Here is a 57,671-nt window from a genome sequence, read left to right on the forward strand (position 1 = left end):
ACATAATTGTTATTATGTAATACAAGGCGAAAACACATAATTGTTATTATGTTGTGTGGCAATTGAGAAGGCTTAGTTCTTATTCAGCTTATAGGATGTATCCATGCCGTCATTGTTAAAAACAGAAGCATAAATTTTCATTCCCAGATAGTGCTGGCACGCAATGACAGGGATCGATATGGAAGAAAATAATTTAATCTTCTGTAAACTAAGGAGCTGTATTATGTATTGGAGAATTTCAAATAGCTGGTTAAAACATGTAGATTTTATGGTTCTGGATTTAATTATTGTAGAAATATCATTTGCACTCTCTGTAATGGTGAGGTCTGGTTTTAAAGGTATCTATAATATAAATCTTTACAGGGAGATGTCTATAATCCTGTTTCTTGTTACTGTCTGTGTAATATTTTTGACTGGAAATTACAGAAGTATCCTGAATAGAGGATATTTGAAAGAATTAAAGGCTACAGCCGGCCAGGTGGGATATGTAACTGCCTGTGAAGGGCTGTACCTGTTTTTAACAAAACAGTCAGATGATTTTTCACGCATCTCTTTTTTTTGTTTTATCTTATTTTACTTTCTCCTTTTATACTCTATGCGCTGTATATGGAAATGCTATCTGAAAAAATATGGCGGAGGTTTTGACAGAGGACGTGCGGTACTCATCATTGTATCATCGGATTTGGCTGCAGATATGGCTGAACATTTGGAAAAAAGCTGCAGGAAGTCTATGAGGATAACAGGGATTGGGATAGTAGAAGAAGAAAACAAGATAAAGGCAGCAGGCGTTTATCCTGTAGTAGCTTCGGGTAAGGAAGAGATACTGGAATATATTCAAAACCACTGGGTAGATGAAGTACTGGTACAGATTTCAGATAAAACAGAATATCCGGACAAACTAATAAGGATATGCGGAGAGATGGGGGTGACGGTTCATTTCTGTCTGAATTTTCCCGGGAATGTGCATGACACGCAGATCCTGGAAAAGATATGCGGATATCCTGTTATAACTACATGTATCAGGGCAGCGACTCCGCGTCAGGCTTTTCTTAAACGCTTGATGGATATTTGCGGAGGCATGGTTGGTACACTTCTCACAGGAATCATGCTTATCATTTTTGGCCCAATGATATATGTGGCGTCTCCCGGCCCTGTCTTTTTTTCACAGGATAGAATCGGAAAAGGCGGTAAAAAATTCAGAATATATAAATTCAGGAGCATGTATATGGATGCGGAGGAGAGAAAAAGAGAGCTTATGGAAAAAAATCAGATTGAGGGACATATGTTTAAGCTTGACGCTGACCCAAGAATAATTGGAAGCGGCCCCGATGGCACAAAGCATGGCCTGGGCTGGTTTATACGAAAGACCTCTATTGATGAATTCCCACAATTCTGGAATGTACTCAAGGGGGAGATGAGCCTGGTAGGCACCAGGCCTCCTACTGTGGATGAATGGGATAAATACGATTTCCATCATCGTGCAAGGATGGCAACTAAGCCCGGGATTACAGGGTTATGGCAGGTAAGCGGCAGAAACCGTATTACTGATTTTGAAAAGGTAGTTCAGCTGGATATGGAATATATCCAAAATTGGACATTAGGTGAAGATATAAAAATCCTTATCAGGACTTTAGGGGCCGTGGTAAAAGGCGATGGAGCGATGTGATAAATGTTAAATAATAATCTGTAAAGAAGCAGATATGGCAAATGAAAAGAGGAATTTATATGAAGCAATATAAAATAGCGGTTGCAGGAACAGGCTATGTAGGTTTATCTCTGGCATGCCTGCTCTCACAGCACAATCATGTCGAAGCAGTAGATATCATCCAGGAAAAAGTTGATAAAATCAATCATCGTATCTCTCCACTGGCAGATAAGGAGATTGAAGAATATTTAAAATACCATGATTTAGACTTAAAAGCTACAGTTGATGGAAAGGCTGCATACAGGTCAGCAGATTTTGTGGTTATTACAACGCCTACTGATTATGATGAAGGCAAAGACTACTTTGATACCAGCTGCGTAGAGCAGGTGATTGAAACTGTCACAAAAGTAAACCCAGATGCAGTTATAGTCATTAAATCTACAGTACCTGTTGGCTATACAGAATATATCAGGAAAAAATATAAATTTGGAAATATAATTTTTAGTCCCGAATTTCTTCGGGAAGGGCGTGCATTATACGATAATCTTTATCCAAGCCGTATCATAGTGGGGCGTCCTTCTGATGATGAACATCTGGTTAATGCAGCAGAAACTTTTGCAGGACTGCTGCAGGATGGAGCAATTAAAAAGAATATCCCGGTATTGTTTACAGGATCAACTGAAGCAGAGGCGATAAAGCTGTTTGCCAATACATTTTTGGCAATGAGAGTAAGCTATTTTAATGAAGTGGATACATTTGCAGAAATACGCGGGCTAAACACGGCACAAATTATTGAAGGAATCAGCCTTGACCCGCGTATTGGTTCACACTATAACAATCCATCCTTTGGATATGGAGGATATTGTCTGCCTAAGGACACGAAACAGCTGCTGGCAAATTACCATGACGTGCCTGAAAATATTATAAAGGCAGTGGTGGATGCTAATCGGACCAGAAAAGATTTTATCGCGGAGCGTGTCTTTGATAAGGCAGCAGCTCATTCTGAAAAAAGTGCGGGAACCAGGAATAAAAATGTTGTGGTAGGTGTGTATCGTCTCGCCATGAAAGCTGAAAGTGATAACTTCCGGCACAGCAGTATACAGGGAGTTATTAAAAGACTCAGGGATAAAGGCGCAAAGGTTATTATATATGAACCTTCACTGGAAGACGGCAGTGTGTTTTTAGAAAATGAGGTTATCAATGACTGGGCAGTGTTCCGGGATGAGGCAGATACTATAATTGCCAACAGATATAATGATGAACTGGATGAAGTAATTGATAAAGTCTATACACGGGACTTATACTGCAGAGATTAGAAAAATCTGCAAGTGTACTTGTATAAAACAGGAGGGATGCAGAGATGAAATTGTGTTTTGCAGCATCTTCGGGAGGACATCTGGAAGAAATCATGTGTCTGCACAATATTGTCTGTAACCATGAATCATTTTTATTAACAGAAAAAAATGAGTTAGGTTTAAATGGAAAATGGAAAAATGTGTGGTTTGTGGAGCAGATTAACAGGAAAGAAAAGGGAGCCGCAGTCAAGCTGATTAAAAATTTTATAATTTCGTTTCGTGTTCTGCACAGAGAAAAACCAGACTGCATAATTTCTACAGGCGCTCTGGCAGCGTTTCCAATCTGCCTGATCGGAAAGATAATGAGAAAGAAAATCATATATATAGAATCCTTCGCAAGAGTTGATAAGCCATCCCTGACCGGACGGTATATGAAATACATAGCAGATCTGTTTTTAGTACAGTGGCCTGAGATGCTGGAGTTTTATCCAAGAGCAGAATATGTTGGAAGAATATTTTGAAATCAGAGGTAAACAAAAATGATATTTGTAACAGTTGGTACTCAAAAATTTCAGTTAAACAGGCTGCTGGCTTCGATAGATGGATTAGTTGAGAAAGGCATTATCGAAGATACTGTATTTGCGCAGACAGGCAATTCAACTTATGCTCCTAAGCATTATCAGTCCCAACGTTTTTTGAACAGAGATGAGTTTTTGAAAACTATAAAATCATGCAATCTATTAATAACACACAGCGGGGTTGGAACAATTATAGAGGGACTGAACTTTGGAAAACCAGTGATCGTATTTCCGCGAAGAAAAGAATACGGAGAACATGTTGATGATCATCAGCTGCAGATTGCAGAGGCATTTGAAAAGAAAAACTACATATTAGTCTGCAGGGAAGAAGATCAGCTGGAAAAAGTTATTAAGTCATCTGAGAAAAAGATTTTCGAAAAATATGTATCCGGGCAGAAAGCAGTTGTTGAGAGGATTGAAAAGTTTCTGGAGACAATAGAAGATTAATATTTGGAGATACAAATGAAAAAAATCAGTATTGTTATTCCTGTATACAACAGTGAAAAGTATTTAAATAAATGCCTGGATTCAATCTTAAGGCAAACCATGCAGGATTATGAAGTAATTATCGTAAATGACGGGTCAGACGACAATTCTCAGAGTATTATTTGCGAATATGCCAGCAGGTATCCCGGATTGTTCACCTTCACAAATGTAGAAAACGGAGGACAGGGAAGGGCCCGCAATTTGGGCATACACATGACATCTGGGGAGTATATCGTTTTTATAGATTCAGACGATTATATTGCACCCGAAATGTTAGAGGTACTTTATCATAGGGCGAAAGAAAAAAATGCGGATATGGTTGTCTGCAACTATATAATCGTCCATGAAAATGGAGATAAAGAAGAAGTCATATCCAAGAAATTTATGAGTCAGAAAGATATGTTTATTGATCCTGATGTATCACCGTGCAACAAGATCTACCGGGGAGAGATGCTGCGCAATAGTGACATACATTTTCCGGAAAAAGTTTTCTATGAGGATACCGCGTTTTATTTGAAATTGCTTCCTGATCTCGGCACCATAATATCAGTAGATGATTTTCTTTATTATTATGTTATTCATGGAAATTCCTCTACACATGGGGAACAGGATTGCCGGGTAAAGCATATTTTTTACGTTATGGACGACGTACTTAAATATTATGTTAATACTAATAATTTTTATAAGTTCTACTATGAGCTTGAATATGCATATGTAAAAATTTTATTATGCAGTTCTATGGGACGTATATGCAGGGTTAAGGATAAGCACTTCAGAAAGAAAATGCAGAAAGAAACTTTATATAAAGTAAATTCCAGGTTTCCGGACTATAGGAAGAACCCTTATCTGAAACATGGTTTAAAGGCATTTTATATGAAACATGCGGCTTTATGGAATATATCAGGATGCACTTTTTTAATGAGAAATCTTAAAATACATCAAATATGAGGACTAGTGTATGAGCTGCTGGAAACTAAAAGAAGTAAAAAAATTAATACAGAAGACAGTATTTTTTTGTCTGCCATTCTCTGACATGCGAAGCAGATTTATTAAAAGACATCACATATTTTTTAAATGCGGTGAAAATTTATTTTATCAGCCCAGAAAAATTCCAATGGATCCTAAATTGATCAAAATACATAATAACGTAGTCGTTTCTGCTGATGTCAGGTTTATAACACATGATGTGATACATTTATTAATGCGAAATATAGATCCGGATCTCTCTGTACAGCATCTTGGATGTATTGAAATTTTTGACAATTGTTTTATAGGGGCCGGTGCCCAGATTTTAGGGGGTGTCAGCATTGGCCCTAATGCCATTGTCGCCGCCGGAGCAGTAGTTACTAAAGATGTATTGCCAGGAACAATTGCAGCAGGTATCCCGGCACGGAAGGCAGGTACCTTTGAAAATCTGAAGGCAAAACGGAGAGCAGAATGTGAGAAGATCAAGGCTGCCGGGATGGATAACCGAACAGAATATGAGTGGAGGAAATTTGACAGAAAACATAAACAGGAAAGGTAATCAGATGACTACATCAGTTATATTGTCGTGTTACAACGGGAGTAAATATATTATTGAGCAGCTGGAATCACTGCGCAGACAGACGAGGATACCGGATGAAGTAATTATTGCAGATGACTGTTCTTCTGATGAAACCGTCCGGAAAATCAGAGAATATACAGACAGATATAAATTAGATAAATGGAAAATATATGTGAATAAACATAATAAAGGCTGGCGCTGTAATTTTATCCATAGTTTTGCTTTGGCGTCCTCAGACATTATTTTTCCATGCGACCAGGATGATATCTGGAATCCTGAGAAGATCGAAATGATGGCATCAGTTATGGAGAAGCATCCTGAAATTGGAGTACTTGTTTCAAATTTTAAAGTACTCAACTATGTTCCGGAAACTAAGATTCCGGGTGTATACGCTATGAAATATGATAACAGTCTGGAAAAGATAGAATTTACTTCCAGATTTATGAATATAAGGCGTCCGGGCTGTGTTTATGGTTTTAAGTCAGAATTTATGGGTTTAATCAAACAAATATGGACAGAGAACCAGTCACATGACGCTTTGCTGTGGCGGTTAGGCATGATTACAGATTCACTCTATTTATATTGTTTTGAGTCAATAAAATGGCGCCGCTTTGAAGGCTGTGCGACATTTAATACCTTAGATAACTGGGAGGAAAGAAAAAAAGAGTATGCAGGATGGATTGAACAGTGTACGTTCTTTGAAAAATGGTTAAGCAAAAGAGATATAGAAGGTAAGGCTTATAAAATTAAAACTGTAAGGAAATGCAGGAAAGCAGCGGAACTAATATTCAGGATAAAGGAAAAAAACAGAATCCAGGACTACATGATGCTTACTTTATATGGGAATTTATTTGCAAATCCTAAAAGTGTCTATAAAGAGATATACCAGTTACTGCGTCATAAGTAAGGAAGAAATCGTAACTATTCAGCCAGTCTGTGCATTTGCAGGAAATATATAATTAACGGAGATATAAAAATGAGGTTTATTAACACAGTTAAAATTCCAAAGATAAACTGGAGAGCATTAAGGCACGGACAAATAAGCTTTAGGATGATCGCAAATTTATTTATAATCAGCCTGCTTATTATACCTTCGTATTTTGGCATAAGAATCGGATTTTTTGATTTGACGGCGCTTAGGGTTATCGAAATTCTATTATACTTTTCAATATTCTCAAGCGGCAGAAAACGTCAGGAGTTTATATCTCTTTTAAAGCATTGTAAACACATAGTATGGATAGCATTATACGCAGTTATTGTGATTTATACGAATTTGTTTCATTTGAGTCTTAATACAATATTTTACTGGTTTACAAATGTTTTTATGGTACTTTTTGCCGTCATGTATTTGCTGAGGTATGAATATTCACCGGAGCAGTTTCTTTCTCTCATATACAAATGTTTATTGTTCGTCTGTTTATTGAGTCCGCTGGAGCTTGTTATAGGAAAATCGCCATTTTTGTACTTGAATACTCTTGGCAAAGAGGTAGGCAGCGTACAGCGGTTTGATGCAATGCGTATTAAAGGACCCTGTTGGGAGACAAATTCATATGGTTTATATTTAATGATCTTTTTTCCTTTTATCTGTTACGATGTCAGGCAGAAAAAGATAGATCTGTGCAGCCAGCCGCTGCTTTTGGTACTTTTTATAGTAAACATTTTTCTGACCGGCGCAAGGCTTGCCATAGGTCAATTGGCGCTTTCCGTATTTCTGATTCTGATCCTGTCAGGAAAAAAAGAGGTAAAGAAGGCGTTGTTATTTGCCGGGGTATTTATGCCTGCAGTTTTACTGTTTTTAATCATATTCAGGGACGGGATGGCCCAGGGAATCTGGAGGACGATTTTTAGCGCTGTTGATTTCATATTTAATACAGATTATTCAGTGAGATTCGGTGCACAGGCCGATATTCTGGAGGACAGTGCATATTACCGTGAGCTGTTGTTTAACAACACTATTTTAAAAAACTGGCCTGACCCTCTGCTGGGAAGGGGAGGGGCTTTTAATTTCCACTTGTACATTGAGGGGTATGACATTAAATCTATTGATAATTTTTATGTTGCCCAATATGTAACATACGCCTGGCCCGGACTCATAGCATGGATATTTATGTCGGTATCTTATTTTACAGATTCTGTAAAAAAGGCAGTTAAAAATATAAATCTGGCCAAACTTTTTGCAATATGCTGGATTTGCTATTTTATTGGTTTATGGTATCTGGACCAATTGCAGACATTTCCGTTAATGATGATATTTTTTGCATTGGAAGATAGTATTACTGCAAAGAGTAAAAGATCCACTTTATTTGAAAAATATGACAGCAGTTTAGCAGAATAGGATGATGGTTTATTAATGAGAAAAATATTATATATAAATCTTAGTTTTATGAATTATCAGAATAAGACCCTTGCTCAGCTGCACAGTTTTGAACGTGCAGGATTTTTAACATATGCAGGGACAATGGAGAGAAGGCAGGAATATGTAGTACAAACCATTTTTGAAGTAAGGCAGGGAAGGGCAGGAAGAGAGGTTGCCCATTGGGAATATGATGCAGCCTTATTCAAAACCAGAAGCAGGATTTATCTTTCTGATGTATTTAAACATTTTAACGGGTGGATAACAGAAAATAAAATTGAATTAGTCTATATACGCCGTCTGCTTCAGAGAATATTTTTTAGCGATAAATTCTTCAGGGCCATGAAAAATTCAGCAAAAGTCATTTACGAATTGCCTACATATCCATTAGACCCAAGTGACAGACTGTCAGACCGTTTTAATGAAAGAGTAGAGATGATGTATTTTAAACTCTTTGTTGAACCAGGGTTAGATCTTGTAGCAGTCTGTCTTCAAAAAGATTGTGTCCTCCCTGAAAAATACCTGCCGTTTTCTAATGGTATAGATGCCCAAAGGTACAAGCCCGGAAAAATACCAGAACTGAAAGAAGAATTCAGATGTATAGCCTTTGCACATGTCAGGTATTGGCACGGCTATGAACGTGTTATTGAAGGGATTAAAAAATACCAGGGGCCATACACTTTAAGATTTGACATTTATTCTAATGAGAATAATACCACAGAAGAATTAAAAAAAGCGGCAGCGGAATATGGGCTTATGGACAATATTGTATTGCATGAAGCAGTTCCGCTGGAAGAGATGTCCGGCGCCGCTGCAGGCTGCCACATAGGCATTGGAGGGCTGGCGTACCACAAACGTGGCGCTGCCCTGGATACGTCATTAAAAAGTAAAGAATATGCAGCATTAGGCTTACCTTTTATCTATGAAGTGCCGGATATGTCCATCAATGAAAACTGGCCTTATCATTTCAGGATCCCTCAGGATGATACACCCATTGATTTTGAAAAGGTCATCCTCTGGTACAAATCATTGCCTCCAGATTACAAGGTAAAGATGCATGAATTTGCTGCTGCCTATCTGCAGTATGATACAGAAGTGAGAGATATCAAAAATAGATTGTTTAAATCAGACAGGAGCATTAATTGAAGTATTTGTTGAGAGTGAGAAATAAAGTACGGCGGATTTTTATGAAGCAGCTGATAAACTGGGGAATGAAGCCGGAGACTTCAGATGAACTGAATTATTATCTGCAGAAAAAGGATCTGAAGGTTGGAAAGAAGACGTTCTTTTTTGATGCGAAATCTACATTTGTGGATGTACAAAGGCCATGGATGCTGGAAATAGGCAGTTACTGCAAAATAGCCAGGGGAACTATTATCCTTCAGCATGATTACAGCCGTTCAGTGCTGCGCAGATATTATGGACAGATCCTGTGTGAGGCGGGAAAAACTGTTATTGGGGATAATGTTTTTATTGGTATGAACAGTATTATTTTGATGGGAACACACATTGGAAATAATGTGATTATTGGCGCAGGAAGTGTAGTTAAAGACAATATACCGGAAAATGTAGTTGCAGCAGGGAACCCTGCAAAAATAGTATGTACTTTGGAGGAATATTACAAAAAAAGAGTACATGAACAATTAAACGAGGCTTTTATATGTGTAAAAGAATATTTGAAATTCTATGGAAAATATCCAACTGTCAAAGAAATGGGAGCTTTTTTTCATCTATATATGAAAAGGGATATCAGTGAATTAGAAAGAGAAGGACTGTTTCTTGACTGGCACGGGGATGAAAGAGAGGAGATACTTGAATCTTTTATGAATACAGAACCTTTATTTCAGGATTACAGCGGGTTTCTGAAATATTGTGATGAAAGAATCAGGAATGATACAGCAAATAGCGGGAAGTGAGATTGAAAAAATCAGCAGATCAGGAGGCGGATTATTATGAATCCAGGTGTAACAGCGGTGGTAGTTACATATAACCGAAAAGACTTACTCATAGAGTGTCTGGAGGCGATCCAGTCACAATCGTATCCGGTCAGCAGTATTTTGCTGATCGATAATGCCAGTACAGATGGAACGCATGATGCACTAAATGATAAAGGATTTTTAAAGAATAATAATTTTATTTATTGTCTCATGGAAACAAATCTGGGTGGAGCCGGAGGATTTCATGAGGGTTTCAGGCGTGCAGCTAAATTAAAAAATGATTTTATATGGATAATGGATGATGATACAGTTCCGGAAAAAAATGCTCTTGAAGAACTGATATCTGCAGAACGGTATCTCAATATAAAAAATGAGAAGGCCAGTTTTCTGGCCAGTACTGTATTTGGAGAAAATGGAGAGGCAATGAATGTACCCCAGATAGATGGCAGAGTAGCCCCAAATGGCTATTCTGACTGGTACAGATATCTGGATGAGGGCATTGTTAAAATTAAAAATGCTACGTTCGTGTCATTGCTGATACCTGTAGATTCAATAAAAAAATGCGGACTGCCGTACAAGGATTTTTTTATCTGGGGAGATGATGCTGAATATACACAGCGCCTGACTGAAAAGGCCGGAAGGGCATATCTCGTCGGAAAGTCAAGAGTCTGCCATAAACGGAAAAATGCAAAAGCTTTACTTTTATATGAAGAAAAAGATACAGGAAGAATGGATATGTACCATTTATTTTACAGAAATAATCTATTAAGCAGCAGATTCTATAATAAAAGAGAATATCACAAAATACTCTGCTCTTATATACGTGAAATTTTTGTACATATCATAAAATACAGAAATTTTAAAAAAGCGAAAATAGTTATTAAAGGTATTTGTGAAAGCTGTTTTCAGTATCCCGCATTTGTGAGGTATGTAAAGAAGCAGTTAAAGATAGATACTTAAGCATCGTTTATTAAAGAGGTAGATGAGATGCATAATGGGAAAAAAATAAAGACGTTATCAAAGGCTGGCCGTCATTTACATATGGCAAAAAACAGAGCATGGAAGAAAAATAAAATAGTAAAACAAAAAAATCATCAATATTATGCTGATATTTTAAAGAACATTCTTTTTACAAAACTAATAGATGATAAGCAGCCCGGACAGCAAATAGTACATATGCTGAAAAAGACAAAGATGCATTATGAACGTGGAAACAGATTTTATTATTATATAGATGAGAATGTTTCCTTATGGTCAGATAAGCCGGTGATCCATAATCTTCCATTAGACTATACCCTTATTGCCCATGCATCTTTAAAAGAAATAAAAAGAGTGGCGTGCGGCAAAAAGATTAGTAAGGAAATGAGAATTACAAATGAAAATATATTGTCTGCAGTGGAAGAATATCTATTGAGATGTGTTAAATACCTGAAAAATCTGGGGACTTTAGATGCCGCAGAGCGGGTAAGCAGGATTATTACAGAAAAATCACGAAATATGGAAGACGCCCTGCAGCGCATACTCATATGGAATCAATTTCTGCATCAGTCAGGGCACACTTTAATGGGACTGGGGCGCCTTGATAAAATATTGGACCGCTACTGTGAAGGGCTCAGCAATAAAGAGACAGAAGATATACTGACAGATTTCTGCATATGCCTGCACAGGCATTACATATTTAAAAGCCAGGCGCTGCTTGGGGATACTGGACAGCTGATTGTTCTTGGAGGTCTTGAGGAAGACGGAAGCTACTTCTGCAACAATATAACTGGGGCATTACTGGATATTATATCCAGGCTGAACCTGCCTGATCCCAAACTGCTTCTGCGTGTCAGTGCCTCTATGCCCCGTAAGCTGGCGGCAAAAGCATGCAGCTGTATTGTCAAAGGGAACGGAAGTCCCCTGCTTTCTAATGATGATCTTATTATTCCGCTGATGCAGGAATTTGGTTACGAAAAAGAAGACACATATGGCTATTGTACGTCTGCCTGCTGGGAACCGCTCATACCAGGAAAAACAATGGATCAGAATAATCTGGACAATGTTATTTTTGCAGGACCTATGGCGGATTTTCTAAATGTTTTAGAGCAAAGTAAATACCAAAATTTTGAAAGCCTGCTGAATGATTATTGTAAAGAAATAGAAAAACAGGCAAAAAGATGTGCTGAATCAGCGTCAGCTATCAAATGGAAAGAGGACCCGTTACTTACAATGTTTTATCCAGACTGCCTGATGTATGGGAGGGATATCTCAGAAGGGGGAGCCAGATATAACAATTACGGCCTTCTTTCTGTTGGACTCTCTAATACGGCAGACGCTCTGCTAAATATAAAAAAGGCTGTATATGAAGAAAAAAAATTTACCTTGCAGGAACTGAAAGATGTCATGAAGCAGGAGGAAATATTTAAAAAACTTAGTTCAGTGTCCCCTCATTTTGGAGATGACAGCGATATTGCAGTACAGGTCAGCCAAAGACTGTTTGATGCAGCTAAAGCAGGTATCGCAGACGTGCGGAATTCTTTTGGAGGCAGATTTAAAATTGGGTTATCATCCCCGGGCTATGTTGACTGCGGCAAAAAAATACCGGAAACGCCTGATGGCAGGAGAGCAGGAGAACCTTTAGGAGTCCATATTTCAAGTATGCACGGACAGGCCTATACGGAATTAGTGTCATTTGCAGCGTCCTTAGATTACAGCAGGGGAGGTTTTAATGGGAATGTTGTCGATATTATGGCAGCGCCTTCTTTCATAGAAAACAACTTTGAAAAATTTGTTGACTTTCTGCAGTTTGGCATCAAGCGCGGCTTCTTTCAGATGCAGATGAATGTGGTAAGCAGCAGTATCTTACTTGAGGCTCAAAAACATCCGGAGAAGTTTACAGGACTGATCGTGCGGGTGTGGGGATTTAGTGCATATTTTAATGATCTGCCTGAAGAATATAAAAATCTGCTCATCAGACGGGCTCTGCAGAATGAGGGAAAAGTATGATTGAGGAGACATCAGATTCATATCTGATTGGTAATATACAGAGGTTTTGTCTGCAGGATGGTCCGGGAATACGTACAACTGTATTTTTAAAAGGCTGCGGTATCAGGTGCCCCTGGTGTGCGAACCCGGAAAATCTGGATAATAAGATAGTTCATTATCAGACCGGAAGCAAACCTGGAGCATATGGAAAATATTATACAATAGACCAGCTAAGAGAGGTATTGCTGCATGATATTCCGTTTTATTCCTCAGGAGGAGGAATTACATGGTCAGGAGGGGAAGCGCTGCTTACACTTCCAAAGCTGGGCAGGCTGGTTTTGGATCTAAAAGAATACGGTATAAACCAGGGGGCGGAAACGTCTGTTTTTGTATCAGATGAGCAGCTGGAATTTGCCGCGGAAAATTTAGACTGGTTCATAGTGGATATTAAAATACTTCAGCCTGAAGGGTGTTTAAAATTTCTGAAAGGAGATATTAAACAATATATACGGAATGTTGAAAAGCTGGCAGATAAAAAGAAGATATTATGTTTCAGGATCCCTCTTGTAGAACCTTATACATATAATGATGAAAACCTGACATTAATAATTGGTTTTCTTAAGAAATACCAGCAAATACCTGTTGAAATTTTTAAAGTCCACCGCCTGGCAGAAAAGAAATATAACATACTTGGCAGAAGGATGGATTCGTATACGGAATTATCTGATGAAAGATTAGAACAATTTTATGAGAGATTAAAGAAAAATAATATAGATGTGGAAATAATACAGATGTAGAAGAAAGGCACAGTGGGATATGAAAAAAAGCATTAGAATAAACTATCTTTATAATGTCAGCTATCAAATTTTAATACTTTTAACTCCAATTTTAACTACCCCATATACTTCCCGTGTGCTGGGAGCAGAAGGGATCGGGTTATACAGCTTTACTGCTTCAGTAGTTTCCTATTTTGCCTTGTTTGCAGCATTAGGCACCTCTACATATGGACAAAGGCAGATCTCGTATATCCATGAAGACCGTGAAGAGCGCAGCAGAGTATTTTGGAACACAGTTATTCTCAGGTTTATGACTGTTGCAGTAAGTATGCTGATATACTTTTTGTTCTGCATGAAACAGGGCGGGAATCAAATGTATTGGATACTTTCAATTAATATTTTGACGGTTGCATTTGATATTTCCTGGTTTCTGCAGGGTATGGAAGAGTTCGGAAAGACGGTGCTGAGAAATGTGATTTTTAAGCTGGCAGGAATTATTTTTATTTTTGTGTTTGTTAAGTCCCAGAATGATCTTCTGATATATGCTGCCGGCCTGGTAGGTCTGGAATTGCTGAGCAATATTTCACTGTGGTTCTATCTGCCGCGCTATATAGACAAACCGGACTTGAGAAATTTACATCCCTGCGTAAATTTAAAAACAGTAATTTCTCTGTTTATACCAACTATAGCGATTCAGATTTATACGGTTTTAGATAAGACAATGATAGGAATTTTTTCACCCGGTACAGCGGAGAATGGTTATTATGAACAGGCCTTAAAATTGTCAAAAATGGTTTTAACGCTGGTGACATCACTTGGAACAGTGATGATTCCCCGCATTGGTTACTATTTTAACCACAGGGAAAACAGGAACGTGGAGATGTATATGTACAGAGGGTATAATTTCGTGTGGTTTTTAGGTATTCCTCTGACATTTGGGCTGATCGGCATTTCAGGAAATTTAGTGCCTTGGTTTTTAGGGGCAGGCTACGATAAGGTGATCCCTCTGCTGTGTGTGCTGAGCTTCCTTGTCCTGGCGATAGGGATCAATAACGTTACTGGCATGCAGTATATGATACCTACACAAAGACAAAATATGTTTACATTAACAGTATGTATAGGTGCAGGCGTTAACTTTATACTAAATGTTTTTCTTATTCCTGTATTTTATTCTATTGGGGCAGCGATAGCTTCCGTCTTGGCGGAGACAGTAATAGCACTTGTACAGCTTTATATAGTGCGTAAAGAATTTTCGGTTAAGAGAATTTTTCTGCTGTCCAAAAATTATCTGATTGCGGGAGGATTGATGTTTTTTGTTTTGCAGTGGGAAAATATTATGCTTTTCCCTTCGTTTTTAAATACGGCAATTATGATGGTTAGTGGTGCATGCATCTATTTTGCAGTACTGATCCTTTTAAAAGATAAATTTTTTAAAGATAACATTAACAGGATAGCAGGTTCTTTTTACAGGATAAATAAGAAAGGAAAAAATGGTTGATATCCACGCTCATATTCTGCCAGGTTTAGATGACGGCGCAGGGAATTTAAAAGAGGCGGCTGACATGGCGGCCATGGCAGGGTTTACAGGAACACATCATATGGTGGCAGCCAGCCACTGCAGTTATCATACATATGATATTAGAGGCTATATTAAAGCTTTGAACAGACTGAGGAAAGTTTTGTATGAAAAAAAGATACCAGTTACTCTTTATCCGGGGATGGAAATTTTACTGGATGAGAACACGCAGCTGATGGTGGAAAGCGGCAGGTTTCTTCCTGTGAATGGTACGGATTATCTCCTGGTAGAATTTCCGTTTAATGAGAGTACGGGAAATGTCTGCAGCAGGATATCTATGCTGCAGAAGCTGAATTACAGGATAATATTGGCTCATCCGGAAAGATATTATTTTATGCAAAGGGATCCGGGGCTGGCATATTTTCTTGAAAGAAAAGGTTGTGTACTGCAGATAAACAAGGAAAGCCTGTCTGGCGGGTTTGGAGTACGGTGCAGGGAGCTGGCGCATGGTTTTCTGCGGAATGGAATAGCCGGTGTGATCGCCTCAGACGCGCATGGGACAGAGGTGCGTACACCTGCTATGGGGAAACTGGCAGAGGTTCTTATGAAGTCTTATAGAAGACGTGATATTCATATCTGGCTGTCAGAAAATCCCAGCAGAATATTAAAAGGCTATGAAACGATCAGGCTCAGAGGCATAGAAAGGTAAGGCAAAATGAAAAGAATTAAAAACATCGTTGGCATTATATTTTTTGTTTCACTTATAGCTGGTATCTATTACTTATATATAAATGAAAAAGCAGCTGACCCTAAGGGCCCTGTACTCAGCGCAAGATCAGAAAGTATAACGGTAGGACTGGATGCCAGTGACCAGGAAATACTGGAAGGGATAGCGGCTTTTGATGATAAGGATGGAGATGTATCGGACAGTATACTGATTGAAAATATCAAAAAGCAGGAGGAAGGAGAAGATAATGCTTTTACCGTGACTTATGTGGCCTTTGATAAATCTAATAATGCAGGCAGGATTTCAAGAACATTATACTATGAAGATTATAGAAAACCACGGTTTACTCTTACACAAAGATTGAGGTTTCCGGAGAATCAGGACTTTTCATTATTTAATTATGTGCATGCAGATGACTGCATTGACGGGGATATTTCACCATTTATCACTTTTTACGGCAATGATACTATTCCGGAAAAACCTGATAAGGGAATCTATGACTGTACGCTTCAGGTTAAAAACAGCGTGGGAGATTCAGCGCTGCTTCCTGTTCAGATAGAAATTTATGAGGACAGTTATGAGGAACACTCACTGCGGCCCCAGATAATTTTAAAAGAATATCTGACTTATATAGAGAAGGGGGATAAATTCAGACCGGAAGATTACCTGGACTATGTAAATGATCAGGGAATCCTGCTGATCGGACCCGCACAGGATAAGACAGAGAATACAGATAATACAGATAATACAGAGGACATGACGTCAGACGCACACAGCATATCTGTTTCCAGGATCGATATTCATTCTGATGTGGATACTGATGTTCCGGGTATATATTCAGCAGAATATTCCTATAAGTCAGAAAAGACAGGCTATGAGTGCAATGCATCTTTAATAGTGATCGTAGAGTAACTACCTCATAAACAGAAAGGACGATAACGGATATGACACCGAAGAATTTACAGCGGGGACAGGATTATGCAGGTTTTGACATTCCTTACCTGCGGCGTTCCATTTGCCGGTTTCTCCAGATAATCCTGATGACGGCAGGAATATGCGGGATTGTATCATTCATTTTTTTGAATTATTACATGCCGGCGGAATATACTGCCACAACGAATCTGGCGGTGATACCAAGGGACAATTCTGCCTCAAAACTGAATGATTACAATATGAATGCAGCAGTAGCCAGATGTATGAGCGCATTAAACAGTGATACATTAAAAGACCAGATGCGGAAAACAGAAGATGGAGAAAAGCTTGCGGGAAGAGTGGAGGCGGAGCAGACAGGAAGCAGCAATGTTATAAAGCTAAAGGCATCAGCAGGGACTTCACAGGATGCGTTCCGTCTTTTAAAAGCAGCATTAAAGGCATACCCTTCTCTGTCAGGTTATTTTGAATCAGGATATCTTTTGAACAGCCTGGAGCCTCCGTCAGCAGACAATATAACGGCTGGCCGTGATAAGTCAATGCTGTATTCATGTGTTGTGATCTTAATGGTATTAATCGCAGGAGCAGGACTGGTTGTACTGAAATGTCTGTTTGGGGATAAGATCTATAGCGGAGACCAGGCAGCCTGTTTATTAGATGCAGATTATCTGGGCAGTATTGTATACCAGAAGAAAAATAAGCAGAAGTCCATCCTGATATCTCAGAGTGCCACGGATATTGCTTATGTTGAAGAGATGGATAAACTTACCACAAGGATTCAGGAAAAAATGGAAAATTCCCAGATGAAGTCTCTCATGATTGCAAGCATTAAGGAAAATGAAGGGAAATCAACAGTTGCTGCAAATCTGGCATTAAGTTTTGTACGGCGGGGGAAGAGGGTAATGCTGATAGACGCTGATCTGAGAAGGCCGGCACTTGCAAAGATCTTTGATATCACTCTGGAAAAGGAACAGGAATTATCCGAATATCTGAAGGGCAATTCTGAACTGAGACAAGTCATATACAAAGGAAGAGAACGGGAATTATACTGTGTATTTCAGTGCAGCCCGGAAGCTGAACCGGATAAGCTTCTGACTCGTCAGGCATTCCGGGAATTATTCAGACTTATGTCAGGTAAAGTAGATTATATCCTTTTTGATACGCCTCCTGTAGGCATAGTAAGAGATTCTGAGGCGATAGCAGAATTCTGTGACGCTGCTGTGGTTGTCATGAGGCAGGACAGAGTGGGGGCCGGTATGGTGAACGATGTGACAGACACTCTTGAAGAAGCAGGCGCAAATGTACTTGGCTGTGTGCTCAATGCAGTAAAAGGCGGCGGCACATCAGGAGACAGAAGAAAAAAATATGACAGATATTACAGCAGTTATGGGAAAGAATCGTAGCAGTACCCGGAGATAGGAGTAGAAAAATGCAGGATGATTTACAAAGAGGATTATATGATGATGAAATTGCAATGGATCTGGGCGGTATGATGGATGATTATCTCAGATGCTTTCGAAGATACTGGATGCAGATAATACTTGCTTTAGCAGCTGTAACTGCTGCGACAGTTTTATATCTGAATATTACATATCAGCCTGTTTATGAAGCCAAAATTACATATTCAGTAACAAAAACAGGTGATACGGCCATAGACGCATCTATAGCAAAGCGGCTGAGTCAGACGGCACCAGGTATAATAACCGGCGTAGAATTTACAAAGGAAATGCTGGCTATGGTTGAAGGGGAGACAATAAACCCCAACTATAAAATTACTGCATCCAACACAGAGGGGGCAAATCTGTTTACGATTACAGTTTCTGCAAATAATTATCTGAATGCTGATACCATAGCAGACCTGCTGGAGGTGATTTACCCAGAGTGGGCCTCCAGATCAAGCGGAACTGTAGAGATGCAGGTGGTTGACAGGGTGGAATCCGGAGGTGTTCCGGTTAACAGCTATTCTCTTGTTGATTCCATTGTAAAAGGGATCATTTATGGATTGGCATTCTGCTTTATATGCGCAACAGGATACGTACTGACAATCAAAACAGTCCGGAAAGAAAGTGATATGAAAAAAATTACAGATCTGGGCTGTCTGGCACTTGTGCCAGAGGTACGCTTCAAAAAGAGGAAAAATAAGAAAAGAAATCAGCTGCTTATAAATAAAAAGAGAGTTGACTTGTCATTTAAGCAGTCGGTATTATCCGCCCAGCAGCGTCTGGAGAAACGCCTGGAGCAGTCAGATAAAAAGGTGCTGCTTATTAGCAGTGCCCTTCCTCAGGAAGGGAAAAGTGTTTTGTCAGTAAATCTGGCACTGGCCTTCAGTGAGAGAGGAAAAAAGACAATATTGATAGATGCAGATATGAGGAGCCCCTCTGTCAGCAGTATTTTGGAGACAGATCCAGGGAAAAACGGGCTGGGAGAGTATCTTACGGGCAAAGCCGGTCAGGACAATATCCTTGTAAGAATAACAGAAAACCTGCATCTGATACCGGCCGGAAAAATAAAAGGTGAGCTGTCCGTGATTCTGGATAATGACAGAATGGAGAAACTGATGGAGCAGCTTAAAGTATCATATGATTTTATCATTATTGACACTCCTCCCTCACATATGTTTGGGGATGCGGCATTGATGATGCGTTATACAGATGCTTCTGTATATGTCGTCAGGTATGACTATGCTGAGATTAATGAGATCAGGGAAGGGATCGCAGAAGTGAACCGGGGGCAAAAACTGATGGGATATTTGCTGAACCGGGGCCAGAGAGGCATATCATCATATGGAGGGTACGGCTATGGAAGATACGGTTACTACGGAAAATATGAAAAATACAGCAGATATGTACAGAACAGTGAGGAGGAAGAGTTAGACACAGAGAGTACTTTATAGCGGAGGCGATTTCATGAAAAAAAAGTATTTGATAACTGGCATTTTATTTATTGCGGCGGGGTTATTTATTTTCCTATCTTTCAGGTCATACAGTCTGATAGATGACAAATTGAACCTGAGAGATAAAGACCAGGGAACAATAGAAATCAGGAATATACAGTTAACGGAAAAAGAGCAGGAGATGTTCAGGGAAGAGCATGACGAATATAACAAAGAAAAGTTAGCTGATAATAAAAATACAGAAAAAGAGAAGAGCCAGACGGAAAATATGGAGGAACAGGAGGCAGAGACTGTAAATCCGGAAATTCCTGTATTGACACTTGTAAATGACACAGTGGAGATCAAAGCAGGTGAGGAATTTGATCTGCTTGCACAGGTGAAAGATGTTTCAGATGATAAAGATGACAGATATATTTTGTACAGGGATATACAGATTAGAGGAGAATACAACGTGAATATTCCTGGTGAATACATACTGAAATATTCAGTAATAGATACAGATGGAAATGAGTCCAAAATCAGGGAACTGAAGCTGATAGTAAAAGAAGAACAGGTAACAGAGTGAAAATATTAAGTGATTTTAGCAAAGCCCTGGAAACAATGTCCAGTGAAATTGAGGCGGTACCAGCAGTGTTTTACGCAGCGGCCGGCGGAATTGCAGCAGTATTCATTATACTGTATTTTTTGATCTTTCCTAAAATGAAGATGGAGGAACAGAAAAAGACAGTGTATCAAAGATATTGTATAAATGGTCTTTTTCTTGTGTATCTGGCAGGAATCCTGACAGTTACCCTGTTCACCAGGGAAGTACAGAATGAAGCCAGGGTCCAGCTTATCCTGTTAAATGACCTTTGGGAAGCGGACCATCTGGGAAAAGCAGCTGTGAGAGATATTCTGAATTTAGCCCTTTTTATTCCGGCCGGGTTTTTAGTGTGCTGGCACAGTCAGGGCAAATGGAGGGCTGCAAAAGGAACTATAGCTGCGTTTTTAATAAGCCTTGGCATTGAGTCTGCGCAATTTTTAGGGAAAACAGGTACTTTTGATGTAGACGATATACTTTTTAACATGCTTGGCGGAGCAGCAGGGGCTTTTATACTTCTGGCATTTAAACATGCATTTGGCGGAAAGTCAGCAGCCAGGTATTGTTTGCGGGGGGTGCTTGTTTTAAGCAGCGCCTCTGTATTTTGTATTATGGGAATACTGGGAACCTACCATTTTCTGCGGGTGAGCGGGGCCGAGGCCGTTAAAGACAATGTAAGTACTGTGGAGAATAGAATGGTTTCCCGGCAGGATGGTACAGCAGAAGGTGAAGATAATACAATGTATTCTTACGACCCAGATCTCATCTGGTACGGAGGCAGGGCCTACCGTTACAATGAAAACCTTACCACTATACTGATAATGGGAATAGACCAGAGGAGTGAGGTCATTGAAAAAAGAGAAGGAATATCAGGTGAGAGCGGGCAGGCTGACACTATTTTTCTGCTGGTCTTAAATCATGAAAAAGAGAAAATGAAGATAATAGGGATATCCAGAGACACAATGACTGATATTAAGACCTTTGACTATAAAGGGAATTATCTGGGAGAATCCATTAACCATCTTGGACTGGCATACGCCTTCGGTGACGGGAAAGAGAAAAGCTGCCAGTACATGGTGGACGCAGTCTCGAATCTGTTTTATGGGATCCCTGTCAATGCCTATGTAGCCCTGAATATGGAAGCGGTCATCGGGATCAATGATGCAGTCGGCGGCGTCACTGTGACTGTGCCGGAGGATTTGAGCAAGGCAGATAAAGAACTAAAAAAAGGAGTTACCGTTACATTGATGGGAAGGCAGGCACTCACATTTATGAAATGGCGTGATACAGGCATTGACTACAGCAACAACCTGCGTATGGCCAGACAGAAGCTGTATATAATCAGCTTTCTGAAACAGGCTCTGAAGGCAGTTAAGGATGATATGGCCCTTCCCCTGACATTATATCAAAATCTTACAGATGAAATGGTTACGGATATAACCCCGGATGAAGCAGTCTATCTGTCCACACAAATTCTGTCCATGTCTCTTGATGAGAGCGGAATCATGATGCTGAAGGGAGATTCAGCCCGGGGCAGTGTATATGATGAGGTTTATGTGGATGATAAGGCACTGTATGAACTTATTCTTAATATTTTTTATACGGAAGTAAAAACAGAGGGCGGTCAGTGATGAAAAAAAAGATTTGGGTCAGCGCAGCAGTCTGCGCTTTTGCCGTGGCAGGAATACTAGCCCTGGACATCGGAAAAGATTATTGGGAGAAAAATGAAGCGCGCAGAGAATATGAAGAGATGAGGCAGCAGGATAAAGAGCAGGAAATACAGGCTCAGGATACTGACGGGGAGGATGGGGAACGGGGCGTAAGAGCTCAGGGGCAATTAAGAGAAGAGACAGAGCCGGGTCATGATGCCCAGAGCGGCAGCGCCGGAAAAAAATTGAAACAAATCGACATCCCTGTAGATTTCCATAGTCTCAGGGAACAGAATCCCGACATCTATGCCTGGATAACAATACCCGGTACAGAGATCGATTATCCGGTCGTACAGGACAGTAATGATGACAGCTATTACCTGACTCACACGGCTGAGCGGACAGAAAGCGTCAGCGGAGCAGTATTCAGTGAGCATTATAATTCTAAGGATTTTAGTGACCAGCTTACCGTCCTTTATGGACACAACATGAAGGACGGCTCTATGTTTGCCGGGCTGCACCAGTATGAGGACAGCCAGTTTATGAAAGACCATGATGAAATTACAATATATACGCCCAATGCAATATTAAAATACAGGATATTTGCTGCTTACCTCTCAGACGATAAACATATCTTGCTGAATTATAATCTGGGCAGGGAGGAGGATAGCAGGAAAGCTTATATTGATGAAATCATGGGACAGCGTACAATGAAAGCTTCCCTGGATACAGATGTGCCGGTAGATGAGAGCAGCAGTATCCTGACGCTCTCAACTTGCCACAGTGCAGGGAAGGACAGCAGGTATCTCGTTCAGGCGTATCTTACAGAAAAGCTTGAGTGACAGGCGGATAACATGTTTCATAGCCCGTCTGCCTGCAGCGGGGTATCTGACTTATGTATGTGAAATGGAGGAAACAAATATGAAGAAAAAGATTCTTAAAATAATAGCTGCCGCGGCAGCTGTGATGTCCATGTCTGCCACCGTTATGGCGGCGGGCAGTATCGTCGGGGCCATTGACATGCCCGGGATATCTGCCAGCAGGGGCAGCGTATCTCTGACAAAGACAGCTCCGGGTATGTACGGAGCTGAGCTCCAGGAAGCTGTGGACAGGCTGAACGGGGCGTCAGGGGATACTACCGTGGCAGAAGCCTTTGGCGAAGAGCTGCCGGAAATAAATATCTATACAGCTGACGGACTTCAAACTGAGAAGGCGGATATGTCCCAGTATAAATTCCTGTCACCTGTTATGGAGCTTCAGATCACGGATGTAGTTCCAACCGAGGAAAACCCTGTGACAGTCACATTTGTGGCAAATAACATGACAGACTACATTGAGGTAGATGTTCTGCATTACTGCGAAGAACATAAATGGGAGGTCCTAAAAGGGAACAAGGTAAGCGCGAACCAGATAGCCGCAGATTTCCACTCAGCATCTCCCGTAGCTCTGATCTACAGACAGAAGGCGGCTGCAACCACGGCAACAGACGTAAAAGCCCCGCAGACAGGAGAGAGGCCGGTACTGCCTCTGGCAGCCGGTACAGTCTTATTTTCGGGACTGGGATTATTTGCTGTAAAAAAGAGCCGCAGGTACTCTGATGAGAATACTGCCGGACAAGAGCAATAAGTACAAGAGAGGATTAAAGAGATGAGAGAAAGTATTTTTGAAAAAGCAAAAAGAGCAAAAGAAAACAAAAAAGGATTCACACTGGTAGAGCTTATAGTAGTGCTGGTGATTCTGGCTATCCTGGCCGCAATCCTGGTACCTGCCCTGCTGGGATGGATCGACAAAGCAAAAGAAAAACAAGTTGTTTTAGAAGGCAGGGTAGTGCTGATGGCAGCACAGACAGTGGCTTCTGAAGAGTATGCCAAGAAAGCGCCCACATACAGCGCCGCAGAAGCGGCTGCCGCAATTGATGCTTATATCAAAGATGATGCTCCGGGAAATTACAGTGTAACAATAGAGTCAAATAAAGTTACAGAGGTAATATATACATCCAGCGGTTCCTCCAAGACAACTGTGACATGGAGTTCAACCACTGGCCAGTGGACACAGGGCGGCGCTGAACAGAGCGGCCACAATGTCAGCGGCAACATTCTCAAAGCAGCATCATAAGCAGCGCGCCGGAAGATGTATCCGGTACATGTCTGAGAGAAAAAATGCCGGTTGATCGGTGAATGAAGGTAAAAATCCCTGTGCAGGCGGCAGTCTGCACAGGGATTTTTTTGACGTAACAAGTATTAACATTCATGTAAATTATGGTTGGTAGAAAATCTTGAGAACTATGGTAAAATGTTTTCAGGAGGTGTGAAAAACATGAAAAATATGATTAGCATGAATCTTCGCAGATTGAGAAAGAACAGCAGATATTCACAGGAAGAGGTGGCGGATAAGATAAATGTGTCAAGGCAGGCTGTAGCCAAATGGGAAAATGGAGAGTCTATGCCGGATATCATGAACTGCAGCGCTTTAGCTGCCCTCTATAATGTGACCATAGATAATCTGATCCATTATGATGAGGATGAAAACGGACTGGCGATACCTGAAAAGGGGAAGCACATGTTTGGAGTTGTGACAGTGGGCGACAGGGGCCAGATCGTTATCCCTAAAAAGGCTAGGGAAATCTTTCAGATAAGGCCGGGTGACAAGCTGCTGGTGCTGGGAGATGAAGCTCCTGAGAGAGCAGGTATTGCCATTGTGAAGACATCAGTTTTTATGGATCTGACTTCACAGCTTTTAGAATCTGGCGGAGGAGATGAATGAGATGGAATTACTGAAGGTAGAGGGACTGAGCAAAAGCTACCCGGCATTTACCCTGAAAAATGTCTCGTTCAGCCTCAAAGAAGGCAGGATCATGGGGTTTATAGGCAAGAATGGGGCCGGAAAGAGCACTACATTAAAATCCATGCTTGGCATGGTCCATCCTGACAGCGGAGCGATCAGCATGTTTGGGAGAGATTTCAGGGAAGAGGAAGGATACTGCAAACAGAACATGGGAATTGTCCTCGGCGGAATCGACTTTTACATGAAAAAGAAGCTTAAAGTGATAACTGGTGTGACAAAGAAGTTTTATCCGGGATGGGATGAAGGGAATTATGAGAAATATATGAGGATATTTGAACTGGATGAGAATAAGCGTGTGGAGGAGCTTTCAGCGGGAATGAGAGTGAAATATCTGCTGGCCCTGGCGCTGTCCCACCATGCCAGGCTCCTTGTGCTCGATGAACCTACCAGCGGCCTTGACCCTGTGTCCAGGGATGAGCTGCTGACGATCTTTGAGAAGCTTGTGAAAGACGGAAAGAGAAGCATCTTATTCTCAACTCATATTACGTCCGACCTGGAAAAATGTGCTGACGATATTACCTATATTAAAGATGGAGAAATCGTAAAATGTTCCGGGAAAAAAGAGTTTCTGGATTCCTTCCAGTCACTGAGGGAGCCGGATGAGAAGGAGCTGTCACTGGAAGAGATCATGGTAAAGATGGAGAGGAAGAATTATGATGAAGAGTTTGCTTTATAAAGAATTCAGGCTGGTAGCCCATCCTATGCTGTATATTACGCTGGCATTTGGAGCCATGTTCCTGATTCCGGCATATCCATTCTATGTGATATTCTTTTACGGATGCCTTGGCCTGTTTTTCTGTTTTATAAACGGAAGAGAGAATAAGGATACTTTTTTTACGGCAACACTGCCCATCAAAAAGCGGGATGTGGTAAAGGCAAGATGCCTGTTTGCGGCAGCTGCACAGACAGCACAGATCCTGCTTAGCATTCCTTTTATCTTTGTACGCCAGGCAGTGGGAATGGGGGCAAATGATGCGGGCATAGAAGCAAACCCGGCATTCTTCGGCTTTGTTTTTATAATGTTTGCCATCTTTAATGCAGTATTTTTTATAAGCTTTTTCAAAACTGCATTTAAGGCCGGAAAGGCATTTCTGATGGCAATTGTGCCCCTGTGTATTTTCGTGGCAGCTGCCGAGACAGCCATCCATGTGCCGGGCCTGGATACATGGCTTGATACATCAGCGCCGGAGATGATGGTAAGGCAGATACCTGTCCTGATATTTGGAATGCTGGTATACGCAGGAGGAATGCTGCTCACATACAGATGTGCGGCAGGGAGGTTTGAAGCTGTGGACCTGTAGCGGCCTGCAGCTCTAACCGGATTTACATGTGGGTGAGATGTAAACAGTAAAAGTCAGACTCCCAGGCAAAAATAAATTGAGTTACTGTTCACTACGTGACCAGTAACACGCTCCGCGATGCACAGAAACGGCAAAAATCGCCGTTTCGCGCTGCAGCCCTCGGGATTTTCGTGCAAATACGCACGAAAACACCTCGCGGGATGGTGACGTGTGAACAGTAACTAAATTGGTTTGTCGAATCTGCATAAAAGTCAGAATAAATTGACAATTCAGACAAATATATGATATAATATTAAATATTTTATATACTATTTTGTCTTATTTTTAGGAGGGAGAAAGATGAAAAGGATGAAAAAGCTGAAGAAGATTATTGCAGGTTTATGTGTTCTTACATGTTTGTTAGCCACGTCATTAAATGTAATGGCCGGCAGCTACAGTGATTTAGTCAATGATTCGCTGGAAGCTCTCAGTGAGAATAATGCAGGCTGTAAGGGAGCGCCCCAGCAGGTTGCCAACGGTACATACCGTATGGTAGAGCTCCTGGCTATTATAGGAATGGAAAATGATACTGCAGGTATATGTTCGGATATGATTTCAGATATACTGGATGATTGGGATACGAATAATAAAACTTGCACAGGTGCTCCTCAGCAGTCTGTAAACGGACTTTATCGCAGTGTTGAGCTGCTGACAACCATAGCTATAGAGTTAGATACGGATAGTAAGTATAATGACGCGATAATGGACATCGTAGATACCTGGGAAACCAATAATGCCTTATGTAAAGGGGCGCCGCAGCAATCTGCCAATGGTACATACCGGTGTGTGGAACTTTTAGCTGTCATTGCATGGGAATTAGATACCTACGGTATTTATTCATCTTTTATAGAATCTGTAATAGATGACATGAGCACTAAAAATGCACAGTGTACGGGAGCGCCACAGCAGATAGCTAATGGATTTTACAGGATGGTTGATATGCTGACAATTATTGCCCATGAAGTAGATGTGGATGGCAGCAGTACATCAATAGTAGGTGATATATCAGAGTCACTGAGTACAAATGATGCCAATTGTAAAGGAGCAGAGCAGCAATCTGTCAATGGTTCCTACAGGGCAGTTGAGTTGTTAGCCGTAATTGCTTTAGAAATGGAATAGCAGAATATTGAAGTGGGGCTGTGATAAATGAGAAATCATTTTATCATGGCCTCCTTTTCTTTATACCCCGGCGTATTTGATTTTGTTGCAATATCCTGCTTTATTGGGTATAATGTTGAGGAGTATTAAGAGATAATAAAGAAAAGTGTAAGAGGAGCATGCATGAGTATTTTAACAGTAGAGAATCTGTCCCATGGGTTTGGGGACAAGGCAGTATTTGAGAATGTATCTTTCCGTCTTTTAAAGGGCGAACATATAGGACTGGTGGGGGCCAATGGTGAGGGTAAATCCACCTTTATGAATATTATCACAGGCAAGCTGATGCCGGATGAGGGAAAGATCGAGTGGGCTAAAAATGTCAGGGCCGGGTATCTGGACCAGCATACAGTTCTGGAAAAAGGGATGACTGTCAGGGATGTTTTGAAAGGCGCTTTTTCCTGGCTCTTTGAGATGGAGGCACAGATGAATGATATCTGTGACAAGATGGGAGAGGCTTCCCCGGAAGAACTGGAAACCATGATGGATGAGCTGGGCACTATCCAGGATATGCTCACCATGCATGATTTTTATGTGATAGATGCCAAGGTGGATGAGATAGCCCGTGCCCTGGGGCTGGAAGATATAGGACTGGACAGGGATGTGACGGAGCTGTCAGGCGGGCAGAGGACCAAGATCCTGCTTGGAAAGCTTCTTTTGGAAAAACCGGATATCCTGCTGCTGGATGAGCCGACTAACTACCTGGATGCAGAGCACATAGCCTGGCTGAAGAGATATCTTCAGGAATATGAGAATGCCTTTGTACTGATTTCCCACGATATCCCGTTTTTAAACAGTGTGGTGAACCTGATCTACCATATGGATAACCAGGAACTGAACCGCTATGTGGGTGATTACGATAAGTTCCAGGAGGTATATGAAGTAAAGAAGGCCCAGAAGGAAGCAGCTTATAACCGTCAGCAGCAGGAGATCAGCGAGCTGAAGGATTTCGTGGCGCGCAACAAGGCCAGAGTGGCCACCAGGAATATGGCCATGTCCAGGCAGAAGAAGCTGGATAAGATGGATGTCATTGAACTGGCAAGGGAAAAACCGAAGCCTGAATTTAATTTCAGGACTGCCAGAACGCCGGGGCGTTTTGTGGTGACAGCCAAGGACCTTGTGATTGGATATGGAGAACCGCTTTCTTCGCCGCTTAATTTTGCAGTGGAGCGCGGTGAAAAGATTGCCATGACAGGAGCCAACGGCATTGGAAAGACTACTTTGTTAAAGAGCATACTGGGGCTGATACCTTCTCTGTCAGGCAAGGTGCAGCTTGGGGATTATCTGGAGATCGGATATTTTGAGCAGGAAATGCCAAAAGACAATCCCAACACCTGTATTCAGGAAATATGGGATGAATTTCCGGCCTACACCCAGTATGAAGTGCGCTCTGCGCTGGCAAAATGCGGGCTGACTACAAAGCATATTGAGAGCCTTGTGCGAGTCTTAAGCGGCGGGGAGCAGGCGAAAGTCAGGCTGTGCAAGCTGATCAACAGGGAAACAAACCTGCTGATCCTGGATGAGCCTACAAACCATCTGGACGTGGATGCCAAGGATGAGCTGAAGCGGGCGCTAAGAGAATATAAAGGAACAATACTGATGGTCTGCCACGAGCCTGAATTCTATGAAGGCCTTGTCACAGATGTCTGGGATTGTTCACTTTGGACTACAAAAAAATAGCTTGTTTTGTCAAGGGGCAAAACTTTATTAAATTTTCGGCCTGAGCGAATACGAAAGAGCCATAGTGAGAATCATTTTACTAGAAAATAGTTCTAGGAGGATTCTTATTATGGCTCTTAATAAAGTAGAAATCTGTGGTGTGAATACAGCAAAACTCCCACTTTTAACAAATGATGAAAAAGTAACTCTGTTTGCAAAGATACAGGAGGGTGATAAAGAGGCCAGGGAACTCTATATAAAAGGGAACCTCCGCCTTGTTCTAAGTGTGATAAAACGTTTTGGAAGCAGCAATGAAAATGCTGACGACTTATTCCAGATAGGGTGTATAGGCCTGATAAAGGCTATAGATAATTTTGATTCTACCCTGAATGTTAAATTCTCTACTTATGCGGTTCCGATGATCATCGGTGAGATCAGGCGGTATCTGCGGGACAACAACAGTATCCGTGTCAGCCGTTCCCTTCGTGATACGGCGTATAAAGCAATATATGCGAAAGAGGGCTATATTAAAAAACATTTAAAGGAACCGACCATCAATGAGATAGCCGAGGAGATAGGGATAGCAAAAGAGGACATTGTGTTTGCAATGGATGCCATACAAAGCCCGGTCAGCCTTTATGACCCTGTCTATACAGAGGGAGGCGATACACTCTACGTGATGGACCAGATCAGTGATAAGAAGAATAAAGAGGAGAACTGGGTCGAGGTCCTTTCGCTGAATGAAGCTATAGACAGGCTCAATGAGAGGGAGAGGCATATCATTGAACTGAGATTCTATGAGGGGAAAACACAGATGGAGGTGGCTGATGAGATAGGCATTTCCCAGGCCCAGGTGAGCAGGCTGGAAAAAAATGCTCTTAAGAGTATGAAGAATTATCTGAAATAAGATATTTGAAAAAAATAACCCGGATAGGATATATGTGAGCAGCATGACAGACTAGGAATGAAGTTACAGGACGGAGGTTTTACCTGCCGTCCTGCTTCTTTAACTCCCGCCGATAAGCAGCGGGAGTTTTTCCGTATTTTTCTGTGAATACTTTATAAAAGAATCCTTTGTTGTGGTATCCCACCTGTTCCATAATGTCATCGATTTTTTTTGTGGAGTATTCAAGCATGTCCCTTGCAATCTTGAGACGGATATGGATCAGGTAAGAGGAGTAGCTTTTTCCGGTAAAGGTTTGGATAAGACGGTTAAAATAATTTCCGCTGTAGTGAAATGTGTCTTCTAAATCCTGCAGCTGAACCACCTGATAATGGGTGTACAAATAATTTTTGACTTCCTGAAACATATATTCTTTGTATTTATTCTTCACATCTTCCGAAAAAGAAAATTGATAGTTCGATACCAGATAGTCCAGTAGCCTTGTGAAATAACCCTGTATAATAAGCATATAACCTGTAGCACGGGTTTTATATTCTGTCAGAATCAGTGAATAGACATCACTGATTTTTTTTTGTACAGAATGGATGGAAGGTGTGAAGCGGAGCATCTTAGCGCTGTTTTTTTCGTTCATAAGACATTTTCGCAGGAAACCCTGAAGAGAATCCTCCGGAATATTTGACAATAATATCTCATTAAAAAAGGAAGAACGAAGACTGATATTAAAAACAACAGCATCGGATATATTTTTTTTCTCCTGAAAGGGCACATTGGGATTGATCAGGTATAACTCATTCTCTGTAAAGGTCATCAATTCCTGATCAACAATGACAGAAATGGTACCCTGAATGACATAGGTTAATTCAATAAAATCATTTCGGTGGCGGGGCATTTCCAAATCAGAAATTTCATGGTTAAATGGAATATCATTAAGGAACATGCTGATCTTTACATTTTTTTCACGCTGATACTGCAATATGGAGACCATTATATCCTGATTCAGACAATGATACAGGGAACCATTCCTGTCTTCTGTATGGTAGCCCATCTGATTATTATTGCGAAGATACTGATACGAATACACAGAACGACGGGAACCTGTCTCTTCACTTAAAATTGTCATAAAAGTATCCATTTAATTTTCCTCACCTGTATGTTTTAATGTTTCAGATCAATATTATTATACAAAGAAAAGTTACCAATCTCAACTATCAATCACAAATTTAGTGAAAAATTTTACTTTCTATATTTTGAATTCTTAACTATATATGGGAAAATATGGAAATAGTAAGCTGCTTAAGATTTTATTTAAAAGAATAGGTAACAAAATTGAAGCTGAATGGACTGTTAGGTAATGGATTTTGATATACCAATCATATAAAATATGGATCAAGAGGAGGAGAAAACATGAAATCTAAGACTAGAAAGAACATTGTGAGATACAAATGGCTTTATATAATGATGCTGCCCGGCATGATTTATCTTTTGATCAATAACTATATACCCATGGCTGGATTAGTGATCGCTTTCAAAAAGGTGAATTTTCAGACAGGTATTTTCCAGAGTCCCTGGTGTGGGTTTGAAAATTTTAAATATTTGTTCCGTACCAAGGATGCGTGGATCATTACCAGAAATACAATCCTTTACAATCTGGTATTTATCATTCTTGCGTTAGTAGTATCTTTGGCTCTTGCGATTTTCCTGTCGGAGATCAGGAATAAGAAGCTGCGATCCTTCCATCAGGCATGTGTATTGATACCTTATATAATATCATATGTTGTAGTCAGCTATCTGGTGTACGCTTTCCTGGGTACCAATGGGCTGGTCAATAAAGGTATTTTGATTCCATTTGGGGGTAAGCCGGTGAACTGGTATATGGAGTCTAAATACTGGCCGTTTATCCTGGTATTTGTAAATACCTGGAAGAATGCCGGATATGCCAGTGTGATGTATCTTGCAACGATTCTGGGATTTGATGATTCAATTTTTGAAGCTGCCACGCTGGATGGGGTGACTGCCTGGCAGAAGATCCGGTATATGACTATTCCGCTGCTTAAGCCTACGATTATTACACTGACTATGCTGAATATTGGCCGCATTTTCTATTCGGATTTCGGATTATTTTATCAGGTTCCTCAAAATTCCGGGGCAATTTTGCAGGCGACCAATGTATTGGATACATATGTATATCGCGGCTTGTTGGAATTAGGAGATATTAGTATGTCGTCAGCTGCGGGGTTGTATCAGGCTGTGGTAGGATTTGTTATCATTATTGCGGCAAATCTGATTGTACGGAAAATAAGTCCGGATGACGCCATATTCTAAGGAGGTATGAGGAGCATGTATCTAAAAGTAAAAAGACAAATCACTCTTTATGGTGTGATTAAAAATATTTTCCTCTGGTTTTTTTCACTGTGTTGCTTAATTCCCTTTTTGCTGCTGATCATTTCGTCATTTACAGAGGATAAATCTATCATGCAGTATGGATATTCTTTCTTTCCTAAAAAGTGGAGCCTGGATGCATACATTTATCTGTTCAGCCAGGGCGGTAAGATCATTCATGCATACGGGATCTCTGTGTTTGTGACAGTGCTGGGAACCTTGATGGGGGTGAGCATGACACTTTTGCTGGCGTATCCGCTTTCCAGAAAAGAACTGCCTGGAAGAAATATACTCTCTTTTCTGGTACTATTTACGCTTTTGTTTAACGGGGGACTTGTGCCGAGTTATATAATGTGGGCGACCGTATTTCATATGAAGAATACGATTTGGGCACTTTTGTTTCCGAACTTAATGGTGAAAGCATTTTTTGTAATCATGGCACGCAGTTATTTTCAATCGAGTATTCCTTTGGAGATTCTGGAATCAGGAAGAATCGATGGAGCAAGCGAGGGGAAGATATTTTCTAAAATAGTACTTCCGCTGACAAAGCCGCTGATTGCAACCCTGGTTCTCTTCATTGGACTTTCTTACTGGAATGACTGGAATAACGGTCTTATTTATCTGACAGACTCCAGCCTGTACAGTATTCAAAATGTACTTAACGAGATGATTAAGAGTATCCAGGCTCTGTCTTCCATGGGAGGAATTGCCAGTTCCAGAGTTGCACTTCCAAGCAATACGGTAAGAATGGCCATTGCAGTAGTCGGAACACTTCCGTTATTAATTGTATATCCGTTCCTGCAGAAAGGTTTTGTCAGAGGTATTGTTGTAGGTGGTGTCAAGGGTTGATCCTTCACATAAATTTATTTAAAGAAAGGAAAAGGAAAAATGAAAAAAAGAACTTTAAGTATGCTGCTTGCCAGCGCTGTTGCGGTATCTGCTATGAGTTTTACAAGCCCGGCGACAGTTCTCGCAGAAGAAATGCCAAATCTGGTAGTGAGTTATGCGTATGCTGAGATTCCAGCCGATATTGATAAGATTGAAGCGGCGCTGAGTGAGCTTGCACAGGAGAAAATAGGATGCACTGTAACCCTGGAAGCCTTCACTTATGGAAACATTAATGACCAGCTGACTTTGATCCTATCATCACCCAGTGAACAGCTGGATGTGATGTTCGGACGTTTCTTTGGCACTGGTATCTCAGGATATGTATCCAAAGGACAGCTCACCGGTCTGAACGATCTGCTGGATGAGTATGGCCAGGGAATTAAAGAAGTGATTGGACAGGATTATTTGGATGCGGCGTCTGTTGATGGTGAAATATATGGAGTGACCACATGCCGTGACCTTGGTGCACAGAATGCATTCCTTTTCAGGAAAGATATAATAGATGAATTAGGAATTGATCTTTCTACAGTGTCTGACTATGAAGATCTGACACCGATTTTTGAACAGATACATGAGGCGCATCCTGAACTTTATGTGACAGGCGCCTCTGCCACACAGTCTCCGTTCTTTGTAAAACAGTTTAAAAAAGTAGATTTTTTGGCAGACAGGCTGGGAGTTCTTATGGACTACAATGAGCCGGTAGTATCGAACTTGTTTGAATCTGAGGAATTCCGTGATCTGGTAGAACTGACGACTCAATGGAACCAAGCGGGGTATATTTATCCTGACATAACCACAGATTCTTCCAATTCTGTGCAGATGCTGCTTTCCAACGGGCTTGCAGCTTCCTATATGCAGAGCTGGAAACCAGGGGCAATCGTGGAGAACCAGAATACAGTTCAGAATTATGAACTGGAGGCGGCAGTTATTGGTCATCCGGCGGCATTTACCATGAGCGTGCAGAGCTGGATGTGGACGATTCCAACTAATTCCAAATATCCTGAAAAGGCTATGGAATTTATGAATCTTCTTTACACCGATGAGGAAGTGGTAAACCTTCTGAGCTATGGTATCGAGGGTGAACATTATGTGGTGACAGATGATGGTTTTGCAGCAGATGGTCCGGAATCCTCAGGGTACGCGGATAAAGCCGCCTGGAAAGCAGGAAATGCTTATCTTGCCCATGTATGGGAAGGTGATGAGGCAGATCTTTATGAACAGCTGAAAGCATTCAATGAGAGCGCAGATAAGACCTGTGCGATGGGATTTGTGATGGACAACTCTTCTGTTTCTGCAGAGTACACAGCACTGCAGTCTGTACTGGCTCAGTATGAAACACTTCTGGAGTGGGGATTTGCAGGAGATATTGATGCCACCATTGAACAGTTTAATAATGCTCTGTATGAAGCGGGGCTTCAGGCTTATATGGATGAAAAACAGAGGCAGCTGGATGAATTTCTTGGAAAGTAGTTAAATTGATAGGAGGATATGGCTGCTGCACATCAGCAGCCATTCTTATACTATGGAAAAATATATGGTAATCGGTACATGGGCGGAAAGTTATAATGCCAGTCAGGGCGGAAAACTGCTGTTGTATCAGTATGAGAAAGAGAGAACTTCCCTGTGTCAGACAATTGATACTGGAAAAAGTATCAGCATGCTGGCCTGTGACAAGGAAAAGAGGCTGCTGTTTGCAGCATGTGAAACAAATTATCATGAGGAAAATACTCCGGGAGGAGAACTTCAGGTTTACCGCATAGAGAAAAATCATACTCTGACACTGCTTGAAAGATGCAATTCTTATGGCGGGTTTCCTGTGGGCATTGTACTGACGGAAAGATATGCTGTTGTGCTGAACCATGGCAGTAATTTATCTAAGGTTTGTGTGACTTACTGCAATGAAAAAGGCAGGCTTGTAACAGAGTTTGCCTCTGATGAGGCCAGTCTGTGTATGTTTCGCAGAACAGATACAGGAAGCATCGGGGAGCTTAAGGATCACATTGTTTTCCGCGGTAGAGGTACGCTTCCTGTTTTTCAGGACAGTCCGGCGCCTCATGATTTGTATTATGCGCAGGAGAAAAAACTTATTTACATACCGATGAGGGGGAATGACGAGACCAGGATATATCGCATCAGTGATGAAAAAGAGCAGTTTATTCCGGTCGGGATACTAAAGCACCGGCCAATGACCGGTCCCCGGAATGTTCTGAGTGTACACTTTTCAGATCAGGAGGAGCAGGAATATGTATATGTTGTATCGGAAATAGAACCCCTGATCACAGTGTTTAGAGAGAAGAGTGACGGCTGGAGTAAGCAGCAGGAATTGATGGTGGTAGACGGCCGGCCAGGGGATATTCCCTGCACATCATTTGACTATCCGCATCCATCCGGGATTTTATTAAATTACAATAAGAGAAAACTGTACACCATCACGAGAAGACCGGATGTGCTTACTGTTTTTACAGTTTTAGAAAACGGGTTACTGGAAAAAAAACAGGAATTTCCTTTGGCGGGAAATAATCCCAGACAACTGGCACTATGGCGGGATAAGTTATTTGTAGTCTGTATGGATACACAGAATGTATTAGAGATAATACTGGACGGACAGGGGTACCCGATACAGACAAGACAGATTATACAAGGGGTAGAGCGTATCGCATATATGAAATTGATATAGGAGGACAGGACAATGATTGATTTGAAGGGGAATCCATTTTTTCTGGATGAGAAACAGGAAGCATGGGTATGCAAAACCTTTGCGGATATGTCTGCAGAAGATAAGCTGGGGCAGATTTTCTGTGAAACTATCTGGAATTGCAATGATGAAGAGGAGGAGATGGCCTTTAGCGGGATTAATCCCGGTGGAATTATGTTCCGGGGTGGAACCAGGGAAGAACTGGTAAAATATGTTCGCAGAATGAGCCGGCGGTCCCATATACCTTTGTTGTTTTCCGGAAATTTTGAGTGCGGCGGGAATGGAGTGCTCACAACTGGAACTTTCTTCGGATCACCGATGCAGATTGCTGCGGCCGGGGAGACACGTTTTGCAAAGATTGTGGGGGAAATAAGTGCAAAGGAAGGGGGAGAAGTGGGTTGTAACTGGTCCTATGCCCCGATTATCGATATCAATTATAACTTTATGAGTCCGGTTACCTGTACCCGTACTTATGGAAGTGATCCGGATACAGTGATCGAGATGGCGAAAGCGTATATGGATGGCTGTCATGATAACGGAATGGCCGTGGCAATTAAACATTTTCCGGGTGACGGAATGGATTTTAGGGATCAGCACTGGCTCGCTTCTGTAAATACAAAGTCGGTGACGGAGTGGGATGAGACTTATGGAAAAGTATATAAGGCACTGATTGAGGCAGGGGCGGATTCTGTGATGGCGGCACATATTAAGTGTCCGGCCTGCAGTAAATATTATAATCCGGATCAGGAGGACAGAGATATTCTGCCGGCATCCCTTTCACCAGAGCTGCTAAATGGCCTGTTGAGAGGCAGACTGGGATTCAATGGTGTTATTGTTTCAGATGATACTCACATGGCCGGTTTTACAAACGCCATGGCGAGAGATAAAGCGGTTCCCTATATGATTGCGGCTGGCATTGATATGATGCTTTTTACAGTAAATCATGATGAAGATGTAGCTTTTATGAAAAAAGGATATGAGGATGGCATTATTACGCCGGAGAGACTGGATGATGCTGTAATGAGGATTCTGGCTCTGAAAGCAAAACTGAGATTGTATGAAAGACCTCTTCCGGAAGAAAAGCCGGAGAATAGTTGTATTCGGTGTGAGAAACATGAAAAGCTGGCATATGAGTGTGCAGACAGTGCTGTTACCCTTGTAAAGGACAGGGATAAGATACTCCCCATTACCCCGGAAAAGTACAGGAGGATATTGCTTGTCAATATAGAAAGTGTCAAGTCTGTACGATATAGTACGGATTCACAGTACCTGAATTTTCTGGAGGGGCTTCGCGAAAAGGGATTTGAGGTCAGTGAAATTGATATTCAGCAGATTCCCAGTATCGGTAAAGGAGGAGCATCCTTTGGTGAAATTTCTGAAAAATATGATTTGATGTTGTATTATCTTGGCGCAAAGGCGGGATACCGGATTGTGTGGAAGTCTGTGGTGATGGGAGAAATTCCTTCTTACACGAAGGATATTCCGACTGTGGCAGTATCCTTTCAAAGCCCGTATCTGCTCATGGATATACCGATGGTGGGCACTTATATCAATGCATATACTGAAACTAAGTATACCAGAAGGGCAGTGTTGAAGAAGCTGACGGGAGAATCAGAATTTAAAGGAAGCAGCCCTGCTGACCCGTTCTGTGGTATGTGGGATCTGAAGCTGTAGGGGATTCCGGATTATCATGGAAAAATAAATAAGTGAGGCGGAGAGATGAAACCAATAGAAGAACAGCTGGAAAAACTGGAGAAAGAAGTTAAGAGGCTTCTGGCCAAGGAAGAGATCTGTAACCTGATGGCACATTACGAGGTAATGCATAACCAGAAAAATATGTCACTTCATCCTATGGATTTTGCCATGGAAACCCCGGATGTTTCGGTGCAGATTGCGGACAGCGATCCCTGCTGCGGACCGGATGCGGTGCGAAATCTGTTTTGCGGCACCTATAATGATATGGATGAGGAAGCGTATAGAGGAGTCATGCTGGTGCATTATCTCACCACGCCATTTATTGAAGTGGCAGGGGACGGAAAGACAGCCAGAGGAGTCTGGTGGAGCCCCGGGATCGAGACGGTGAAGAGAAGCCCGGGGGCAAATCCTGAATCGGTTTGGTGTTTTGGCGCTTATGCCAATGATTTTATTCTGGAAAACGGGAAATGGAAAATATGGCATATGCGGTGGGTTTCCCATGTGAAGTGCCCATATACCGAAGGATGGGCAGATCAGAGAACTTTTTATGTTCGTAAAACGGGACATTCGGATCATCCTTCGAAGCTGTACAATCCCTATTCCCCGGATTTTGTGCAGGAGGCCCTGCCAATGGGGCCGCTGCCGTATGAGACGTGGGACGGGGATGAGTGGTATCTGAGAACAGAACAACAGAAAGGGAAGTGCGGGAGCTTATGATGCCTGTGCTGAGAAAATAGAAGATGCAGATATTAAAAGATGTATACAAACTGGCCGGAGAGGAATACCGTATGGTTCCGAATATCTTTGCTATAAAGGCAGAGAACGCGCTCATACTGGTGGACTGCGGTACGGATGACAGCGATTGGCAGATAGTTTTGGAAAATATGCGTTACTGGGGAATTGATTGTCTGCCGGTCACACATGTACTGATTACCCATCCTCATGGAGACCATGCCGGAAATACTGCCATGCTGCAGCGCATGGGAGCAAAAATAATCGTTGGGGATAAGGCTGTTTCTGTGGAGGAAGCAGAGAATCCCCTGAACTTTTATTATGCATATCCTGCAGCTTATGAACCATTTGTACCGGATCAATACGTAAAAGACGGAGAAGAACTGCTGATTCACGGACTAAAGTTTTCTGTGATTGAAGCACCTGGACACAGTATAGGAGATGTAGTGTATCTTGTAGAGATGAATGGAAAGAATATTATGTTTCTGGGAGACGTTTTTCATATTGGTGCTTATGGTGAGAAAGCATGGATTGGTGATCAATGGTTTCTTGATTCAGACTATGACAACTATATGAGAAGCCTCTATAAACTGATGCACATTCATGCAGACATTCTGCTCAGCGCTCATATGCAGGGATGTCTGCGGGACGGCGATGCGGTCATCCGTGATGCGTTTATCCAGGCACAGGAGAAATTTGACGGCCGGTGGGATAAGAAAGTGTTTTTGAAGGAACTGGGGCTGGTATGAACATATTAAGAGAGGGACAGCGAAAATATGGATAGAGAAGTGAGGGCTTTCATATTTGATCTGGATGGTGTTCTGGTATTCACTGATAAATATCATTATCAGGCTTGGAAGAAGATGGCTGACCGGATTGGTGTATATTTTGATGAGACGGTTAATAACCGGCTTCGGGGTATAAGCAGAATGAAAAGCCTGGATATTATTCTGGAAAGGGCGGAGCGGCAATTTTCAGATCATGAAAAAAACTTGCTTGCTGAAGAGAAGAACAGATATTACTTTGAACTTCTTTCTGCAATGAAGCCCTCAGATGTGACAGCGGAAGTAAGAGATACACTCAGGAAACTACAGATTATGGGATATAAGCTGGCAATTGGTTCGTCCAGTAAAAATGCGAAATATATACTGGAGCGGGTACAGCTGCTGGAGGTATTCGACACTGTATCCGATGGTACGAATATCTCAAAATCCAAACCAGATCCCGAAGTTTTTCTAAAAGCAGCAGAATACCTCGGAGAAAAACCGGAGAATTGTATTGTAGTGGAAGATGCCTGTGCAGGAATCGATGCAGCAGTGAACAGCGGAATGAAGGCAATTGGAATCGGGGAAGCGGCAGGATATAGCAGAACAGATTATCCTATTCGTACATTTGCTGATATTATGGAAGTGCGCAAGTTCATATGAACAAACTAAATTTTATTCCCGCGGGCAACAAGCCAAGTGAATATGCATATAAGAGCCATAGTAAGAATCATTTTACCGGATGAAAGATCCAGGCGGATTCTTATTATGGCTCTTAATGTAGTTTTATTGTAACTGTGAAGGTACTGAACAATTACGTTTTATTTAACTTCAATCAGCTCATATTCACTGTTTCCAAGACCGATCTTCACTCCGTGTTCAACAGCTGATTTCCAGTTGGTATCCGGGCTGACAGCGTGGAAATGGTCATGGGAATGATCTGTACTCTTTGCCAGAAGGCTGCCGGCTATAGGCGGCTGGGCATTGACGGCATCAGCGCAGGCTGTATCCAGGGCTACGGGGTCAAAGGAAGCAAACATTCCCACATCAGGTACGATAGGAATATCATTTTCACCGTGACAATCGCAGTAAGGGGATACATCTATGACAAGGCTGATGTGGAAACTTGGGCGTCCGTCCACGACAGCTTTGGCATATTCAGCAATCTTCCTGTTTAAAATATCGTTTGACTCATCGGAAGCAGCCTTGACTGCATCCTGAGGACAGACTCCGATACATCTGCCGCATCCAACACATTTATTGTGGTCGATAGATGCCTTTTTGTCTTTTACTACAGCTGCTTCATGGGCGCATATCCTGCTGCAGGCTCCGCAGCCGATACAGTCCTCTGCCTCTACATGAGGCTTCCCGGCGCTGTGCATTTCCATTTTTCCTGCTCTGGAGCCGCAGCCCATGCCGAGGTTTTTCAAAGTGCCGCCAAAGCCTGTGGCTTCGTGGCCTTTAAAATGAGTGAGGGAAATTATTATATCTGCGTCCATAATGGCGCGTCCGATCTTTGCCTCCTTTACATATTCTCCATTTTCAACAGGGACAAGAATATCATCCGTACCCTTGAGTCCGTCGGCTATGAGGATATGGCAGCCTGTGGAAAATGGTGAGAATCCGTTTACATACGCACTCTCAATGTGGTCCAGAGCATTTTTGCGGCCTCCGACATAGAGTGTATTGCAGTCTGTAAGGAAAGGCCTGCCGCCTAGTGATGTCACCATATCGGCTACAGTTTTCGCATAGTTGGGGCGAAGATAAGCAAGATTTCCAGGCTCTCCGAAATGTATCTTGATAGCTGTGAATTTCTTGCTAAAGTCAATTGTGTCGATTCCGGCATGCTTCATCAGGCGGGTTAACTTTTTCTGGAGATTGTCGTTGTTCTTAGTGTGAAGATTGATAAAGTAAACTTTTGATTTTTCCATGTGGTCCTCCTATGTCAGTATTTTATTGGCTCCATTATATCACGTTTCACCTGTACTATACTAGAAAAATATGGTATCTTATATAAATAAATATAAAACAGGATGGGGGGAGTAAAATGGTGCCATATAGCAGAGAACTGCCGGAGCTTTTAGATGAGCTGAAGACAGATGCGGATGCGGGCCTGACGGATGTGCAGGCAGAGGAACGTATACAGAAATACGGAGAGAATAAGCTTCAGGAAAAGAAGAAAAAAACTAATCTCCAGCGGTTTGCGGAGCAGTTTAAGGATGTAATGATCGTCATCCTGCTGGCTGCTGCCGCTGTCTCATTTGCCATAGCAGTACATGAAGGGGATGGGGGAGAATTTTTTGAACCGGTGCTGATCCTTGCCATAGTTGTGGCAAATGCAGTCATGGGAATGCTCCAGGAGGGAAAGGCAGAGAAGGCTATGGATGCTCTGAAAAGCCTGTCGGCTCCTCACGCAAAGGTGATGAGGAACGGAAAGGAAGAGCTGCTGGAAGCATCCAGGCTTGTTCCCGGAGATATCATCAGGCTGGAAGCTGGCGACTTCGTGCCTGCTGACGCAAGGCTGATACGTTCCAGCAGCCTGAAATCAGAAGAATCGGCCCTGACAGGCGAGTCGGTGGCAGCGGAGAAGGATGCCGGGGTCCTGGTGGAGGAAAAGGCGGCCCTGGGCGACCGGGTCAATATGGTCTACTCCGGATGCAGCATTACCTACGGTACGGGGACAGCTGTGGTGACTGCCACAGGCATGGATACTGAGATGGGAAAAATAGCAGATCTTCTGGAAGGTGCAGAGGATGCCCAGACGCCTCTTCAGAAGAAGCTGGCGCAGCTGGGAAAATATCTGGGGATACTGGCTCTTGCCGCCTGTGCAGTCATTTTTGTTGTGGGCCTCGCAGATGGGATTGCCCCTCTTGAAATATTCATGACAGCTGTCTCACTTGCTGTGTCCGCCATTCCGGAAGGCCTGCCGGCTATCGTGACAATAGTCTTGTCCATAGGCGTGCAGAGGATGGTTAAGAAAAATGCTATTATAAGAAGGCTGCCCGCTGTAGAGACATTGGGAAGCGCATCCGTCATCTGCTCCGATAAGACAGGGACCCTGACACAGAACAGGATGACGCTGGTGAAGGCTTATGTCGACGGGGAAGAGGGGACTGAGGATATAGGCGCCGGCAATTCAGAAAAGGTGCGGGAGCTTTTAAAACTGGGGACCCTGTGTTCAGACGGCTCCATCCAGATCAGGGAAGATGGGCAGGTGCAGCATATTGGCGATCCGACAGAGACATCCATTATTCTGGCAGCATGCCAGAACGGAATGGAAAAAGATGAGCTTAATTCTGAATATACAAGGCTGGGAGAACTTCCCTTTGATTCAGACAGGAAACTGATGACAACCATTAATGAAATGAACGGCAGGTATACAGTCATTGTAAAGGGCGCCTGTGATATGCTGTTCTCCAGGTGCGTCTCAGGAAATGTGGATAAGGCCAGGGAAGAGAACGAGAAGATGAGCAGGCAGGCCCTCAGGGTAATAGCAATTGCCGTAAAAGAAATAGAGGAGATACCTGAGGAACTAAACAGCAGCGAACTGGAGAACGGGCTTACCTTTAAAGGTCTGGTGGGAATGATAGACCCTCCCCGCCCGGAAGCGAAAGAAGCTGTCAGTGTATGCAGGAAGGCAGGCATCCGTCCTGTCATGATCACAGGGGACCATGTAGTGACGGCATCGGCTATCGCCAAAGAGCTGGGAATCCTAAGGGAAGGTGACCAGGCTGTAACGGGAGCAGAGCTGGATGAGATGGGTGAAAAAGAATTTGCTGAAAAGGTAGAGCACATCTCTGTGTATGCAAGAGTATCTCCTGAGAACAAGATAAGGATAGTGCGGGCATGGCAGGCTAAAGGCCAGATCGTATCCATGACAGGGGACGGTGTAAACGACGCTCCGGCGCTGAAGGCTGCCGACATTGGCTGCGCAATGGGAATAACAGGGACAGACGTGGCAAAGGGTGCAGCGGATATGACTCTGACTGACGATAATTTTGCAACTATAGTTGATGCTGTAAAAGAGGGGCGCGGGATCTATGCCAATATTAAGAAGGTGGTAGGTTTCCTGCTGGGAACAAATATTGGAGAGGTATTGACTGTGTTCTGCGCCATGATACTGTGGCGCCAGACGCCTCTGCTGTCCATGCAGCTGCTGTGGATCAATCTGGTGACAGACGGGCTTCCGGCTGTGGCTCTTGGAATGGAAGCAGTGGAAGAGGGCATCATGGATCAGAAGCCAAGGCCAAAGGATGAGGGAATATTTGCCAGGGGGTTCGGACTGAGGATCGCCCTGCAGGGGCTTATGTTCGGCCTTCTTTCCCTGATTGCCTTCAGGATCGGAATACAGGTGACAGGTGAAGCGGCCGGAGGTCAGACCATGGCGTTTATGGTTCTGGCACTTTCACAGGTAGTACAGGCATTCAATATGCGTTCCAACCGCTCGCTGTTTAAAACAGGCTTTTTTACAAACAGAAAGCTGAATATGGCAGCCCTTATATCTGTCCTGCTGGTGGCAGCTGTAGTGTTTACACCGGCAGCAGAGGCCTTCGGACTCATTATCCTGCCTGTGTGGATGTATCTGGCCGCACTCGGGCTGATTCTGGTCCCTCTGCTTGTGATGGAATGTTCAAAAGCCTTTGGACTCATTAAACATGGTGAATGATCACTCGCATTTTTTATAAAATTTTTCTTCATCGATCTCAACAAGGACAATGTCGTCCCCAATCTGGCGTATACAGCACCAGGGTATGACATACTCCGTCTCCCGGCCCAGAAAAGAACATATCTTTCCGGGGCCGGGGACTATGATGGCCAGGATACATCCTGTCTTACAGTCAATATCCACATCCCCGATGCAGCCGATAGATCTGCAGGTGCATATGTTGATCACTTCTTTTTGCCTTAGCTCACAGATTCGCATACTAACTCCGTAGAATTCAGGTATTTGTACTATATATATGAGGTCATGTTACTATATATTCGGCTGGCTTTGATTTAAAGATTGACATAAGGAAGAAGATTGGCTATACTCAGAAAAAAGAAGATTTATGGTTACTGGTCACGGAGTGCACAGTAACGATTTATGGCGGCAGCCTGCCATTTACAGAGCAGCTGCGGATTTCAGCGAAGGATCAGGAGGACATGTCATGAAGTGCCCATATTGCAATCAGGATAATACCAGGGTAGTAGATTCAAGGCCGGCAGATGATAACAGCTCTATCAGGCGGCGCCGGCTGTGTGACGAGTGCGGAAAACGGTTTACTACATATGAAAAGGTGGAGACAATACCGCTTATCGTAATTAAAAAAGACCGCAACAGGGAACAGTATATCCGTTCTAAAATAGAAAGCGGCGTGCTTCGGGCATGTTACAAAAGGCCTATTCCTGTACAGCGCATCAACCAGCTGATAGATGAAATAGAAGTGGAGCTTTTTAACAGTGAGGACCGGGAGATAGAGAGCAGTGTAATCGGAGAAATGGTGATGGATAAGCTTAAAGGGCTGGATGCCGTGGCATATGTGAGATTTGCTTCTGTTTACCGTGAGTTCAAAGATGTGAATACTTTTATGGATGAATTGAAGAAGATGCTAAAATAGGTGGGGCGGCTTATGCTGCCCCGTTACTGTTCACTCCGTGCCCGGCAACACGCCGCCCCCGCTTTTTTGACAAATATCGCCCGGCAGTTGCACAATATGTCAAAAAAGTGGTATACTGAGACGAGATTAAATAAGCGCAGGTGACTAATTTGAAGAGAAGAATAGAACAACTGTTAAATGGAATATACGAATATGAAGCGCCTGAGATGCTTCTGCCTAAGGAAAAGATAGAGCTGGTCCTGAAGAAGGGTGAAAGCTTCAGAGGGAGTTTTATGCTGTCTAACGCGGCAGAAAAGAAAATGAAGGGATTTATTTATTCCACAAGCGCCCGCATGGCATATGAGCCTACGGACTTTTTTGGCGTGGAGACAAAAATAATCTATGAGGCTGATACAAAGGGGATGCAGGAGGGGGATGTCCTGGAAGGGGAATTCACCATCTGCTCTAACCTGGGAGAATATAAAATACCATACAGGATAGAGATAGAGAGGGCAGTGATCAAGACTTCCACCAGCGAGATACATGATATGGAGGAATTTACCCAGCTGGCCATGCAGGATTTCCAGAAGGCTTATGTGCTGTTTCTGTCCCCTGAATTCTCTAAAATGATAAAAAGATGCGCTCCGGAGCATCTGGCCCTATATGAAGGGATCAGAAACCAGGCGGTAAGCTACAGCTGTATGGAAGAGTTCCTGATAGGCTGCGGAAGAAAGAATCCCATCCACCTGTCTCTTGAAAAGAGGACAGCTGTTTTTGATGCCGTCACTGCCAATACTCAGGAAAAAGTCCAGATCACAAAGGATGGCTGGGGATTTCTGCGCATTGATATCACGTCTGATGCAGAGTTTCTTACAATTGAGCATCCTGTGGTGACTACAGATGAATTTTTGGGGAGTTCTTATGATATCTCCTATATTATAGATGAGAGCAGACTCCATGGGGGGAAGAATTTCGCCAGGGTCAGGATAGAGACATGCTATGAGACGCTGGAGTTTGTTGTTACAGCTTCCAGGTCCCGGCAGGCGCGTGACAAGTCTGTGTGGAAGCAGCATAAGGCCCAGGCGGCTATGATGCGTTCTTATATTGATTTCAGGATGCGCAAGATGGATATCAACGCGTGGATCGAAAACACACAGGATGCAGTCATGGCGTACCAGCGAGCCGGCGGTGATAACACGATGATCACACTTCTTCATGTCCAGATGCTGTTTGCCGAGGACAAGTCAGAGGAGGCCTGCATTATTCTGGACAGGCTGGACGACCATAAAGAAAAGCTGAATACTCCGGAGATACTGGGATATTACCTGTATCTGACCACATTTTATAATAAAGACCTGAAGTATGTAGACTATATTGAGGAGCAGGTGGAGAGCCTGTTTCTGCAGAACAGAGAGAGCTGGGTGCTCCAGTGGATCCTGTTCTATCTGCAGGAGAGGTATTTAAACCATCCTTCAGACAAGCTCGGGGCTATCTGCCAGCAGTTCATATATGGCTGCCGCAGCCCGATCATGTACATAGAGGCATATCAGCTGCTGCTCAAGGAGCCTATGCTGATGAAGAGGCTGGATGATTTCTATATCCAGCTGCTCAAATTCATCTGCAGGGAAGGAGCCATGACTAAGACCATCGCCATGCAGGTGACTGATGTGTCCATGCGTTATAAGGTCTTCTCAGAGGATCTGTATGGGATACTGGAAAAGTGCTATGAGCTGTATCCGTCCAGGGAGCTGGTGAGCGCTGTCTGCTCACTGCTCATAAAAGGCCACAGGACAGGTAATGAATATTTTAAATGGTATGAAAAGGGCGTGGAAAAGGATATCAGGCTGACAGGGCTCTATGAATATTACATCGAATCCATGGGAAGCCTTGTGACAAAGCAGCTGCCTCAGATCATACGCATGTATTTTTCATATAATAATACTCTGGGTTACAGGAAAAAGGCATTTGTATATGCAAATGTGATCAGGAACAGGGAATTTGACAGCCAGACATATCAGAGCTACCGGCCGGCCATGGAAAAGTTCATGATAGACCAGCTGGCAGCCGGGAGAGTGAATCCAGACCTGGCTCTTATATACAGGACATTCCTGACAAAACAGCTGCTGAATAAGAAGCTGGCCGACGGACTTGCCAAGACAATGTTTACATATGAGCTTACATGTGAGGTGCCGGGAATCAGGAAGGCTGTTGTCATACACAGCCAGCTGAACCAGGAACAGATTGTGCCTGTTGTGAACGGAAAAGCTTACGTACAGATATATGCTGATGATTATGTCCTGTTTCTGGCAGATGAAGAGGGGGCCAGGTATGCGTCATCAGTACCTTACCGCCTGACAAGGCTGATGGATGAGGAAGCCTTCCTGGGATACTGTGAGGAGCTGGTGCCGGACAATCCGGGGCTGGTACTGTATAAATGCAGCTGTGCTGAGAAAAGAGGGCAGATCCAGGTTCAGGATACAGAGGAATTCAGGAGGCTGCTCGAGTTCAGTGAGGTAAGGGAAGATTATAAGAAGCAGCTGCGCCAGGAAATATTGAATTTCTATTATGAGAACCGTCACGAAGAATCCCTGTATGAGTATCTTCACCGCATTGATTTCGAAGACTTTGTCCGGGTTGATAAAAAGAAACTGATAGAACTACTGGCGGATGAGGGTATGTGCGCGGAAGCCTTTGAACTGGTGTCCGTTTATGGCCCGGAGCATATAGATCTGGCAGCTATGGTCAAGATATGCAGCAGAATGATTCTCCAGCTGGAATATGAGCGGGATGCCATGCTTGAGAATCTGTGCTTTTACTGCTTTTCAAGCGGAAAATATGATGAGACGATCCTGGATTATCTGATCAATTATTATGACGGGCCTGTTGACAGCATGAAATGGGTGTGGAGAGCGGCCAGAAGATTTGAGATGGATGCTTTTACACTGGAAGAAAAGATACTTGTATTTATGCTGTTCATGCGGACAGGGGGAAAGGGAACAGAAGAGGTTTTCGAGTCCTACAGAAGGAAGCTGGGCAAGAAAGCTGTCTGCAGGGCATATGCTATATTCCAGTCTTACCAGTACTTTGTAAGGGGAATTCCTGTAAGGTACCAGGTGTTCCAGTATGTACAGAGAGGTTTTGAAAAGGGGAAGGAGACTCCTGAAGTGTGCAAGCTGGCGCTCCTGAAGTATTATTCCCAGCAGCGTGCCCTGCTGACAAGCCAGAGGGAGAATGTAAAGAAGCTGTTGGAGGAATTTGCCACAAGGCAGATCAGGTTTGCCTTCTATCAGAAGTTTGACCCGGCCCTGCTTCGGGCATACCAGCTTTCTGACAAGACCTTTATAGAATACCACACTAACCCTGAAGCCCATGTGGTGCTCCATTACAGGGTAGAAGGGGGCAGGGAGCCGGCAAGGGAACAGGCAGTTGCCATGAGAAATCTGTTTGAAGGCATCTTCAGCGAGGAATTTACATTATTCTATGGAGAGAAGCTGGTTTATTACTTCACTGTGGACCTGAACGGGAAAGAAAAGATAACAGAAGAGCAGGAGATAGTCTGCAGCAATAAGGCGGCGAAGACAGGAAGCAGCAGGTATGAGCTGATCAACCAGATGAGCCGGTTTGTGGAAGAAGGCAATGAGGAGGCAGCCAGAGACAGGCTGTTCCAGTATCTGAAGCAGGAAGCTCTGGCGGAGGAACTGTTTCCGCCTATGTAAGCCTGGACATGGAGGTTTCAATGATTTTCGAATTAAATGATATAATTGTGGGATTTGACCTGGGCAGGGTATATTCTCAGATTGCATTTTATAACCGCGCCAGCACAGAACCAATGACGGTCAGCACGGTGAAGGGAGAAGAGAAATACCAGATACCTACCCCCAGGGATATATTTGAACTTGTGGAGGACAAGGCTGAGCTGGGAGTTGTTGCACTCTCCAACTTTTTCAGGCAGTGCTTCGACATGCTTTCTGCTGCAGGGCCTCCGGAGAGGATGAGGGTAACAGTCACCATGCGGAAGATGGACAGGCCGTGGGTGGATGCAGTGCCTCAGGCTTTGGAGGTGCTGGGTGTGGAGCGCAGCAAAGTCAGTCTGCAGGATTACAGGGAGAGCTTTTATTATTTCGCGCTGAATCAGAGCAAGCAGCTCTGGACTTATAAGGTAGCCCTTTTTGAGTACGAAGGTGATATGATAAACGGCTATGAGCTGGATATCAGCAAGAAGACGAAGCCGTATGTAGTGACAGTCACCAAGAAGGCATCTCTGCTGCTGGATAAGAAGCAGGGGAAAAAAGAGGAAGTGTGGAACCAGAAAAGGGACAGTATGTTCCTGGAGATGATACAGAAGATGTTTGGGAAGGATGCCTATTCATCGGCGTATCTGATCGGTGAGGAATTCAATGATAAATGGGCAGCGCAGTCACTCCAGTTCCTTTGCCGCAGGCGCCATGTATACCAGGGGATAAACCTGTATACAAAAGGGGCGTGTTACAGCGCCATGCAAAAGGCAAAGGCTATTTCAATGGAAGGCTATCTGTACCAGGGAGAGGATATGATAGAGTATAACCTGGGGATGGATATGATCATCAAGGGCGTGCAGACATATTACCCATTGATCGGTGCGGGGGTAAACTGGTATGAGGCCTACCATGAATGTGAATTTCTCATAGACGGCACGAAAAGCCTTGAATTTTATTCAAAATCCATCAGGGGAGGGGAGCAGTACCAGCACAGTATAGAGTTCCCGGAACTTCCGGACAGGCCGGATAAGGCTACCAGGCTCCACATGAGGATGGAATTTTCAGGAAAGGATAAGTGCCGGGTGAAGATAGAGGATCTGGGAATGGGAAGCTTCTGGCCTTCCTCAGGGAAAAAGTGGGAAACGGTGATAAAGCTATAGAAAGGAGAAACGCTGTGGGAAATTATTACCTGTGTCAGGTAAAAAAGGCTAAGAATCCTTACTATATAGAAAGCATAAGCGCAAATATCTACACTATTGAGGAGCTGTGCTATTACCTGAAAGAAAATATTTATCTCATTGATAAGACACTTATAAATGAAAAGCTGTGTGACTGGATCAGGGATGAGCTGGGGTTAAAGAAGCTGTACAAGAGACTGTACGAGCAGCTGGAGAGAGAAGAGAGCATAGGAAACTTCATTCTGCCTATCTTTAAGGAGATCGGCTATCTGTCCCACCAGGAATTTAAAAACCTGCAGGAGAAGATCGTGCAGATCGAGATACAGCCGGATGATATCAGAAGGAAGCTGAAAGCCGATTATCTGCTGGAATACAAGATGTATATTAATGCCATCTCCGAGTATTCCAGGATCCTCCAGGAGAGGAATCCGGGGAATATGGGGATTCAGTTCTATGCATCTGTCCTCAACAATATGGCTTCAGCCTACGCACAGCTCTTTCTGTTCGAGGAAGCGGCAGACTGCCTGTGGCAGTCCTATGGGATCGTCAAATCAAAAGAGACTTATAAAAGGTATTTGAACTGTCTTGTTATCTGCCTGCCGCCGGCAAGATGCGATGAGAAATTTAAGGAGCTGAAGGTGCCTGACGAGCTGAGGCAGAAGATCCAGGCCAGGGTGAAGGAGATCAGCATAAGCGCGAAGGAAAGCGCCAGGGCCGGAGAGCTTTCTGAGATACCAATGGAAGAGATCGTGGAAAGCCTGAAAAAGGAGTATCATAAAAGCACTTGTTCGTGATACATACAGCTACAGACTGTCACCAATTCTATACCGGAATTGTTGACAGTTTTCTTTTTCTGTGCTAGTATGAGTTTACTGTTTTACCAGAGTAGAGTAATCAAGCAATGCCGTATAAAATAACGGACATTTAAAACGGAGGAGATCATTTATTATGAAGAAAAAAGTATTGAGCGTATTACTGGCATCGGCAATGACAGCAGCAGTACTGGCAGGCTGCGGACAGGACAAAGAGACAGAGAAGGCAGGAGAGACACCGGCAAAAACTGAGGCAGTGACAGAAGAAGCCAAGACAGAGGCTGCTGAGACTGAAAAAAAGACAGAAGCCGCTGAGACTGAGAAAAAGACAGAAGCCGCTGAAACCGGGGAGGAAACAGAAGCCGGGACTGAGGAAGAAACAAAATCGGATAAAAAGATTGCTGATAAAGTGATAGCTGAAAGTGAAACAAAGGCTGAGACCGGCGCAAAAACTGATTTTAAAGTGGATAAGCTGACAGTGGGGTTTGACCAGGATTTCCCGCCTATGGGCTTTATAGGGGATGACGGCGAATATACAGGCTTTGACCTGGAGCTGGCTGCTGAAGTGGCTGACAGGCTGGGGGCAGAGGTAGTATACCAGCCGATCGCATGGGATATGAAGGACGCAGAATTAAGCTCAGGAAATATTGACTGTATCTGGAACGGATTTACTATGACTGACAGGGAGGATGAGTACACATGGTCTGAGCCTTACATGAAGAATGACCAGGTATTTGTAGTCAGGGCAGATTCAGGGATCGCATCTGAAGCAGACCTGGCAGGCAAGGTAGTTGACGTACAGACGGATTCCAGCGCACAGAGGGCTCTCGCAGGTATGTCTAAGCTGACTGAAAGCTTTGGCTCACTTAATCCTGTGGCAGATTACAACACAGCATTTATGGAGCTGGAAGCAGGGGCAGTGGATGCTGTGGCAATGGACTCAGTTGTTGCAAATTATCAGATTGAAAAACGCGGTGCTGATTTTAATGTTCTGGATGAATCCATAGCGGCGGAGGAGTACGCTATAGGCTTCAAAAAAGGAAATGAAGAGCTCCGTGATGCAGTGCAGGAGAAGCTGGATGAGATGGCAGCGGATGGCACTTTGGCAGAGATTTCAAAAAAATGGTTTGGAGAAGACATGACGATCCTCGGAAAGTAAACCGGGGGTCCTCATTGGGAGGATGCAGATGGATATCGTGGTGATGCTGGCAAAGTTAGCAGAAGGGATGGCAAAGTCTGTGGGAATATTCGGACTGACGCTTCTGTTTTCACTGCCGCTGGGTCTTGTGGTGACCTTCGGACGTATGTCAAAGAATGGGGTATTAAGGAATATCACGAAGTTTTACATATCAGTCATGAGGGGGACACCCCTCATGCTGCAGCTCATGGTAGTCTATTTTGGACCGTTTTATCTGTTCGGGATGAAGCTCTCCACCTCATACAGATTTATCGCGGTAATCATTGGATTTGCCCTTAATTATGCAGCTTATTTTGCGGAGATATACAGAAGCGGCATAGAGTCCATGCCTACAGGCCAGTATGAGGCTGCCAGGCTGCTGGGATATTCCAGGATACAGTGCTTTTTTGTGATCATCCTGCCGCAGGTCATCAAAAGGATACTGCCGTCTGTCACAAACGAAGTCATCACTCTTGTAAAGGATACTTCACTGGCATTTGCCATCTCCGAGATGGAAATGTTCAATGTGGCAAAGGGACTGGCGGCGGCCAGCACCAGTATGGTGCCTCTTGTCATAGCAGGCGTCTTCTATTATATTTTTAATTTCCTGGTGGCGTTTGTTATGGAGTTTATTGAGAAGAAGCTGAATTATTACAGATAGGAGGCGGGGAAATGAATTATCTGGAGATGAAGAATGTTAAGAAAAACTTCGGCGATCTGGAAGTGATCAAGGATATTTCCCTGACCGTCAGGCAGGGGGAGGTAGTTGCCGTTATCGGCCCGTCAGGGTCAGGAAAATCTACCCTGCTCAGATGCGCCACACTGCTGGAGAGCATGGACGGCGGTGAGCTGTCTTATCTGGGTGAAAAGGCCGTGTACACGGACAATGACGGGAAGGTCACATATGCGGGAGCTGATGAACTGAGGAAGATAAGGTCCAACTTTGGGCTTGTATTTCAGAACTTTAATCTGTTTCCGCATTTTTCAGTGATGAAAAATATCATGGACGCGCCGGTGAGGGTGCAGAAAAGGAACAAAAAAGAAGTCTATGAGGAGGCAAAGCAGCTTCTTGACCAGATGGGCCTCTCAGATAAGGAGAACTGCTATCCGTACCAGCTCTCAGGAGGGCAGCAGCAGAGAGTATCTATTGCCAGGGCCCTGGCGCTGAAGCCCAAGGTCCTTTTCTTTGACGAGCCCACCTCTGCACTGGATCCTGAACTGACAGGGGAGATCCTGAAGGTCATAAAAGATCTGGCCGCCAGACACATGACTATGGTCATAGTGACACATGAAATGAACTTTGCAAGGAATGTGGCCAATCATGTTGTATTCATGGAGAATGGCGTAATAGTGGAGCAGGGGGAACCGGAAGTACTTTTTAACTCCACAAACCCCAGAATGAAGGATTTCTTTGGTAAATTCCACGAAGTGTAAAATAGGAAGAAGTTAAAACTTGCTTTATGGTATACAATGTTATATAATTTTTTCGTCAGCACATGTCAGAGTAACCTTTCAGCCGCTTATCCGGCGGCTGGCTGCGGTGACCTGGCATGTTTTGCGTGAACGAAAGAAACGCATGAATGCAGAAAACACACAAAAAGGATAGGTGGATGTCAAATGGAAAAAAAGGAATTACTCTATGAAGGAAAAGCAAAAAAGGTATTTACCACAGAAGACCCGGATATCTTGATCGTAGATTACAAAGACGATGCTACAGCATTCAACGGTCTTAAAAAAGGAACCATCGTTGGCAAGGGCGTTATCAACAACCGTATGACCAACCGTGTATTCCAGCTTTTAGAGAAGGAAGGCGTTCCGACTCATCTTGTAGAGGAATTAAGCGACAGGGAGACAGCAGTTAAGAAAGTAGAGATCGTTCCGCTGGAAGTTATCATCAGAAATGTGGCAGCAGGAAGCTTCTCCAAGAGACTTGGCGTGCCGGAAGGAACTAAGTTTAAAGCTCCGACTATCGAGTTCAGCTACAAAAATGACGATCTGGGCGATCCGCTCATCAATGACTATTTTGCCATCGCTCTTGACCTGGCTACCAGAGAAGAGATTGACATCATTACAAAATATGCTTTCAAAGTAAATGAAGTCCTCAAGGCTTATTTTATGGAAGCGAACATCGAATTAGTAGACTTCAAGATTGAATTCGGACGTTATCACGGACAGATCATTCTGGCTGATGAGACATCACCGGATACATGCAGGCTGTGGGATGCCACTACACATGAGAAACTTGACAAGGACCGTTTCAGAAGGGATCTTGGAAATGTAGAGGAAGCTTATAACGAAGTGTTCAAACGCCTCGGACTGTAATCAATTACACAGACCGCCCGGACGCTCTTATGAGCTTCCGGGCGGTCTTTTATCTCGTCGTAATTTCAAAGAAAGGTAAACTGATGAAAAACAATTTACATGCGCAAATGGAGGTATCAGACAAGCTGAAGGAAGAATGCGGTGTCTTCGGCATATATGATTTTGACGGCAATGATGTAGCATCCACGATCTATTACGGATTGTTTGCGTTACAGCACAGGGGGCAGGAGAGCTGCGGGATAGCAGTGAGCGATACAAAAGGCCCCAAGGGTGTAGTGCAGTCCTATAAGGGGATGGGACTTGTAAATGAGGTTTTTACAGAAGATACTTTTGATAATATGAAAGGGGACATAGGCGTGGGCCATGTCCGCTATTCAACAGCAGGGGCCAGCAGCAGGGAAAATGCTCAGCCTCTTGTTTTAAATTATATTAAAGGAACACTTGCCCTCGCCCATAACGGAAACCTGATCAATGCTGTCAGGCTGCGCGAGGAGCTGGCCTATGACGGGGCCATATTCCAGACAACGATCGATTCGGAGGTTATCGCTTACCACATAGCAAGGGCCAGAGTGAAGACGGCTACTGTGGAAGAAGCGGTGCTTCATGCGATGAAGAAGGTGGAGGGAGCATATTCTCTTGTGGTCATGTCTCCCAGAAAGCTTATAGGAGCAAGGGATCCTTATGGTTTCAAGCCACTGTGTATCGGTAAAAGGGATAACGCATATATCATCACATCTGAGACATGTGCCCTGGATACCATCGGGGCGGAATTCGTCCGGGACGTGCTGCCGGGTGAGATCGTCACTATCACAAAGGACGGCATCAAGTCTGATACAAGTATGTGTCTTCCGGCAGAGAAGGAAGCCCGTTGTATCTTTGAATATATATATTTTGCAAGGCCGGACAGCAGGATCGACGGCCGGAGCGTGTACCATTCCAGAATACTTGCAGGCAGATACCTGGCGATGGATTCACCTGTGGAGGCGGACCTTGTGGTGGGCGTGCCTGAGTCAGGAAATGCTGCGGCGCTTGGATACTCACTGGAGTCTGGCATCCCATATGGCACGGCCTTTGTAAAAAACGGCTATGTAGGAAGGACATTCATTAAGCCAAAGCAGAGCAGCAGAGAATCAAGCGTTAGGGTAAAGCTGAATGTATTAAAAGAAGCGGTGGAGGGAAAACGTATTATCATGATCGACGACTCCATCGTGAGAGGCACCACCAGCGACAGGATCGTGAGCATGCTCAAGGAAGCAGGGGCGAAAGAGGTCCATATGAGGGTCAGCTCCCCGCCGTTTTTGTGGCCGTGCTATTTTGGCACAGATGTACCGGCAAGAGAGCAGCTCATCGCTTATAACCGTACAATAGAGGAAATAAGGGAAATGATAGGGGCCGATTCACTTGGGTATCTTAAGACAGAGCGTCTGGAACAGCTGACGGGAGGCCTTCCCATCTGCAAAGGCTGCTTTACTGGAAATTATCCGCTGGATCCGCCTGAGGATGATATAAGAGGCGATTTTGAAAAGTAATTGATAACAACTATTAAACTATTCCGAAGGAGAACGAAAAATGAGTACAGACAGATATCAAAGCCCGTTATCGGAGCGCTATGCCAGCAAAGAGATGCAGTATATCTTCTCACCTGACAAGAAATTCAGGACATGGAGGAAGCTGTGGATCGCACTGGCTGAGACTGAGAAAGAACTGGGACTGAATATTACTGACGAGCAGATCGAAGAGATGAAGGCTCATGCTGAAGACATCAATTACGATGTGGCAAAAGAGAGAGAAAAGGTAGTAAGACATGATGTAATGTCGCATGTCTACGCTTACGGTGTACAGTGCCCCAAGGCAAAAGGGATCATCCATCTGGGCGCCACCTCCTGTTACGTTGGCGACAATACGGATGTGATTGTCATGTCTGAAGCGTTAAAGCTGGTGAAGAGAAAGCTGATCAATGTTATCGCTGAGCTGGCAAAATTTGCAGATGAGTACAAAGAGCTTCCAACCCTTGCATTTACCCACTTCCAGCCGGCACAGCCTACCACAGTGGGAAAGAGAGCTACTCTGTGGATGCAGGAGTTTTTAATGGACTTTGAAGATCTGGAGTATGTTCTTGGCAGCATGAAGCTTCTGGGGTCCAAAGGCACAACAGGCACACAGGCCAGTTTCCTTGAGCTTTTTGACGGCGATCAGGAGACTATCGATAAAATCGATCCCATGATTGCCAAAAAGATGGGATTTGAGGAATGCTATCCTGTTTCTGGACAGACATATTCCAGAAAGCTGGATACAAGAGTACTCAATGTACTGGCGGGAATCGCAGCCAGCGCTCACAAGTTCTCAAATGATATCCGTCTGCTGCAGCACCTCAAGGAGGTGGAGGAGCCCTTTGAGAAGACGCAGATCGGTTCTTCAGCAATGGCATATAAGAGAAATCCCATGAGAAGTGAGAGGATCGCGTCCCTTTCCAGATATGTGATGGTGGATGCGCTGAATCCTGCTATCACTTCAGCTACCCAGTGGTTCGAGAGGACTCTGGATGATTCTGCAAATAAGCGACTTTCCATTCCGGAAGGATTCCTGGCCATAGATGGTATCCTGGATCTGTGCCTGAATGTAGTGGATGGTCTTGTGGTATATCCTAAGGTTATCGAAAAACGCCTCCGCTCAGAGCTTCCGTTCATGGCTACAGAAAATATCATGATGGATGCAGTGAAAGCAGGCGGTGACAGGCAGGAACTCCACGAGAGGATCAGAGAGCTGTCCATGGAAGCGGGCAGGAATGTAAAAGTAGAAGGAAAAGAAAATAACCTTCTGGAACTGATCGCTGCTGATCCGGCGTTTAATATGAGCCTGGAAGATCTGCAGAAAACTATGGACCCGTCTAAATATGTGGGAAGGGCCCCGGTTCAGGTAACGGCATTCCTCACTAAGACAATCGGGCCTGTCCTTGATAAAAATAAAGACCTGCTTGGTATGAAGGCTGAGATCAACGTGTAATTATTATGGGTAAAAGATGAGTATAAACCTGGAATATTATAAGATTTTTTACTATGTAGCAAAACTGGAGGGAATCACATCAGCGGCGGAGGAACTGGCTATCTCCCAGCCGGCTGTCAGCCAGGCAGTGAAGCAGCTGGAGACAGCGCTTGGCACTGTACTGTTTGTACGGACCGGCAGGGGAGTCCATCTGACGCCCGCAGGAGAGATGCTCTATTCTTACGTAAAGAGAGGATATGAGTATATCTGTCTGGGAGAAGAGAAGTTAAAGGAGATGCTGGATCTGGAATCCGGTGAGATACGCATAGGAGCCAGCGACATGACCCTGAAGTATTATCTGCTCAACTATCTCCAGCGTTTTCATGAAGAATTCCCAAAAGTAAAGCTGACGGTCACAAACGGGCCGACACCGGAAACCCTCAGATACCTCCAGGAGGGACGTATAGACTTCGGGGTTGTGACTCAGCCCTTTGAAGAACGTGCAGACCTGGAGGCAAGGCCTGTGCGCAGCATACAGGACATCTTTGTGGCCGGAACAAAGTTTTCTTATTTAAAAAATGTGAGGCTGAGCTTCAGTGACCTGGAGGATCTGCCGGTCATCTGCCTGGAGAAGAACACCAGCACAAGAAGATACATGGACAGGGTGCTGGCTGAAAACGGCGTGATCTTAAATCCGGAGATAGAGCTGGCCACAAGTGATATACTTGTCCAGTTCGCTAAAAGAGATCTGGGCATTGCAGAAATAGTCAAAGACTTTGCGCTCCCATTCCTGGAGAGTGGAGAGCTTTTCGAGCTCGAACTGGATAACGAGATACCCGCCAGACAGATCTGCCTGGTCCAGGATAAGAAAAATCCACCGTCCGCAGCGGCGCAGAAGCTGATTGGGGGGATGGGGGAGTGCTGTTTAGCGGAGTAACAGGACGCTTTGTG

The 57,671-nt window shown here is 43.3% G+C and carries 52 protein-coding genes; 49 read left to right on the forward strand and 3 right to left on the reverse strand.

Annotated elements, in window-relative coordinates; all coding sequences use genetic code 11:
* Window positions 1-223: 223 nt before the first annotated feature.
* The 29 genes from NSB28_RS15905 (at window position 224) to sigG (ending at window position 29,783) form a co-directional block, all read left to right on the forward strand.
* Window positions 224-1,666: a sugar transferase gene (locus tag NSB28_RS15905; RefSeq protein WP_109624989.1), complete on the forward strand. Its 1,443-nt coding sequence runs from the start codon at window positions 224-226 to the stop codon at window positions 1,664-1,666.
* Between the two features lie 59 nt (window positions 1,667-1,725).
* Window positions 1,726-2,961, forward strand: coding sequence for a nucleotide sugar dehydrogenase (locus NSB28_RS15910; RefSeq protein ID WP_109624988.1), 1,236 nt, complete (start codon window positions 1,726-1,728; stop codon window positions 2,959-2,961).
* A 44-nt stretch (window positions 2,962-3,005) separates the two neighbouring features.
* The gene (pssD, locus tag NSB28_RS15915; protein WP_109624987.1) at window positions 3,006-3,461 is read left to right on the forward strand and encodes a PssD/Cps14F family polysaccharide biosynthesis glycosyltransferase; all 456 of its coding nucleotides are present in this window, start codon (window positions 3,006-3,008) and stop codon (window positions 3,459-3,461) included.
* Between the two features lie 18 nt (window positions 3,462-3,479).
* The gene (gene pssE, locus NSB28_RS15920; RefSeq protein WP_109624986.1) at window positions 3,480-3,965 is read left to right on the forward strand and encodes a PssE/Cps14G family polysaccharide biosynthesis glycosyltransferase; all 486 of its coding nucleotides are present in this window, start codon (window positions 3,480-3,482) and stop codon (window positions 3,963-3,965) included.
* A gap of 15 nt (window positions 3,966-3,980) precedes the next feature.
* A complete protein-coding gene (locus NSB28_RS15925; RefSeq protein WP_109624985.1) occupies window positions 3,981-4,952 on the forward strand; it encodes a glycosyltransferase family 2 protein in 972 nt (323 codons plus the stop codon).
* A 166-nt stretch (window positions 4,953-5,118) separates the two neighbouring features.
* Window positions 5,119-5,529, forward strand: a complete 411-nt coding sequence (locus NSB28_RS24730; RefSeq protein WP_276538663.1) for an acyltransferase — start codon at window positions 5,119-5,121, stop codon at window positions 5,527-5,529.
* A gap of 4 nt (window positions 5,530-5,533) precedes the next feature.
* Window positions 5,534-6,457 carry a glycosyltransferase gene (locus NSB28_RS15935; protein ID WP_257497483.1) on the forward strand — a complete coding sequence of 308 codons (924 nt, stop codon included), beginning with the start codon at window positions 5,534-5,536 and terminating at the stop codon, window positions 6,455-6,457.
* Between the two features lie 552 nt (window positions 6,458-7,009).
* Window positions 7,010-7,885 carry an O-antigen ligase family protein gene (locus tag NSB28_RS15940; RefSeq protein ID WP_257497482.1) on the forward strand — a complete coding sequence of 292 codons (876 nt, stop codon included), beginning with the start codon at window positions 7,010-7,012 and terminating at the stop codon, window positions 7,883-7,885.
* 15 nt (window positions 7,886-7,900) lie between these two features.
* On the forward strand, window positions 7,901-9,049 hold the full coding sequence (locus NSB28_RS15945; RefSeq protein ID WP_109624981.1) for a glycosyltransferase family protein: 1,149 nt from the start codon (window positions 7,901-7,903) through the stop codon (window positions 9,047-9,049).
* A 41-nt stretch (window positions 9,050-9,090) separates the two neighbouring features.
* Window positions 9,091-9,819 (forward strand): acyltransferase, encoded by a 729-nt coding sequence (locus NSB28_RS15950; RefSeq protein ID WP_109624980.1) that lies wholly within the window; start codon window positions 9,091-9,093, stop codon window positions 9,817-9,819.
* 36 nt (window positions 9,820-9,855) lie between these two features.
* A complete protein-coding gene (locus NSB28_RS15955) occupies window positions 9,856-10,800 on the forward strand; it encodes a glycosyltransferase family 2 protein (RefSeq protein ID WP_109624979.1) in 945 nt (314 codons plus the stop codon).
* 216 nt (window positions 10,801-11,016) lie between these two features.
* Entirely contained in the window at window positions 11,017-12,828 is a 1,812-nt protein-coding gene (locus NSB28_RS15960; RefSeq protein ID WP_257497480.1) for a pyruvate formate lyase family protein, read from the forward strand.
* Window positions 12,825-13,604, forward strand: coding sequence for a radical SAM protein (locus NSB28_RS15965; protein WP_109624977.1), 780 nt, complete (start codon window positions 12,825-12,827; stop codon window positions 13,602-13,604). The genes NSB28_RS15960 and NSB28_RS15965 overlap by 4 nt, the downstream gene beginning before the upstream one ends.
* A 19-nt stretch (window positions 13,605-13,623) precedes the next feature.
* The gene (locus NSB28_RS15970; protein WP_109624976.1) at window positions 13,624-15,081 is read left to right on the forward strand and encodes a flippase; all 1,458 of its coding nucleotides are present in this window, start codon (window positions 13,624-13,626) and stop codon (window positions 15,079-15,081) included.
* The gene (locus NSB28_RS15975; RefSeq protein ID WP_109624975.1) at window positions 15,074-15,808 is read left to right on the forward strand and encodes a tyrosine-protein phosphatase; all 735 of its coding nucleotides are present in this window, start codon (window positions 15,074-15,076) and stop codon (window positions 15,806-15,808) included. The genes NSB28_RS15970 and NSB28_RS15975 overlap by 8 nt, the downstream gene beginning before the upstream one ends.
* A 6-nt stretch (window positions 15,809-15,814) precedes the next feature.
* Window positions 15,815-16,738, forward strand: a complete 924-nt coding sequence (locus NSB28_RS15980) for a hypothetical protein (RefSeq protein WP_109624974.1) — start codon at window positions 15,815-15,817, stop codon at window positions 16,736-16,738.
* A gap of 32 nt (window positions 16,739-16,770) precedes the next feature.
* Window positions 16,771-18,159, forward strand: coding sequence for a polysaccharide biosynthesis tyrosine autokinase (locus tag NSB28_RS15985; RefSeq protein WP_109624973.1), 1,389 nt, complete (start codon window positions 16,771-16,773; stop codon window positions 18,157-18,159).
* Between the two features lie 26 nt (window positions 18,160-18,185).
* Window positions 18,186-19,649 (forward strand): CpsD/CapB family tyrosine-protein kinase, encoded by a 1,464-nt coding sequence (locus NSB28_RS15990; RefSeq protein ID WP_109624972.1) that lies wholly within the window; start codon window positions 18,186-18,188, stop codon window positions 19,647-19,649.
* Window positions 19,650-19,662: 13 nt separating this feature from the next.
* Window positions 19,663-20,214 carry an immunoglobulin-like domain-containing protein gene (locus NSB28_RS15995; protein ID WP_109624971.1) on the forward strand — a complete coding sequence of 184 codons (552 nt, stop codon included), beginning with the start codon at window positions 19,663-19,665 and terminating at the stop codon, window positions 20,212-20,214.
* Window positions 20,211-21,860 carry an LCP family glycopolymer transferase gene (locus NSB28_RS16000; protein WP_109624970.1) on the forward strand — a complete coding sequence of 550 codons (1,650 nt, stop codon included), beginning with the start codon at window positions 20,211-20,213 and terminating at the stop codon, window positions 21,858-21,860. The genes NSB28_RS15995 and NSB28_RS16000 overlap by 4 nt, the downstream gene beginning before the upstream one ends.
* Window positions 21,860-22,720 carry a class B sortase gene (gene srtB / locus NSB28_RS16005; protein WP_109624969.1) on the forward strand — a complete coding sequence of 287 codons (861 nt, stop codon included), beginning with the start codon at window positions 21,860-21,862 and terminating at the stop codon, window positions 22,718-22,720. The genes NSB28_RS16000 and srtB overlap by 1 nt, the downstream gene beginning before the upstream one ends.
* 79 nt (window positions 22,721-22,799) lie before the next feature.
* Complete coding sequence (locus NSB28_RS16010; RefSeq protein ID WP_257497478.1) at window positions 22,800-23,504, forward strand: LPXTG cell wall anchor domain-containing protein; 705 nt, start codon at window positions 22,800-22,802, stop codon at window positions 23,502-23,504.
* 21 nt (window positions 23,505-23,525) lie between these two features.
* Window positions 23,526-23,993, forward strand: a complete 468-nt coding sequence (locus tag NSB28_RS16015) for a type II secretion system protein (protein WP_109624967.1) — start codon at window positions 23,526-23,528, stop codon at window positions 23,991-23,993.
* A 201-nt stretch (window positions 23,994-24,194) separates the two neighbouring features.
* The gene (locus NSB28_RS16020; RefSeq protein WP_243134658.1) at window positions 24,195-24,641 is read left to right on the forward strand and encodes a helix-turn-helix transcriptional regulator; all 447 of its coding nucleotides are present in this window, start codon (window positions 24,195-24,197) and stop codon (window positions 24,639-24,641) included.
* Window position 24,642: 1 nt separating this feature from the next.
* Window positions 24,643-25,398, forward strand: coding sequence for an ABC transporter ATP-binding protein (locus tag NSB28_RS16025; RefSeq protein ID WP_109624966.1), 756 nt, complete (start codon window positions 24,643-24,645; stop codon window positions 25,396-25,398).
* Entirely contained in the window at window positions 25,376-26,023 is a 648-nt protein-coding gene (locus NSB28_RS16030) for an ABC-2 transporter permease (RefSeq protein WP_109624965.1), read from the forward strand. The genes NSB28_RS16025 and NSB28_RS16030 overlap by 23 nt, the downstream gene beginning before the upstream one ends.
* A gap of 339 nt (window positions 26,024-26,362) precedes the next feature.
* Window positions 26,363-27,181, forward strand: coding sequence for a hypothetical protein (locus tag NSB28_RS16035; protein WP_109624964.1), 819 nt, complete (start codon window positions 26,363-26,365; stop codon window positions 27,179-27,181).
* Between the two features lie 162 nt (window positions 27,182-27,343).
* On the forward strand, window positions 27,344-28,897 hold the full coding sequence (locus NSB28_RS16040) for an ABC-F family ATP-binding cassette domain-containing protein (protein WP_109624963.1): 1,554 nt from the start codon (window positions 27,344-27,346) through the stop codon (window positions 28,895-28,897).
* 109 nt (window positions 28,898-29,006) lie between these two features.
* The gene (sigG, locus tag NSB28_RS16045) at window positions 29,007-29,783 is read left to right on the forward strand and encodes an RNA polymerase sporulation sigma factor SigG (protein ID WP_109624962.1); all 777 of its coding nucleotides are present in this window, start codon (window positions 29,007-29,009) and stop codon (window positions 29,781-29,783) included.
* A 79-nt stretch (window positions 29,784-29,862) separates the two neighbouring features.
* On the opposite strand, the gene NSB28_RS16050 is transcribed toward sigG, so the two are convergent.
* Window positions 29,863-30,912: a helix-turn-helix domain-containing protein gene (locus NSB28_RS16050; protein WP_109624961.1), complete on the reverse strand. Its 1,050-nt coding sequence runs from the start codon at window positions 30,910-30,912 to the stop codon at window positions 29,863-29,865.
* A gap of 272 nt (window positions 30,913-31,184) precedes the next feature.
* Here NSB28_RS16050 and NSB28_RS16055 point away from each other — a divergent pair, with 272 nt between their 5' ends.
* From NSB28_RS16055 to pgmB, 8 genes are all read left to right on the forward strand, one after another.
* The gene (locus tag NSB28_RS16055; RefSeq protein WP_109624960.1) at window positions 31,185-32,102 is read left to right on the forward strand and encodes an ABC transporter permease; all 918 of its coding nucleotides are present in this window, start codon (window positions 31,185-31,187) and stop codon (window positions 32,100-32,102) included.
* Between the two features lie 150 nt (window positions 32,103-32,252).
* A complete protein-coding gene (locus tag NSB28_RS16060) occupies window positions 32,253-33,008 on the forward strand; it encodes a carbohydrate ABC transporter permease (RefSeq protein WP_257497476.1) in 756 nt (251 codons plus the stop codon).
* A gap of 39 nt (window positions 33,009-33,047) precedes the next feature.
* Window positions 33,048-34,517 (forward strand): ABC transporter substrate-binding protein, encoded by a 1,470-nt coding sequence (locus tag NSB28_RS16065; protein ID WP_109624958.1) that lies wholly within the window; start codon window positions 33,048-33,050, stop codon window positions 34,515-34,517.
* A 52-nt stretch (window positions 34,518-34,569) separates the two neighbouring features.
* Entirely contained in the window at window positions 34,570-35,724 is a 1,155-nt protein-coding gene (locus tag NSB28_RS16070) for a lactonase family protein (RefSeq protein WP_109624957.1), read from the forward strand.
* Window positions 35,725-35,736: 12 nt separating this feature from the next.
* A complete protein-coding gene (locus tag NSB28_RS16075) occupies window positions 35,737-37,416 on the forward strand; it encodes a glycoside hydrolase family 3 protein (RefSeq protein ID WP_109624956.1) in 1,680 nt (559 codons plus the stop codon).
* Between the two features lie 45 nt (window positions 37,417-37,461).
* Window positions 37,462-38,154, forward strand: coding sequence for a nuclear transport factor 2 family protein (locus NSB28_RS16080; protein WP_109624955.1), 693 nt, complete (start codon window positions 37,462-37,464; stop codon window positions 38,152-38,154).
* 23 nt (window positions 38,155-38,177) lie between these two features.
* Window positions 38,178-38,918, forward strand: coding sequence for an MBL fold metallo-hydrolase (locus NSB28_RS16085; RefSeq protein ID WP_109624954.1), 741 nt, complete (start codon window positions 38,178-38,180; stop codon window positions 38,916-38,918).
* A gap of 27 nt (window positions 38,919-38,945) precedes the next feature.
* Window positions 38,946-39,596, forward strand: coding sequence for a beta-phosphoglucomutase (gene pgmB / locus NSB28_RS16090; protein ID WP_257497475.1), 651 nt, complete (start codon window positions 38,946-38,948; stop codon window positions 39,594-39,596).
* Between the two features lie 158 nt (window positions 39,597-39,754).
* Here the strand turns inward: pgmB and NSB28_RS16095 are convergent, their stop codons facing one another.
* Complete coding sequence (locus tag NSB28_RS16095; protein WP_109624953.1) at window positions 39,755-40,864, reverse strand: DUF362 domain-containing protein; 1,110 nt, start codon at window positions 40,862-40,864, stop codon at window positions 39,755-39,757.
* A 116-nt stretch (window positions 40,865-40,980) separates the two neighbouring features.
* Between NSB28_RS16095 and NSB28_RS16100 the strand changes: the two genes are divergently transcribed.
* Window positions 40,981-43,599 (forward strand): cation-translocating P-type ATPase, encoded by a 2,619-nt coding sequence (locus NSB28_RS16100; RefSeq protein ID WP_109624952.1) that lies wholly within the window; start codon window positions 40,981-40,983, stop codon window positions 43,597-43,599.
* Here the strand turns inward: NSB28_RS16100 and NSB28_RS16105 are convergent, their stop codons facing one another.
* Window positions 43,600-43,857: a YlmC/YmxH family sporulation protein gene (locus NSB28_RS16105; protein WP_109624951.1), complete on the reverse strand. Its 258-nt coding sequence runs from the start codon at window positions 43,855-43,857 to the stop codon at window positions 43,600-43,602.
* A 226-nt stretch (window positions 43,858-44,083) separates the two neighbouring features.
* Between NSB28_RS16105 and nrdR the strand changes: the two genes are divergently transcribed.
* The 11 genes from nrdR to NSB28_RS16160 all read left to right on the forward strand — a co-directional run bounded on the left by nrdR (window position 44,084) and on the right by NSB28_RS16160 (window position 57,657).
* Window positions 44,084-44,533: a transcriptional regulator NrdR gene (gene nrdR / locus NSB28_RS16110; RefSeq protein WP_109624950.1), complete on the forward strand. Its 450-nt coding sequence runs from the start codon at window positions 44,084-44,086 to the stop codon at window positions 44,531-44,533.
* A gap of 149 nt (window positions 44,534-44,682) precedes the next feature.
* Window positions 44,683-48,228, forward strand: coding sequence for a DUF5717 family protein (locus NSB28_RS16115; RefSeq protein WP_109624949.1), 3,546 nt, complete (start codon window positions 44,683-44,685; stop codon window positions 48,226-48,228).
* A 20-nt stretch (window positions 48,229-48,248) separates the two neighbouring features.
* Complete coding sequence (locus NSB28_RS16120) at window positions 48,249-49,409, forward strand: DUF5716 family protein (protein ID WP_109624948.1); 1,161 nt, start codon at window positions 48,249-48,251, stop codon at window positions 49,407-49,409.
* 14 nt (window positions 49,410-49,423) lie between these two features.
* The gene (locus NSB28_RS16125; protein ID WP_109624947.1) at window positions 49,424-50,221 is read left to right on the forward strand and encodes a hypothetical protein; all 798 of its coding nucleotides are present in this window, start codon (window positions 49,424-49,426) and stop codon (window positions 50,219-50,221) included.
* Window positions 50,222-50,375: 154 nt separating this feature from the next.
* Window positions 50,376-51,398 (forward strand): amino acid ABC transporter substrate-binding protein, encoded by a 1,023-nt coding sequence (locus NSB28_RS16130; RefSeq protein WP_109624946.1) that lies wholly within the window; start codon window positions 50,376-50,378, stop codon window positions 51,396-51,398.
* 28 nt (window positions 51,399-51,426) lie between these two features.
* Window positions 51,427-52,077: an amino acid ABC transporter permease gene (locus tag NSB28_RS16135; RefSeq protein ID WP_109624945.1), complete on the forward strand. Its 651-nt coding sequence runs from the start codon at window positions 51,427-51,429 to the stop codon at window positions 52,075-52,077.
* Window positions 52,078-52,088: 11 nt separating this feature from the next.
* Entirely contained in the window at window positions 52,089-52,850 is a 762-nt protein-coding gene (locus NSB28_RS16140) for an amino acid ABC transporter ATP-binding protein (RefSeq protein WP_109624944.1), read from the forward strand.
* Window positions 52,851-53,033: 183 nt separating this feature from the next.
* Complete coding sequence (gene purC / locus NSB28_RS16145; RefSeq protein WP_109624943.1) at window positions 53,034-53,738, forward strand: phosphoribosylaminoimidazolesuccinocarboxamide synthase; 705 nt, start codon at window positions 53,034-53,036, stop codon at window positions 53,736-53,738.
* Between the two features lie 83 nt (window positions 53,739-53,821).
* Window positions 53,822-55,267: an amidophosphoribosyltransferase gene (gene purF / locus NSB28_RS16150; RefSeq protein WP_187374133.1), complete on the forward strand. Its 1,446-nt coding sequence runs from the start codon at window positions 53,822-53,824 to the stop codon at window positions 55,265-55,267.
* A 40-nt stretch (window positions 55,268-55,307) separates the two neighbouring features.
* Window positions 55,308-56,741 (forward strand): adenylosuccinate lyase, encoded by a 1,434-nt coding sequence (gene purB / locus NSB28_RS16155; RefSeq protein WP_109624942.1) that lies wholly within the window; start codon window positions 55,308-55,310, stop codon window positions 56,739-56,741.
* Between the two features lie 16 nt (window positions 56,742-56,757).
* Window positions 56,758-57,657 (forward strand): LysR family transcriptional regulator, encoded by a 900-nt coding sequence (locus NSB28_RS16160; RefSeq protein ID WP_109624941.1) that lies wholly within the window; start codon window positions 56,758-56,760, stop codon window positions 57,655-57,657.
* The last annotated feature ends 14 nt before the right edge of the window (window positions 57,658-57,671 follow it).

This window comes from Murimonas intestini (assembly GCF_024622195.1).
Classification (GTDB): Bacteria; Bacillota; Clostridia; order Lachnospirales; family Lachnospiraceae; genus Murimonas; species Murimonas intestini.

Coding starts and splice junctions, on each gene's coding strand:
- NSB28_RS15905 (WP_109624989.1), top strand. CDS start 224: ATGTATTGGAGAATTTCAAATAGCTGGTTAAAACATGTAGATTTTATG.
- NSB28_RS15910 (WP_109624988.1), top strand. CDS start 1,726: ATGAAGCAATATAAAATAGCGGTTGCAGGAACAGGCTATGTAGGTTTA.
- pssD (WP_109624987.1), top strand. CDS start 3,006: ATGAAATTGTGTTTTGCAGCATCTTCGGGAGGACATCTGGAAGAAATC.
- pssE (WP_109624986.1), top strand. CDS start 3,480: ATGATATTTGTAACAGTTGGTACTCAAAAATTTCAGTTAAACAGGCTG.
- NSB28_RS15925 (WP_109624985.1), top strand. CDS start 3,981: ATGAAAAAAATCAGTATTGTTATTCCTGTATACAACAGTGAAAAGTAT.
- NSB28_RS24730 (WP_276538663.1), top strand. CDS start 5,119: ATGGATCCTAAATTGATCAAAATACATAATAACGTAGTCGTTTCTGCT.
- NSB28_RS15935 (WP_257497483.1), top strand. CDS start 5,534: ATGACTACATCAGTTATATTGTCGTGTTACAACGGGAGTAAATATATT.
- NSB28_RS15945 (WP_109624981.1), top strand. CDS start 7,901: ATGAGAAAAATATTATATATAAATCTTAGTTTTATGAATTATCAGAAT.
- NSB28_RS15950 (WP_109624980.1), top strand. CDS start 9,091: ATGAAGCAGCTGATAAACTGGGGAATGAAGCCGGAGACTTCAGATGAA.
- NSB28_RS15955 (WP_109624979.1), top strand. CDS start 9,856: ATGAATCCAGGTGTAACAGCGGTGGTAGTTACATATAACCGAAAAGAC.
- NSB28_RS15960 (WP_257497480.1), top strand. CDS start 11,017: ATGCTGAAAAAGACAAAGATGCATTATGAACGTGGAAACAGATTTTAT.
- NSB28_RS15965 (WP_109624977.1), top strand. CDS start 12,825: ATGATTGAGGAGACATCAGATTCATATCTGATTGGTAATATACAGAGG.
- NSB28_RS15970 (WP_109624976.1), top strand. CDS start 13,624: ATGAAAAAAAGCATTAGAATAAACTATCTTTATAATGTCAGCTATCAA.
- NSB28_RS15975 (WP_109624975.1), top strand. CDS start 15,074: ATGGTTGATATCCACGCTCATATTCTGCCAGGTTTAGATGACGGCGCA.
- NSB28_RS15980 (WP_109624974.1), top strand. CDS start 15,815: ATGAAAAGAATTAAAAACATCGTTGGCATTATATTTTTTGTTTCACTT.
- NSB28_RS15985 (WP_109624973.1), top strand. CDS start 16,771: ATGACACCGAAGAATTTACAGCGGGGACAGGATTATGCAGGTTTTGAC.
- NSB28_RS15990 (WP_109624972.1), top strand. CDS start 18,186: ATGCAGGATGATTTACAAAGAGGATTATATGATGATGAAATTGCAATG.
- NSB28_RS15995 (WP_109624971.1), top strand. CDS start 19,663: ATGAAAAAAAAGTATTTGATAACTGGCATTTTATTTATTGCGGCGGGG.
- srtB (WP_109624969.1), top strand. CDS start 21,860: ATGAAAAAAAAGATTTGGGTCAGCGCAGCAGTCTGCGCTTTTGCCGTG.
- NSB28_RS16010 (WP_257497478.1), top strand. CDS start 22,800: ATGAAGAAAAAGATTCTTAAAATAATAGCTGCCGCGGCAGCTGTGATG.
- NSB28_RS16015 (WP_109624967.1), top strand. CDS start 23,526: ATGAGAGAAAGTATTTTTGAAAAAGCAAAAAGAGCAAAAGAAAACAAA.
- NSB28_RS16020 (WP_243134658.1), top strand. CDS start 24,195: ATGAAAAATATGATTAGCATGAATCTTCGCAGATTGAGAAAGAACAGC.
- NSB28_RS16025 (WP_109624966.1), top strand. CDS start 24,643: ATGGAATTACTGAAGGTAGAGGGACTGAGCAAAAGCTACCCGGCATTT.
- NSB28_RS16030 (WP_109624965.1), top strand. CDS start 25,376: ATGATGAAGAGTTTGCTTTATAAAGAATTCAGGCTGGTAGCCCATCCT.
- NSB28_RS16035 (WP_109624964.1), top strand. CDS start 26,363: ATGAAAAGGATGAAAAAGCTGAAGAAGATTATTGCAGGTTTATGTGTT.
- NSB28_RS16040 (WP_109624963.1), top strand. CDS start 27,344: ATGAGTATTTTAACAGTAGAGAATCTGTCCCATGGGTTTGGGGACAAG.
- sigG (WP_109624962.1), top strand. CDS start 29,007: ATGGCTCTTAATAAAGTAGAAATCTGTGGTGTGAATACAGCAAAACTC.
- NSB28_RS16050 (WP_109624961.1), bottom strand. CDS start 30,912: ATGGATACTTTTATGACAATTTTAAGTGAAGAGACAGGTTCCCGTCGT.
- NSB28_RS16055 (WP_109624960.1), top strand. CDS start 31,185: ATGAAATCTAAGACTAGAAAGAACATTGTGAGATACAAATGGCTTTAT.
- NSB28_RS16060 (WP_257497476.1), top strand. CDS start 32,253: ATGCAGTATGGATATTCTTTCTTTCCTAAAAAGTGGAGCCTGGATGCA.
- NSB28_RS16065 (WP_109624958.1), top strand. CDS start 33,048: ATGAAAAAAAGAACTTTAAGTATGCTGCTTGCCAGCGCTGTTGCGGTA.
- NSB28_RS16070 (WP_109624957.1), top strand. CDS start 34,570: ATGGAAAAATATATGGTAATCGGTACATGGGCGGAAAGTTATAATGCC.
- NSB28_RS16075 (WP_109624956.1), top strand. CDS start 35,737: ATGATTGATTTGAAGGGGAATCCATTTTTTCTGGATGAGAAACAGGAA.
- NSB28_RS16080 (WP_109624955.1), top strand. CDS start 37,462: ATGAAACCAATAGAAGAACAGCTGGAAAAACTGGAGAAAGAAGTTAAG.
- NSB28_RS16085 (WP_109624954.1), top strand. CDS start 38,178: ATGCAGATATTAAAAGATGTATACAAACTGGCCGGAGAGGAATACCGT.
- pgmB (WP_257497475.1), top strand. CDS start 38,946: ATGGATAGAGAAGTGAGGGCTTTCATATTTGATCTGGATGGTGTTCTG.
- NSB28_RS16095 (WP_109624953.1), bottom strand. CDS start 40,864: ATGGAAAAATCAAAAGTTTACTTTATCAATCTTCACACTAAGAACAAC.
- NSB28_RS16100 (WP_109624952.1), top strand. CDS start 40,981: ATGGTGCCATATAGCAGAGAACTGCCGGAGCTTTTAGATGAGCTGAAG.
- NSB28_RS16105 (WP_109624951.1), bottom strand. CDS start 43,857: ATGCGAATCTGTGAGCTAAGGCAAAAAGAAGTGATCAACATATGCACC.
- nrdR (WP_109624950.1), top strand. CDS start 44,084: ATGAAGTGCCCATATTGCAATCAGGATAATACCAGGGTAGTAGATTCA.
- NSB28_RS16120 (WP_109624948.1), top strand. CDS start 48,249: ATGATTTTCGAATTAAATGATATAATTGTGGGATTTGACCTGGGCAGG.
- NSB28_RS16130 (WP_109624946.1), top strand. CDS start 50,376: ATGAAGAAAAAAGTATTGAGCGTATTACTGGCATCGGCAATGACAGCA.
- NSB28_RS16135 (WP_109624945.1), top strand. CDS start 51,427: ATGGATATCGTGGTGATGCTGGCAAAGTTAGCAGAAGGGATGGCAAAG.
- NSB28_RS16140 (WP_109624944.1), top strand. CDS start 52,089: ATGAATTATCTGGAGATGAAGAATGTTAAGAAAAACTTCGGCGATCTG.
- purC (WP_109624943.1), top strand. CDS start 53,034: ATGGAAAAAAAGGAATTACTCTATGAAGGAAAAGCAAAAAAGGTATTT.
- purF (WP_187374133.1), top strand. CDS start 53,822: ATGAAAAACAATTTACATGCGCAAATGGAGGTATCAGACAAGCTGAAG.
- purB (WP_109624942.1), top strand. CDS start 55,308: ATGAGTACAGACAGATATCAAAGCCCGTTATCGGAGCGCTATGCCAGC.
- NSB28_RS16160 (WP_109624941.1), top strand. CDS start 56,758: ATGAGTATAAACCTGGAATATTATAAGATTTTTTACTATGTAGCAAAA.